Raw genomic sequence first — 55268 nt, 5'->3', positions numbered from 1 at the left:
GATCGTGCCCAAGCTCGCCGACGGTGCGCTCGTGGCGCTCGATCGCGGCTACCCTGCCGAGCACGATGCTCTGGTCGCCGAAGCCTCCAAGGAGTTGTGCGATTGCGACGTTATTGCGTTGGCCCAGTTCAGCCTGGCGCGGGCGGCTCCGCTCGTCGCCGAAGCAACCGGCTTGCCGGTCCTGACGACGCCGGACAGCGCCGTTCTGAAGTTGAGGCACCTTCTGCTCCCGGCGAAGGCCTGAATCGCCCCGGATCGGCCTTCACCCCCTCTTGGATTTGATCCAGCGCAAAGGCTGGCAGCATTCACAGTCCTAGTTTTGAACAGTGCACTGTGTGGATCGATTCAATATGATCATTGAGCTTCTAAGCCGAGAGCATCGAAATATCGAAAAGCTGCTCGCCATCCTCGAAAGGGAACTTGAGATTTTCGACCGCGGAGACCGCCCCGACTACGAGGTTATTCGCGCGATCCTTGATTATTTCGAAGTTTATCCGAAGTCATACCACCACCCCCAGGAAGACCTGGTCTTCGCCAAGCTTAAAATTCGCGATCCCGCCGCGGCGGCAAAGGTTGGCGATCTCGACCGCGAGCACCAAAGAGGCGCCGAACGCCTGCGCCGCGTCGCGGAAGCGGTCGACAGTATCCTCGCGGATCGCGAGGTTCTCCGGCAAGATGTCGACACCATCGTTCGTGATTTCATAGAGCAGGAGCGTCGTCACATCGTAATGGAGGATCGGGACTTCATTCCTGCCGCCGTCAAGGCATTGAAACCTGAAGACTGGTCGGAGATCGCTTCTGCCTCGACCCGTCATAAGAATCCGCTGTTCAGCGATGTCGCCGAAAGCGTGTTCAATGCGCTGAGAGTGCATATCCTGAAGCTGGAGCAAGAGGCTGAAGCCGAACGGCACTAGCCGACGCAGCTCCCAGCCTCGACGAACTGCACCCAACGCTGCGGGGTGCAAGGCCGTGCTGAACTCTTGGGCAGGCACAGCTCAACTCAAGGCAAGGGGCCCAGATGGGCTCCCATTTCTCTGTGGCATTGTCGTTCGAGCCCGACTTGCCCGATGGCGCGCTTCCGTTCATATTTGTGCGCACACCGCGCTCTGCCGGCCAATGTCGGCCAGCTTCTTCCCGCCCATTACTCTTTACAGCGAGCAGACGACACTTCTCATGCCCATCATCAATCGCATCGCCGCCCTCTCCGACGAAATGGCCGCCTGGCGTCATGATTTCCATGAGCATCCGGAACTGCTTTACGAAGTGCACCGCACCGCCGGGATCGTCGCTGACCGCCTGCGCGAATTCGGCTGCGACGAGGTGACGACGGGAATCGGGCGCACCGGCGTGGTCGGCGTCATCCGCGGCCGCAAGAGCACCTCCGGCAAGACGATCGGGCTTCGCGCCGACATGGACGCGTTGCCGATCGAGGAAACCTCGGGCCTCCCCTACGCATCCAAGACGCCGGGCCTGATGCACGCCTGCGGTCATGACGGGCACACCGCCATGCTGTTAGGGGCCGCCAAATATCTCGCCGAGACGCGCAATTTCGACGGCACCGCGATCGTCATCTTCCAGCCCGCCGAGGAAGGCGGCGCCGGCGGCAAGGCCATGATCGACGACGGACTGATGACGCGCTGGGGCATCCAGGAAGTCTACGGCATGCACAACATGCCGGGCGTTCCCGAAGGCCATTTCGCCATCACGCCGGGACCAATCCTCGCTTCGGCCGACAGCGTCGAGATTACGGTCCGCGGAAAAGGCGGCCACGGCGGCGCCGGCCCGCACAAGGCCGTCGACAGCGTGCTGATCGGTGCGCAGATCGTCAACGGACTGCAATCGATCGTGGCGCGCAACGTCGATCCGCTCAAATCGGCCGTGATCTCGATCTGCGAATTTCACGCCGGCACTGCCTTCAACATCATTCCGGAGACCGCCCTTTTGCGAGGCACGGTGCGCACGCTGGATCCCGAAGTTCGGAATCTCGTCGAACGCCGGATTGGCGAGGTCGCCGACGGGATCGCGCGCGCCCTGGGCGGATCCGCCGAGACGAAATACACGCGCATGTATCCGGTGACGATGAACCACGAGCGAGAGGCTGCCGTCGCGGCCGACGTCGCCCGCGACATCGTCGGACCCGAACGGGTGAACGAGCGAGTCGTGCCGCTGATGGGCGGCGAGGATTTCGCCTTCATGCTGGAGGAGCGTCCCGGCGCCTTCATCCTGCTCGGCATGGGTGACGGCAAGGAGTGCCATCACCCGGCCTACCAGTTCAACGACGCCATCCTCGGACACGGCGCCTCCTACTGGGTCCGCCTGGTCGAGAAGACCATGCCCGCGGGCTAGCTGACCATCGCGCTTGCAAGGTAGCCAACCAGGGGAAATCCACGTAGTCCGTTCGGCGCACGCCCGACCCTGCGCCGAAGTTGACGGATCTGCAGCCACATGAATCAAGGTCCACCGCAGGAATCCCGGATTAATGAACACATCGCGTATCGGCCCGCGCGACCCGAGGACAGCCGGGCCATCGCCCATCTGATTTGTCAGGCCGGAGGCGGTCTCTACGAGTTCCTGTTCAACGATTTGATTCCGTTTGTGAGCGCTCTTGACGTCGTCACGGCGGCCGTACAGACAGATGGCTCCCCGCTATCCCATGCGAATTGCTGGGTCGCGACCTGCGGGTCGGCCCAGATTGTTGGCGTGGCCAACGTATTTCCGGCTGACCTTATCAAGGAGGAACCGTTCGTTCCCTTCGCGTCGGATCGGTTGGCCCAGATTCGACCGCTGCTGCAATTGCAGGATTGGGGCAGCATGCTGCTCAATGCGATCGCCGTGGCCGACAACCATCGTGGCAGAGGCATCGGCACGAGTCTGCTCGACTGGGCCGAGATTCATACGGTGCAAGCCGGACTAAGCCGCCTGAGCCTTCACGTGTGGGCCGACAACGTCGCCGCTATCAAGCTCTACAGGGGTCGCGGATTTGTGGAAATCGGTTTTGCCAGGATTGCTCCACACCCGAGGCTGCAACACGTGGACGGCAGTCTTCTGATGCAGAAGAATAGGTTGCATCCGGCGGTTCAAGCCCCGTGACTTTCGCTGCATCTGGCGCACGGATGTGACAAGATGATCCTGCCCTGCATCCGCGACGAGGATCGGCAACGACATGTCCCTCGAAGAATTTAGCCGGCAAGTCATCGAGTTCGTGCGGGTTCACGAAGCTTGGGCAGCGCCGATAGTCTTTGCTCTGGCGTTCGCGGAATCGCTGGCCTTTGTCTCGCTGATCCTGCCGTCCTGGGCCGCCCTCGTGGGAATTGGCGCTTTGATGAAGGGCAGCGGTCTCGAGCTCGTCCCGGTCTGGCTGGCCGCCGGGATCGGTGCTGCCCTCGGCGACTGGCTCTCCTACTGGATCGGAGCCAAATGTAAACGGTCGATCATCCGGGCATGGCCATTCTCAAGGTATCCAGACTTGTTGCGTCGCGCCGAAGCGTTCATCAAGCGTTGGGGTGTACCGGCGATCTTCATCGGGCGCTTCTCCGGACCATTGCGAGCGTCCGTGCCCATTGCTGCGGGAATTCTGAACATGTCTTACTGGCCATTCCAGCTTGCCAATTTCAGTTCCGCGTTCGTTTGGGCGGCGGTCCTCCTGATGCTCGGCGATGTCGGCGCCACGATCACCACGTGGTTGTGGGATCATGTTTTGGCGAAGCTCTGGACGTAAGGAAAGCTTCTGCGCGGAGGGGCTGCTGAGATCGCGGCGTGCAGCGGTGATGATGCCGTCGCAATTGGTGTGGAAGGGGCGGCTTCCACTGCGGTCCCCGCCCCTGCCGCAATCAACTCCGGCCATTCTCGACGAATTCTGTCTCGGATAACCTCAAGAGCCAGTTTCCGGCCCCATAGAGCAGAAGGAAGACACCGCAACCGGCTGGAATCAGCATCCATTCCGTCATCGATGGCCAGTATTCGACATAGCCTGCCCAGTAGCCTTTGAAGAGCGGCACCTTCTGGCCGATGATCAGAAATTCGAGACGGGCGCAGAAGATGCCGATGTTAAAGAGCGATGCCGCGACAAACTGGATCATCGGAGCGCGACGTATCCGGTCAGAAACCATCAGCGCCGTCGGGATGAGCAACCCAGCGATGATCTCGATCCAGAAGAACGGGGAGCTTAGTTCCAGCCAGTTCGCTTCCATGCCCTCATAGTTGCTCCACAGCCCGGTAATTACTTGCCCGGCACGCATTCCCATCACGGCCAGCAGCACGACGAAGAACAAGCGCGGCAAGATCTCGTGGTACAGATGGTCGACGTTTGGTGCAGTGGTCTTGTCCCGCGGCAGCAGACTCGTGAAGAACAGCAGGAACGAGACCGCCGTCGCGAAGCCGGTGAGGATGAAGTACATCGGCATGATGTTGCTGTACCAGGCCGGCCGCATCGCCATCATGCCGAAGACGAGGCCAAGCGTGCCTGGCGCCAGGATGCACACGACGAACGAGAGTTTGGCAACGAAGTGGCTGAGGCGGCTGTGCCAGTCGCCCACGTGGATCAGATAGAACTTGACGAACAGCAGCACCAGATCGATCGAGTACAGGACCCCCATCCACCACATCGGTGAGCGAACCTGGAAGCTGAACGGCAGAGACCACAGCATCCGGAAAGGTCGCCCGATTTCGAGGGCCAGTATCGAAAACCCGGCGATCAGGCAGATCAGGGACAGAAACACGGCCCGCTTGGCGACCGGATAGAACACGTGCAAGCCGAAGACGCTGTCGAGGGATGCCACGATCGACAGGCCTGAAGATGTCAGAAGGAAAAACAGATAGAACGCGATCGGTGCTCCCCAGGCCATGTCGCTCGACGTGTTGAAGGCGGCATGCCCTTGCTCCATGAGATTATAGAACACGTATGCCAGGCCGACGGCCCCCGTCAGAGCTCCGACAACCATCAGAGCGAGGTCCATACCGGCCGGCGTCTTGCGGAAATCAGCATAGCGCGCCAAGGCGTCGCTGTAGGTGGCGCTCGTCATAGCTCACTCCATTCTCAGGTTTCCGGCGATTGTTTGGGCTTCCGAACGCTTCGCGTTTCGGGAATGACTGGCGCCTCGCCAGCCAAATAGTACACTTGCGGTCGGTTGCCGGTTTGATCGAGCAATCGGGTGCCCCGCTTCTCCGCGATCAACTTCCGAACGTTGCTTTCGGGGTTGTCCAGGTCACCAAAATACCGGGCGCCCGGCGCGCAGGTCACGACGCACGCCGGCGTGAACTTCCGCGTAGCGGGGTCATTCGGATCAAGGTCTTTCAGGCCCGTCGGCGCTTTGCTCGTCCGGTGATAGCAGAACGTGCATTTCGAAACGACGTTCTTCGGCTGAACGCCGACGCCGTGTTTCGGATCCTGCACCTGCTCCGGCATCTTGTACGGCGGATCCCACACCTTGTCGCCCTTGGCGGGGAAGACGTCGCGGATATCGGGTTGCGTTTTCTGCTTCTCCTCGGCGTAGAAGCGAACGCCATACGGACAGGCGATCATGCAGTACTTGCAGCCGATGCACCTCTCCCAGTCTATCAAGACTGCGCCGTTCTCCGCCTTGTACGCAGCCCCGGTCGGACAAACCGCTACGCACGACGGATTTTCGCAATGCATGCACGGTCGCGGAAGCCAAGTCAGCTTGCCGCTCGGATACTCGCCTTCACTATAGAACAGGACGTCCTGCCACATCTCTCCGGGCAGACGACAGTTCTCCATCTGACAGGCGGCGGTACAAGCCTGGCAGCCCGTGCATTTCTCAAGGTCGATGACCATTCCCCAGCGTGGCATGGCTGCTTCTCCTATGCTTTCTCGACGGTAACCAGGGTCGAATAGTTGCTGGTCAGACCGGAGATCGGATCAGAAACATTTGGAATTATCGCCGAGGCGTTCTCGCCACGGTTCTTGGCCCATCGACCCTGAGCCCAGTGGCCGAAGCCGAACGGCAGGACGATCGTGTCCGGCCGCGCCGCCGGCGTCAGATGCACGCGTGCAGTGATAGATCCAATGTCCGACTTGATGCGGACAAGATCGCCATTCTTAATGTGTCGCGCCTTGGCAGCCTTCGGATGCATCTCGAGGAACATCTCGTTGCGTCCTCCGGATACGGGCTGATAGATCGAGATCGCCTGCGGAATGTTGGCGCTCCGTCCTTCCGCGTGGATCGGCGTTTTCGGCGTCACCAGGAACAGGTCACCCTTTCCCGAATAGTTGGGAGGAAGCCATTGCGGGAAGCCGACCCGGTCCTTGGGAACACCAAGCTTTGCGTTCACGAAGTCGGCGTAACGCTCGAGATAGGAGGACCGGAGCTCGAACTTGCCCGATTCCGTCATGAACAGCTTCTTCTTCACGTCCTCCGGCGTCATGGGCTTGCGATAGTCCGAGCCATCCCATTCGAAGAACTCGCCGTTGATCTGGCGCCACGAATAGGGCTTCCTGTACCAGACGCCCTTCTCGACCCAGGTGTCGAAGCTGTTGACGCCGTTGTCGCCCGGATTCTTCTCGAAGCCCTTCGCCAATGCCCGGATCACGTTCTCCACGTTGCCGACCTGGCGATAGTATTCGCCCATCTTGCCGTTGATACGCTTGCCGATCTCGATGAGGGTATCGCCGAACACTTTCGTTTCGTGTACCGGCTTCACGGCCGGCACGCGCAGTCCCGCTAGAGGGAAGCCCTGGAACGGATAGGTTGGCGTGTCCTGCAGCCGCTCCAGATACGTATGGTCAGGCACGATCAGATCGGCGAACATTGCGGTTTCACCGGGAAATGGCGATGTTTCGATCACGAAGATGTCCTGCAGCGCACGCTCCCAGCGCGTGCAATCGGGCGTCGAGAACATCGGATTGGTCAGGTAGAACATCAGGGTGTCGAGCTTGTAGGGCTTGCCTTCCATGTGGAAGTCGGGAATGCCCTGAATCATGTTGGACCATAGCGGTCCTTCCGAGGTCTTCACGCGATCGATCCGCGGAAGCTTCCTGGCGCTGGCGGCCTTTGCGGCCTCGTCGATATAATCGTCCACCTTCCAGGGAAGCGCTCCATAAGGCACGCCCATCTGGTTCGCGAGGCCGCCGACAGCATACATCGAGCCGACCAAGGCGTTGAGCGCGTGAATGCTCATGCCATTGTAGATAGCGTTAGTGTGCGTTGTCGGTCCCCGCTCGAAGATCGCCATCGCGGGCCTCGTCGTACCGAACTCGTGCGCGACCTTTACGATGTCCGCGGCGGGAATGGTCGTGATGCCGGCCGCCCATTCGGGCGTGCGATCCTTGACTTCAGCGTTCCACCACTCGATCAGTCCCTTCGTCCACCGTTCGGTGAACGTCGAGGGATCCAAGGTGGCGCCGGCCTTGAACAGGTTCTTTCCTTCGCCAAAGTCGCCGACAAACTTTTTGTCCCACAGTCCTTCGGTCAGGATCACGTGCGCGATCGCGAGCGCGAGCGCCCCGTCCGTTCCGGGCTTCACCAGCAGCAGATGGTCCGCGGCCGCCCCCGTCGTGGTGACCCTGATATCCACCACGGTGACCTTGGTCCGGGGCGCCTTTGTGCGCATGTACCCCCACGCCTGCATGTTGGCATTCAAGGGCCGATACGCTTCGAGAAATGCCGCTCCGAAGTTGAGAAGGTAGTTGGTATTGCGATAGTCGTAGGAGTTATAGGCGTAATTTCCGTCCATCAATTGCTTGGCACGCTTGCTCGCGTCCGAACACATGGAGGAATGGCCGAGCGTCGCATTCGGCGTGCCGAACAATTTGCCGAAATTGTCTGTCAGCCCGGCATCGCTGTTGCCCCATCCACGGCCGGTCAGGAGCGCGAACCGATGCTGCTCCCCCTTCTCGCGCAGGGCGTTCAACCGCGCAGCGATGGTGGTGAGCGCCTCGTCCCAGGATATCCGCACGAATTTCGGATCTTCGTTGCGCCCCTTCTTGGGATTGGTGCGCTTCATCGGTCCGGGAAAGCGGTCCGGATCGTACAGGATGTATGTGCCGAAATGCCCTTTGGGACAGAGTTTGCCGTTCGAGATAGGATGATCCAGCGTGCCATAGATCGCATGCACTTTGCCGTCCGTGACGTAGACGTCGATTCCGCAGCGCGCCGGGCATTGATGGCAGACATTCTTGACGATCTTTGTCTCCGACTTGGCCGGAGTACCGGCCGCCTCGGCTTGCGGCGGTTCGGTCAATACGTTGCCTACTGCGCCAGCGACGCCCGTTACAGCGGTGGCCTGGAGAAACTTACGCCGGTTCGTGGTGAATTCGTTCTCGCCCATCTTAGCCCTCCTCGCCCGCGCGCGCGGGCATTGGATCCGCATGAACAGCCGGCCGTAGCCTCATGGCCGACAACTCCTGCATGACTGCCATTGATTTCGTACAACTCGGACAGAAGGGATCGCCGGCGGTTTGCGGGAAGCTGTCCCCGCAACCGGGACACACAGCCGTCGGCCGCGAGGATACGATCACCTCGCTCCTGACCACGGCGCCGTCACCTTCCGGCCAAAGGCTCAGCGCTTTGTTTGCGCAGTTTCGCTCGCACAGCCCGCAAGCGGTGCATTTCATCGCCTCGAAATGAAGCTCCAATCGGTCGTTGGTGCGTTCAACCCGCAGTGCGCCGGTCGGGCACACGGCTGCGCAGATACCCTTCAAATCGCAACCGTCCGCAACTTTCACCGACGGCATCAGCGTGCGCGGGAACGGCCGCTCATAAGCGCTCGCAAGAGCGCCCATCGACTCCAGCATTCGCTGCCGTTTGTGCGGTGTGACGTACCCCCGACCGAAGACTATGCGCCGCGATTCCTCTCGCGAAGCCGGCTTTGCCGCCAAGCCGGTGAAGCGCCTCAAGAAGTCCCGACGCCCGACCTGCTTGTCCGGCCGCAGGGAAGCAACGATCGGCTGCGCCAGGTCGTTCGACAAGAACCTTGTTTCGACGGTCAGCCTGTCCCCGAGAGACGGTTCGACAGAATTAAGTAAGGACCGCGATTCATCGAGCGCAGACCGCCAAGGCGCAGCGCATTGAGCTACCGCGCACTGCTCGCACCAGCCGTGATCGATGAGAGTGACGTCCCTTTTGGAATCAGCCGCGACGGCGTCGAGAATGTCGACCGCCGTCAAACCGCCAAGACACGAGACAACAATTGCATCGGGATCGCGATCAGCCGGCGCAACACGACGACATTCAAGCAGAATGGAGTCGCCGGCTAAATTGTCAGCGAGTGGCGAGCACCCGTCGACCTGTAACGCCCCGGTCGGACACTCGGCTGCGCAAAGACCGCACCCTACGCAACGATCGGGCTCAATGTTGATCGACCATTCGGTTCCGGTAAGGGCCGCAGCTGGACATACCTCGCGGCACACGCTGCAACGGGAACCTGGCCGGCGCACGATGAGGCAGGCTTCGGATGCAAACCGAACCGGCTCGTTGGGAGCGAACTTCTCAAAGCTCGCAGTGATGAGCTGGTTGTTATGCATCGTTTCCCCCTGAGTCGAAGGTTGATCCCCTACGACCTTTGTCGCATTGCGCCAGATCAAGAACTCGATCTTCGCGAAGACGGCGGCCGCCATGCGTTCGGCGCATCGTTAGATCTCGATATATGAACATACAGATTGCGTTCAGTTTCGGCGCAGAGAACGCGGCTGCGCATGGCTACCGCTGCTGCGGGCGGAGTCGACGGCACAGCGGTAGCGAAATTGGCCGCTTGGCTGACCGGCTTCGTATGATCTGTTCAGCGTTCGACGTGCGCGAGTTTTGTTGAACGCGAGCAACGCAATTAATGCATCGTTTACCGTTCCAGAATGGACACAAATATTCTATCTTCTCGTCTGCAGTAGCCATGCTGGCGTAATCGACACTGCGTGCCGGTCCTGAACGCAGACCTTCTCACAATTCCGTAACGCGGAAGAATCAAGCGACGAAGGATGAAAGCAGCTTCGAACGCTGCACCAGGCAAACGATTCGCTGCGCGTCATCGCCGGACGTTTCGCTCGGATTTACAACGTCCGTATTTTCCCGGGTTGAGGCTGCTGGGATTGCAGAGGTCACTTCGTCGGGCCGATCTTGAATTGGCTGATGATCATCGGACGATGCTCTTTAGATTCGTTCCCGGAGGTAGTTTGAGACCATTGGGCTGATCGATCTGAAAAAGGTCGTTTCGTCGATCACGCCCCGCCTCCTTGATTTCTGCCGGCAGGCGAGCGCGGTCTCGAATGGGCGCATTCCGATGCCGCCGCGGGCAGCGGCGCGCGCCGGATGGATCTCCGTCAGCAGTCCTGATTTTCGGTACCGTGCACCCGAACAGCAGCGCGCCCACGATGTCATTGAAGACGATGGGGAAGTTCGCCGGCGCCCAGAATGAAAGGACCTGCATCCGAGGGCCCATGAACCAGGTCCCCGGGTGCAAGATCAGTGTCGAGCCGAGCCGATGCGGCGCGACAGGTCCGGCGCGTTGCAGGACACGGCTCGACACGCCTATTCAGCGTCACGGCTCAGCCGGGTGTTGCTGCTTCGACGGTGCCGGCCCCGCAGCAGCTGTCCGCCTGCTTGCGTACGGCGGATCGCTCGCCCATGAGCTCATTCACCAGTCGGTCGATGCTCCCGTGCGCCCCCGCTCGTATTGATTTTCCGACCTCGACGGCTTGAGCGATCTCGTCCTCAGGGACGCCTTGGTCGCGGGCTTTCTTGGTGTGATATTCGAGACAGGTATGACAATTGGCGCCGATGGCGGTGCCAATGGCGATCAGTTCACGAATGCGGTTGTCGAGTTGCATGACGGGTCTCCTTTCCCGCTGCTATTGACGAGCCGGGGCAACGAAAGGATACAGCGGCGTCATGAATGGGATGGAGCGGCCGCCGCTTTTCGGTCGCAGGCGAGTTCGGTCGATGGGGTTCGGTAGAAATCGCACCCGCTCTCGAGCCGCAGCTTGAGCTCCCGTCGCGCGCGGTGCAGTCGTATCTTGATCGTATCCAGGCTCAACCCGAGCATCTCCGCGATCTCCCGGTTCTTGAGACCCTTCAGCTCGCTCATTCCCAGCACGACCCGATAGCTGTCCGGCAAGGTGTCGACGAACGTGGCGATGCACGCATTCATTTCACCCCGGATAATTGAAGTCTCGATGGAGCATGCCATGTCGTCGGCCGCGAGATCGATCATCTCATCGGCCTGCGCCGCCGACTCGGAAGCTGCCCGCGCGCGCATGCGATCGAGGGCTGCATTGGTCGCGATGCGATAAATCCACGTCGAAAGCGATGCCTCGCGGCGAAAATGCTTCAATCCGGCATGGACCTTCGCGAACACGTCCTGGCAGAGATCCTCGGCATCGTTTGGACCGACCATGCGGCTCAGATGCCGAAGGAGCTTCGGACGATATTCGGCATGAATCTCTGCAAAAGTTGAATTGGCGTCCGCCATCTGGGCCGTCCTGATGTGGCACGGAGGAGAATGCGGGGTGACCTGTGACTCGTCAGCCGGCAAATCAGGGTTCTGGCGGATGGGGCGAACCCGCGTGGAGCGCCCCATCCGCAACCGCGGGCTCGGCTATCCGCAGCAGCGCGATGCGGCGGCGGCTCCCGGCTTCACAGCGCGAACGAAGGCGCTCATGATTTTTCCGTCAAATGTCTTTGCGATCGCGTCAACGTCCACGCCCTTGCCGCTCAGGAATTCACGCGCGTCCTCGGCGCGATAGACGCGGGTCGGTTCGATCCCGATGCTCTCAAAGCCCGCTGCGGCCAGTTTGGCGCGGTAATCGTTCTCTTCGAGAGCGCCCGCGATGCAGCCCACCCAGAGGAGAACGTCGCGCCGCAGCTGCTCGGGTATCTGGCCGCGGGTGACCACGTCCGAGACCGCGAAGCGGCCGCCCGGCTTGAGAACCCGAAACGCCTCGCGCAGGACGCGGTCCTTGTCGCCCGACAGATTGATGACGCAGTTCGAGATGATGACGTCCACGGAGTTGTCCGGAAGCGGAATGGCCTCGATTTCGCCTTTGAGAAACTCGACATTCTCGACTCCCGCCTTGCGCTGGTTCTCGCGCGCGAGGGCGAGCATCTCGTCCGTCATGTCGAGCCCATAGGCTTTTCCGGTTGGTCCGACCCGCCGTGCCGACAGCAGCACGTCGATGCCGCCGCCTGAGCCGAGGTCCAGAACCGTTTCTCCTGCTTTCAGTTCGGCAAGAGCCGTCGGATTGCCGCAGCCAAGCGAAGCTAGTACCGCAGCCTCGGGCAGCTCGCCCGTCTCCTGGACGCCATACAGGTTCGATGTGATCGGGCTCGCGCCCGCGACCGCCGTGCTGCCGCAGCAGCCACTGCCGACGCGGCGGGCGGCTTCTGCGTACTTCTCGCGAACGGCTTCCTTGATGTTTGCTTCCGTCATGACGCTCTCCTCGTACAAGTTACGGCTTCGGGTTTGATGGCTTTGTTGCGCGTGCAGCACTCCGCAAACAGAAAGCCCAGGATCTCCTGCAGGGCGGCAGTGTTGGCCTTGCAGCGCAGGAACGTGCTCTCGCGTTGAACGGAAACGAGGCCCTCGTTCTTCAGCTTGTCCAGGTGATGCGAAAGGGTCGATGGCGGGATGCCGAGCTCGGCACCGATCTCGCCCACGACCAGCCCGTCGGGATGCGCGCCCAGGAGCAGTCGAATGATACGCAGCCGCGGCTCGGTGCCGAGAGCGGCCAGCATGTCGGCGTAACGTGCGAGTTGGTCTTCAACAGGATCGGCCATGAGCACCTCTTTCCATAGTTCTATAAATGTAGAAATATCGAATGTCAATACCGGATTGTCGCGCGCTGCCCTTGACCAAGCGGGGCTCAACCTGCATATGCATATGCGGTTATGCGCATAGGCACATGTTATGAAGAACCCCATCAATCCCGTCACGATTCTATCTGCCCTTGCAGAACCGACGCGTCTGAAGGCCCTTCGGCTGGTGTGGGATGGGCGCGAGCACTGCGTCTGCGAATTGATGCGGGAGCTCGGCGCCACTCAATCGCGCATGTCCCGTCACATCACGGCGCTCAAGCTTGCCGGCCTCGTGGTCGATCGCCGCGATGCGCAGTGGGTTCGCTATCGCCGCGCACCGAATCTTCCCCGGGAAGTCGTCGCCCTTGTTGATGCTGCGCTGGCGATGCCCGCAATAGATGAAAGGCATGCCGCATGAGCTTCGACTCGATGTCAGAACGTGCGGTGGATGCGCGCCCTTCGACCGCAAGGTGGATCGGATGGACGGTCGCTGCTCTCATTGCCTGGGGCATCATTTACAGCCAGCTCGTTCCGTTCTCGGCGTGGGTGACCGCAGCCACCCGCATCGATCCCAACAGTCATCTCGGCGAGGCCGTAAGCTTCTTCGCCTACGATACGCCGAAGGTTCTCATGCTGCTCGCCCTCGTTGTGTTCGGCATGGGCGTGGTGCGCAGTTTCTTTTCGCCGGAGAGGACCAAGATCCTGCTTGCCGGCAAGGGCCAGGGGATCGGCAACGTGCTCGCCGCATCGCTTGGTATCGTTACCCCCTTTTGCTCCTGCTCCGCCGTGCCGCTGTTCATCGGCTTCGTCAGTGCCGGTGTGCCGCTTGGGGTCACCTTTTCGTTCCTGATCTCCGCGCCGATGGTGAACGAAGTTGCACTCGGCCTGCTGTTCGGACTCCTCGGATGGAAGGTGGCGCTCACATATCTCTGCTTCGGCCTTGCCGTTGCCATCGTCTCCGGCTGGATCATCGGCCGGCTCCATCTCGATCTTTGGCTGGAGGATTGGGTTCGCAACATTCGTGCGGCCGCGGTCGATCTTCCGGCGGAAGAACTCTCGGCCATCGATCGCATCAAGGCGGGCATCGAGGCCGTGTACGACATCGTCGGCAAGGTCTGGCCTTGGATCATTGCCGGCATCGCCGTCGGCGCCTTCATCCATGGTTATGTGCCTGCAGACCTGCTGGCAACCATCATGGGGCGCGACGCATGGTGGTCGATACCGGCGGCGGTCGCGATCGGAATCCCCATGTACTCCAATGCAGCCGGTATTATCCCGATAGTCGAGGCACTGCTCGCAAAGGGCGCCGCGCTCGGAACCGTACTGGCGTTCATGATGTCCGTGATCGCGCTATCGCTTCCGGAGCTGATCATCCTGCGCAAGGTTTTGACAATCCGACTGATCGCCGTGTTCGTCGGTGTGGTCGGAAGCGGCATCCTCGGCGTCGGCTTTCTTTTTAACTTTCTCTTCTAGCGCCCACGGAGAAACCCCATGAAAGAGGTGAAGGTCCTTGGCCCCGGCTGCAAACGCTGCGTCGCCACAGCCGAGATGATTCAGAACGAGGCCGACAAGCTCGGCGTGGCTGTCAGGGTTGAGAAGGTGACCGACTATGCGGCCATCGCCGGCTACGGTATCGCCTCGACGCCGGGTGTCGTCATTGACGGCAAGGTGGTGCATGCGGGCGGTCTGCCCAAGCCCGATGACCTCGCCCGCTGGCTGACAGCTTGAACACGCTTGAGCGGAATTGACCAGACCGCAGGGTGTTACTCCACTTCCGTTTGACTCAGATCAACGGTGCCGGGGCAAAGGCGCGCCAGTCTCGCAATCAGAGAAGCGGAGGCACAATCATGGCCAACACGCAATCATCTCTCGCCCCATCCCACGACCCTCCGGATCAACACGAGGTATCTCGTCAGATTGATTCAGGTGCCTGGGCCGCATTCTTCATCTGGCTTGGCCTCGTCATGCTCGCCGGTGTGCCGTGGGCCTGGTTCCTGGTCGGCCTCGGGATCCTCATCCTGGGCGCACAGTACATGCGACGGCAGCGGAACCTGAACCTCGAGAGGTTCGGCGTTGTCGTCGGGTTCATCATCCTGGCAGCCGGCGTGTGGGAACTTCTGGACCTGCCGTTGCCGCTCATGCCCATCCTGTTGATCGTGCTCGGCGGCTATCTGCTTTGGAAGACCTTTTCGCCAAAAGCGGAATCCCAGTAGGTGCGGAGTCCCCGACTGCGCGCCGATCTTGACTCTTCCAAGTACTCTTCCATAAATCTGGATATATGGAAAACGAACAAGCCGTCTTGGCGCTCGCTGCCCTGGCCCAGTCCACGCGGATGCACGCCTTCCGTACCCTCGTAAGACACGAGCCCCAAGGGCTTGCTGCCGGCGATCTTGCTCGCCTGCTCGAAGTTCCCCAGAACACGCTTTCCGCTCATCTCTCGGTGCTGTCACGCGCCGACCTCGTCACGTCCGAGCGGCACAGCCGCTCGATCGTCTACCGGGCCAATCTCGCCGAATTCCAGAAGGTCGCTCTGTTCCTGCTGCAGGACTGCTGCGATGGCCGCCCGGAGGTCTGCGCGCCCGTGGTCGAAAGCCTTAAGCCCTGCTGCCCGCCCAAGAAGAAGGAGCGATCCCGTGCCTGAGCGCATCCACAACGTGCTGTTCCTCTGCACCGGAAATACGGCGCGGTCGATCCTCGCGGAATCGATCCTTCGGAAGGACGGCGCCGGACGCTTCCGCTCCTTTTCAGCAGGCAGCACGCCGAAGGGCGAAGTGAATCCCTTCGCCGTGCGGGTCCTGAAGAGTCTGGATTATCCCGTCGATGGAATGCGCTCGAAGAGCTGGATCGAATTCGCAAGTCCCGATGCGCCCGTCATGGATTTCGTGTTCACGGTCTGCGACAACGCGGCCGGCGAGGCCTGCCCGGTGTGGCCCGGCCATCCGGTGACAGCGCATTGGGGCATCGAAGATCCCGCCTCAGTCGAAGGCACCGAACTGGAGAAAGTGGCCGCCTTTCTGACGGCCTTCCGCTATCTGAAGAACCGCATCGGTGCGTTCACCAGTCTGCCGCTTGCAGGCATCGACCGGCTGGCCCTCGGTACACGTCTTCGCGAGATCGGCCGCAGCGAAGGTGCCACCTCCTCACGCCCTGACGTGGCGTAGCACGATGAGCACCTTCGAACGTTACCTGACGATCTGGGTCGCCCTGTGCATCATTGCCGGCGTCGCGCTGGGACATGTCCTGCCGGGCGTATTTGCTGTCGTGGCATCTGCGGAAATTGCCAAGGTCAACCTGCCAGTCGCAGTGCTGATCTGGCTGATGATCGTTCCGATGCTTCTGAAGATCGATTTTGGCGCGCTGGGAGGCGTGCGCGAGCACTGGCGCGGCATTGGGGTCACCCTGTTCATCAACTGGGCGGTCAAGCCGTTCTCGATGGCCCTGCTCGGCAGCTTTTTTATCGGACACGTCTTCGCGCCGATGCTGCCAGCGGCCCAAATCCCCTCCTACATCGCCGGGCTTATCCTGCTTGCGGCGGCCCCCTGCACCGCAATGGTGTTCGTGTGGTCCAATCTTTGCGAGGGCGAACCGCACTACACCCTGAGCCAGGTGGCGCTGAACGACGTGATCATGGTCTTCCTGTTCGCGCCGCTGGTCGGACTTCTGCTTGGTGTCGCGTCGATTAGCGTCCCCTGGGCGACCCTGCTTCTTTCCGTCGCGCTATATATCGTCGTGCCGGTGATCGCCTCGCAGCTCTGGCGAACTGCCATGCTTCGTGCCGGTGGCGGGCTATTGGAGCGCACCATGCACCGGTTGCAGCCGGTCTCGCTTGTCGCGCTTCTCGCCACCCTGGTGCTGCTGTTCGGCTTCCAGGGCGAGCAGATCCTGCGGCAGCCGGTGGTGATCGCGATCCTCGCAGTCCCTATCCTGATCCAGGTCTACCTGAATGCCGGGATTGCGTACTGGCTCAGCCGGCAGCTCGGTGTCGCATGGTGCGTCGCCGCGCCCGCCGCACTGATCGGCGCGAGCAATTTCTTCGAGCTCGCCGTCGCTGCCGCGATCAGCCTATTCGGCCTCGACTCCGGTGCAGCTCTCGCGACGGTGGTAGGCGTGCTCGTTGAGGTTCCTGTAATGCTCTCGGTCGTTCGCATCGTGCGGGCCACGCGCGGTTGGTACGAACGGCGCGAGCGCGTCGACGTTCCGGCATAGGGTTACCCGGCGTCTCTGTGCATACGGACGTGCCGGTCTCGTCCTGTTGGTGGTTCGCACCGGCGCGGGCGGCGGGTGTGATCGCCCGTCATGCGCCTCTGCCGCGCAGAGTACGGACGGCCGGACTGAATCCAGCCGTCCGCCGCGATCAGCTCGTCAGTCGATCAGAGCCCAGTCGTTGTTCTTCACTTCCAGCATGCGGAAAGCCGAGAGGTCGAGGCCCAGATGGTCGGTCGGCGACATGGTGAACGTGCCGTCGGCGCCGATGAAGCCCTTGGTCTGCTCGATCTCATCGCGCACTTTCGCTTTGTCGACGCCATTTGCGCGCTTGATCGCACCAACCAGGATCATCAGCGCGTCGTAGGCGTGACCGCCAAAGGTCGAGATGTCCTCCTTGTAGCGCTCGGAGTAGGCCTTGGCGTAACCGAGAGCCACGGGCTTCTGGGGATCGCTGTCCGGCAATTTCGCGGCAACGAGCAGCGCGGCAGCCGGCAGGCGGACCCCCTCGGCAGCCCCCTCCGACAGCTTGATGAATTCTTCCGAAGCCACGCCGTGCGCATGATAAATGGGCATCTTCAGCCCGAGCATCTTCGCGTTCTTGTTGACGATCGCCGGCCCCTGGCCAAGCCCGAATACGAACAGCGCCTGGACGCCCGCAGTACCCCGGATCTTGGTGAGCTGGGGTGACATGTCGGTATCCTTCGGACCGTAGGTTTCGTTGGCGACAAGCGTGATCCCCATCTTGGCCGCGGCAGCCTCGCTCTCCTTCTTGCCGGATTGACCGAAGCCGCTGGTCTCCGACAGCAGTGCAATGTTGGTCAGGCCCTGCTTTTTCATGTGCTGGAATACGCGCTCGGCCGCCATGCGGTCGGTATGCGGGGTCTTGAACAGCCACTTCTTGACCGGCTCGACGATAACCACGCCGCCCGCCAGTGAAATGAACGGAATCCCGGCCCGATCGGCCAGCGGCGCCATCGACATGGTCGCGCCCGTGGTTGTGCCGCCGATCAGAAAGTCGACCTTGTCGCTTTCGATCAGGCGCTTGCCGAAACTATTGGCGTTGTTGGCATCAGAACCATCGTCGTAGTGCACGAGTTCGAGCGGTCGCCCGAGCACCCCGCCCTCCTTGTTGATCTTTTCGATATAGAGCCGAAGGGTCTTCAACTCGGGATCGCCCAGGAAGGCGGCCGGGCCGGTGACCGAAAGCACCGACCCGATCTTGATCGGCTCGGCGGCATTGGCCTGCATCGCCAGAGCGAAGCCGAACACTGCGGTCAGACAGGCTTTCAAGAATGCATTCATGTGACGTTTCCTCCTTTGGACGGTATTGATGACGACTGAAGAGATATTCCCCTGCTCAAATGCCGAGATAAGCTTCGCGAACCCGCTCGTTCTCGAGCAGCTCCTTTCCGCTGCCCGACAACACGACCTCGCCGCTCTCGATGACGTAGGCCTGGTCGGCGATTGCCAGGGCAGCATGCGCATTCTGCTCGACGAGTAGGATCGTCATGGCCTGCTTGCGCAATTCGGTGATGGCGTTGAAAATTTCCTCGACGAGGAGCGGCGCCAGACCCATCGACGGCTCGTCGAGCAGCAGCAGGCGCGGACTTCCCATCAGTGCCCGCGCGATCGCCAGCATTTGCTGCTGGCCGCCCGATAACGTTCCGGCGGGAGACTTCGCCTTTTCCTTCAGAATGGGAAACATCGCGTACATGCGCCCAAGATCCTCGGCGATCGCGTGCTTGTCGGTGCGACAATAGGCCCCCAGGCGCAGATTGTCCTCGACCGAGAGCGGGCCGAACACGCGGCGGCCTTCCGGCACCTGACAGATGCCCAGTCGCACGCGCTTGTCGGCTCGCAGCGCCGTGATGTCCTCACCATCGAATTCGATGCGACCGCTCGTCGCCTTCTGCACGCCGGAGATCGTGCGCAACAGCGTGGTCTTGCCGGCGCCGTTGGCGCCGACGAGAGCTATCAATTGTTGTCGGCCGACGGAGAGACTCACGTCACGCAGCGCGGCAATAGGGCCATAATGGCTGCCGAGCCCGCGAATGGAGAGAAGGGGCGCTGCCGAAGCCGGTTCCGGCGCGTGGGTGGGCTGGACCGTTTCCCGCGCATTCGCCATGGCGATCAGGCCGCCTTGCCGAGATAGGCGGCTATCACGTCCGGGTTGCCGCGGACTTCGCTCGCGGATCCTTCGGTGAGCTTCTTGCCGGAGTTAAGCACAAGGATGCGGTCGGAAATGTTCATGACCATTTTCATGTCGTGCTCCACCAGCACGACGGTCACGCCGCCGTCGGCGATCTTCCTGATCAGGCGGTCGATCTCGGCGGTTTCCCTTGGATTCAGCCCGGCGGCAGGCTCGTCGAGAAAAAGGATGCGGGGTTTGGCCGCCAGCGCCCGCGCAATCTCCAGCCGCTTCAGCGCTCCATAGGGCATGGCGCTGGCCTCGCTTTGCAGATAGGCGTCGAGCCCGACATAGGCCATGAGCTCGGTCGCCCGGTCGCGCAGGACGACGTCGGCCCGTCTCAACGACGGGAAGTGCAGCATGCTCCTGAACAGATTCCGGTCGACGGACAGGTGACCGCCAACCATGACATTCTCGACGGCAGTCATGTTCATGCAGATCTGCAGATTCTGAAACGTGCGCGCCATGCCCTTGGCCGCGAGCTGATGCGGCGCGAGCCCGGTCACCACCTGGTCGTCCAGCCGGACCTCGCCGACGCTCGGCGCAAGAAGGCCGGTGATCAGGTTGAAGAGCGTGGTTTTTCCGGCGCCGTTGGGACCGATGACCGAATAGACGATGCCGGTCTCGACGGTGAAGCTCACGTCCTCCACGGCCAGCACGCCGCCGAACGCCTTGGTGAGATTGCGTACCTCCAGCCGCGCCATCAGCGTCCCTTCCCCAGCCTCGCGGCGAGCGTCGGAACGAGGCCCTTGGGCATGAAGATCATCGACAGCATCAGAACAGCGCCAAAGACCACCGTTTCCCAGCCCTCGAAGGTCGCCAGCGCCTGCGGCAAGGCGGTCAGCAGGACGGCGCCGACCACCGAACCATACACCGAGGCCATCCCGCCGACGACGACCATCGTCACCAGCTCGATCGAATGAAGGAAATCCGCGACGTTGGGAGTCACGAACCCGACATAGTGCGCCGTCAGGCTTCCCATGATGCTGGCGATGAATGCCGAGAGGACGAAGACCGCCACCTTGTAACGCGCCACATCGACGCCGACGACCTGCGAGGCGACTTCCGATCCGTGGAGCGCGCGCAGCGCCCGTCCGAACGGCGAATCGATCAGGTTCTGGCAAGCCCAGACGCTGAACAGGAGAACCGGGGCGAACAGCCCGTACCACTGCCTCTCACCGAAAATCTCGAGCCCGAAGAGAGATAGCGGCGGCACCGGCATGCCATCGGGTCCTCCGGTAAAGGCGGTCTCGTTCTTGAGGACGATGGAAATGACCACGCCCAGGCCCAGCGTCGCCATGGCGAGGTAATGGCCGCTGAGGCGAAAGATCGGCGGCGCGATCACCGAGGCCAGCAGCGCCGCGCCGGCGGCACCGGCCCCCATGGCCGCAACCGGCGGCCAGCCATAATGCGTCGGGAGGATCGCCGACGCATAAGCGCCGATGCCGAAGAACCCCGCATGCCCGAGACTGATCTGGCCGGCAAAGCCGATCAGGAGGTTGAGTCCCAGAACGACGATCGCGTTGATCGCCATCCGGTTGACGATGTCGAAATAGAAGGCGTTCGGAAGCAGCAGCGGCAGCACCAGCAGGATGGCGCCGAGCACGAGCAGGCCGGGATGGGGACGCCTCATACCCGCTCCGTTTTCTTCGCGCCGAACATGCCGCGCGGCATGAAGAACAGGACGACAAAGATCAGCAGGAAAGGCGCGGCGTCCTTGTAGGCCGAAGAGATGTAGCCGGCAGTCAGCGCCTCGATGATTCCGACCAACAGCCCCCCGGCGACGGCGCCGTGGCCGGCCCCGAGCCCGCCGACCACAGCCGCGACGAAGCCCTTCAGCCCGAGCATGATCCCGACGTCGTAGGAGGTCATCGTGATCGGGGTCAGCAGGATGCCGCCGATGGCGCCGACCGCGGCCGAAAGCGCAAAGCTAACCAGCAGCACCCATTGCGTGTTGATACCGGCCAATTGCGCCGCAAGCGGATCGACCGAGGTGGCCAGGATGGCCTTGCCCGCGACGGTGCGATTGAAGAACAGCCACAGAGCGAGCACGATGACGCCCGACGTTCCGATGACCCAGAGGCTCTGCGGCGCCAGCGCCGCGCCGCCGATGATGATCGGCTCGTTGCCGGAAAATGCCGGGAAGACCGCCGGACCCTTGCCGCGCCAGATCTGCACGATGCCTCGAAGCACCAGCGATGCGCCGATCGTGATGATGATCAGGCTCACCGTATCGGCCCCCTTGGCGGGCTCGATCGCCAGCTTCTCCAATAGAATGCCGACCACCGCGGGAACGGCGATCGCCAGGACGATCGCGGCGGGCATCGGCAGGCCGGACTTGAGAAAGAACACCGTCAGCATGCCGCCCAGCATGATGAACTCGCCCTGGGCGAAATTGATCACGTTGCTCGCGTTGTAGATCAGCGTGAATCCCAGCGCCGCAAGCGCGTAGGTCGCGCCTATGGTGACCCCGGAAAACATGAACTGCAGAAATTGCGAGAGCATCGCGTCTCCTTGCTACGGGCTCGGCGCCGGCGTTGGCGCCTGTCGCAAGCTGTTGCCGCGCGGTCTTGTGCCGTGCAGCATCAGTTCGTCCGCAATGTTGAGTGAAGACGGCGTGCGCAGCACCGCGGTCGACCACAAATACCGTATCAGTTGCACATGCTTCTCGCTTGCCCACCCCACATCGGAGCGACCGCCGCCCGATGCGCTCGGGACCATAGTGCGCGCCAAGCCCACCGGTAAAGGGCAATAAGACACGGAAATTCAGTACGATGTCGATAGGCCCGGCGGAGCGAGGCCTATCGAGGTCGGATCGGTCGATGCGTCAGGTCAGTCGGAGCATGACGGCCTGTCAGTGGCGAGCGACATGCCCCCCGGGCCGTCGGGCCCGCAAACCGACTTTGTTCCTTCCCGGCTCTAAATTCCAGGGCGGCTGCTTCCTGGACTCGTCGGGTCCCCTTCGGTCTTCGAAGGGGACGATGAAGCCGATATTGATGCATGTCGGCCTTGGGCCATAAGCGGTCGTGAGCAGTGTGACCCGGGCCAGTCAATCCTAGTCGCCCCAATCGCCGGCTGCTACGATGAGGCCGGCGTTTCACGACCGCGTCGCTATTGCGGGTGCACGCTGGGATTTGTGAGGCCGGAGCAACATCATGACCAGAGGCTCGGCAGCTCTGGGGTCGGTGGTCTTTTTTCTGATTGCCCCCACGACGGTCGCCGGTGTCGTGCCGTGGTGGATTTCGCAATGGCGTCTGCAAGCGCCGTTCTTCGATCTCCAGCTTATCCGATGGTTCGGCGTGGTTCTGATCCTGCTCGGCATTCCGGTGTTGGTCGAAACCTTCACACGATTTGCGCTGCAAGGCGGCGGCACGCCAGCGCCGGTCGCACCAACGCAACATTTGGTGATCACCGGCCCCAATCGTTATGTCCGCAATCCGATCTATCTTGCCCTAGTGGCGATTGTACTTGGCCAAGGACTGATCCTCGGAAACGCAAGGCTTCTGGTCTACGGCGCGCTACTGTGGATCGGCTTCCACATCTTCGTTCTGGCTTATGAGGAGCCGACGCTGCGTAGGACATTTGGAGCGGAGTACGACACCTATTGCGCCAACGTGTCGCGCTGGTTGCCACGCTTGCCCGGCTCTACGTCCTCGTCCTGATCGACCGCGAGTGCGAGTGCCGCGGCCATCGTCGCCGGATCGTGGGCGTTGTGTACGATCAAATGTGCCAGCAGCAGTGTGACCAGCGCATCGGCTACGGCGGCGGGGTTACGACCGGGCGCATATCCCAAATCGGGGGCGCGTAGCGCCTATCTCGCATTGCGGGATTTCGATCCGGCTAATGTCTCTTGTGCGTCACAAACGGCGGTCGGAGGATCGCAGATGCGAAGTCCGGACTGCCCTCAATAACAGACTAACCCGGAGCGACGAAGGTGGTCGGCTTGGGGCCAACAGCGGAAAGGTGGCAAGTTGGCCGTGTTATCCACGGGCCTCCTCGATCTTTTGTAGGATAGAACGAAAGCACCGTGCGATGCTGTCCCCGAAGACGCTCGCGATGGCGAGCCCAACGAACGCCCCAATGCCAAGGCCACCAAAGCCAAAAAATACGAGAAGAGTGACGATAAACGCTAGGGCCCAATCAGCGTTCGGAGAACCCAGAACCGCCAGAAAAAAGGAGAGCGCTGGGATATTGGTGCAAATCGTGAGACCCCAAGCCAAGACTGGATGATTGCGAGCCAGAAGAGGAAATGCGAGAGCAGAAAACGCAAATGCAATTGCGTTGCAAAAAATAATGTACCGCATCGTCGCTTCTTTCGACCGCGTTTGTTGACTTGGAACAGTGCACCGCGATCGTACTCACGAAGTAAATGTTTTGCTTCGATTTCGTGTGTTGTGAAGGGTTCAAAGCTGTGAACGGGCCCTCGGAACGGTCGCAAATAAGCGAGCGCGCTCTCAAGGCTGCAATGGGTCAGGAGCGTCGGTCTAGCCGAACGTCGGCCATTTCCGGTCGACCCCCTGGCAGCCGACGTGAGGACGAGCGCCGCATTCGTCGGTACGGGCCAAGAGGAGACTAACCCGTCTTGGCGCGAACATACGCCTCCGCCTGCTGGAGCAGATGATCGAGCGAGCTAACGGCCGTATCGAGCACTAGGTGTTCTCGATCCCACGGTTCATAGTCTCGGTTCACTACCTCATCCCACGTTGGCAGCTTGAGGCCGCTGATGTCTGAGGTGCGCGTTTCCACTCGTTGCCGATGCAAGATCACGTCGCTGCAAACCACTTCAATCTCAACGAGGCATGCCGACTTTTGAGCGGCGGTCTGTCGCCATCCGACACGGCTTGCCAGGACTGGATTTACGCAGTCTGCGAAAACGACACGACCTAGCTCGAGATTTTCAGCCGCGAGTGCGTTCGCTACCACATAGCCCATTGCGCCGATCGGATGGCCTGCTGCCCGTAGCGTCTGCTCAATGGCATCGATACGAAGATACGTGGCCGCTAGACGTCTGGTCAGCTCCCGAGAAACCGTTGTCTTGCCCGTGCCGGGAAGGCCGCCAAAGACTATCAACGTAGGTGCGTGGCTTGTCATGCGACATCATCGGCCGGTATTCGGAAGTCCGCAATGGGTCAAAATCGGCGGTCTGGACGGATGCGAGTCGCTTCCGGTCTACACTCGACAGCTGACGCTTGGACGGGCATCGTGTTGGGCAGCCTCGGGCCATCAAGAAACATCATTCATCCCGCAGAAGCAAAAGAAAAAGCCGCCTCACGGCGGCTCTCCAGAGCATTGTTGATAGGGCGATGACAGAAGACTAGTTCTTCATTATCATACTGACTTCAGCAAAACATCAGTCAACCAATCCGGCTCGTTAATCATGACAGGGTGGCCGGATGTCGTATTTTCTACGACTGTCCAAGACTTGTCAGCCTTGCACTCGGCAAATGCCTTGTCCAATGCAGCCAACGGAAATTTCGGTAAGCGAATGTAGGTCTTTTTCGCGACCCTTTCGCGCGCACCTGAGAGTTTCACCGGTTGCAGCCAGGTGCCGATCGGTTGTGAGGTTGCTTTCGACAGGAACCAAGCAGCGTCTTTGGGGTCTTGATAGGCGTCCGGACGGACCGCTTTGGGAGCTGGAATGCTGATCGCGCCATCTTCCGCCTTAAAGGGCACCTCATCACGAAATGACTGACCATCCGAAGGCTTCAATGCATCAACCCAAACGATGGACGAGACACGGCTTCCGATGCGTTCGAGCGCGCCTGACGCCGGATAGCCCGCGTAAGACCATGCCACGAGGCAAATGTCGGTGAGGTCTTCCCATTCCACTAAATTGGCTATGTCCGCTATGTGCGTATCGAGATTGATATCCTTGCTCAAAAGGTGCGAGCGGTCTCCCAGGCCGGTAAGTGAAAGCGAGTAGACCTTATGACCTTGCTTCTCGAGCCTGTCCGAAACGCGACGCCAACACCAGGCCCCGCTGAAAGCGCCGGGAACCAGAATGAACGTCTTTCGCGCGGATTGAGCCCGCGCGCCACTTATAAACGCGTCTGACGAGATTACGGCGGCCGCGCTTACTCCGGCCGCAAGACCGCCGATCATTCCACGGCGGGTGACGTTTGACAAAGTCATGAAATGCTCCCCTTGCAAAAGAAACGGAAGAATACGACTGGCGAACGGCTGCCGCCAAAAACGAGAACGCGGCAGTGTAACGGCGAAACTCGGCATCTGGAAGACTTCAAGGGAGCCGTCGATGAAAGAATGCTTCGGGTCGCCAATGTCTCAGTTGGGTCACAAGCCGGCAACGACGACCAAGCGCACAACGTCCGCTCAATGCTCGACAGCCGACCTTTATGAGTACATGCCCCAGTTCGCCCCTACTTTGCATGGGGTTGTTTTCGCGATTTGCGTACCGGCGCTGCGGTTACCGCGGCACAGCGGGCCGAACGTGCCTTGGAGTCTTAGGCAGCCGTCGATCGGGTGTTCAACAGCAAGGGTACGTCGGCAGCGGGAACAGCGCGGCTGAACAGGTAGCCTTGCGCTTCGCTGCAGCCTTCGACGCGAAGCAATTCGAGTTGTTCGCGGGTCTCCACGCCTTCGGCCGTCGTCGACATGCCGAGGCTCTTGCCGAGCGCAAGCGCGAAGGGCAAATAACCACAAGAATTCAGCATGCTGTCGTCGGCGGTCGCGGCGGCCGGGCGCAGCGACCGCGCTACGGTGGAAGGCCGTCGTCCCCCGAGCCTGGCGCATCGCAACGCCTCGGTATCGGGGAATTGCTGCATCGTCGAGTCCCGGCCACCCGTGCCTCACATCGCAGCGAGGCTTGGGTCTCCCACGCGCCCCAACCTGCTCATTGCCGGGAACACTCGGGCTGTTGAGGTGTTGCACTCCACTTCGAGTGCAAACGATGAACCTGACCCTGCCGGCTGACGAGGCACTAGCAAAGACGGCCGATGCGCTTCGCCGCTCCGTTGTGGCTCAAGGACGCCCTTTCCCACTTGGTGCGACATGGGACGGCCTGGGCGTGAATTTTGCGATTTTCTCGGCCCATGCCACCAAGGTCGAACTCTGCTTGTTCGACGACAGCGGCGGGACCGAGCTCGAACGCATCGAGCTTCCTGAATACACCGACGAAGTTTGGCATGGCTACCTGCCCACGGCGCGTCCGGGCACTGTCTACGGCTATCGGGTCCATGGCCCCTATGATCCGGACGCCGGTCACCGCTTCAACCCAAACAAGCTTGTCATAGATCCCTATGCGAAGCAGCTCGTTGGCGAACTGCGCTGGGGGCCGGAGTTGTTCGCGTACCAGCTTGGCCACCCCGACAAGGACAAGTCCTATGACGACCGCGATAGCGCGCCCTTGGTTCAGAAATGCCGCGTCATCGATCCGGCATTTACTTGGGGCAGCGCGCGCAAGCCGGAGATTCCGTGGGAGCGCACGATCATCTACGAGATGCATGTGAAGGGCTTTACCAAGCTGCACCCGCTGGTCGCCGATCCGGACCGCGGCACTTTTTCCGGGCTCGCCAATCCCGCCATTCCCGCGTACCTGCGCTCGCTCGGTATCACCAGCGCCGAGCTTCTGCCCATCCATGCCTTCGTCGACGACAGCTATCTCGTGGAAAAGGGGCTGCGCAATTACTGGGGCTACAACACGCTCGCCTTCTTCGCGCCCGAGCCCCGGTACCTCAAGACGCCCTTCGCGAACGAATTCAAGGCCATGGTCAATCAATTTCATGCACACGGCATCGAAGTCATCCTCGACGTGGTCTACAACCACACCGCCGAAGGAAACGAGCTCGGTCCCACGCTGTCCTTCAAAGGGATCGACAATGCGAGCTACTACCGTCTGCTCACCGATCAGAAGCGCTATTACATCAACGACACTGGCACCGGAAACACCGTCAACCTCTCGCATCAGCGCGTACTGCAGCTCGTGGCCGACTCGTTGCGCTATTGGGCGACAGAGATGCGCGTCGACGGCTTTCGCTTCGACCTGGCCACGATCCTGGCGCGTGAGCCCTACGGTTTTGATGAAGGTGGCGGTTTCCTGGATGCCTGCCGGCAGGATCCTGTCCTCTCCAGCGTCAAGCTGATTGCCGAGCCTTGGGACATCGGACCGGGCGGATACCAGGTCGGTCAGTTTCCTCCGGGATGGGCGGAGTGGAACGACAAATTCAGGGACACCGTACGCGCCTTCTGGAAGGGAGATGCCGGAGCGCTCCCGGATCTTGCCAAACGGATTTCCGGTTCGGGTGACCTCTTCAACAAGCGCGGGCGCAAGCCCTGGGCCAGCGTCAATTTCGTTACCGCCCACGACGGATTCACGCTGAACGACCTCGTCTCGTACAACGACAAGCACAACGACGCCAACGGCGAACGCAACCGCGACGGCCACTCCGATAACCGGTCCTGGAACCACGGCGTTGAAGGGCCGACGGACAATCCGGACATAGCGGCCCTCAGAGAGCGGCAAAAGCGCAACTTCCTGGCTACGACCCTGTTATCGCTCGGCACTCCCATGATTCTTGCAGGCGATGAATTCGGCCACAGCCAAAACGGCAACAACAACGCCTATTCGCAGGACAACGAGACAGCCTGGCTGGAGTGGCCGCGCATCACCATGCGCGGGCGCGCCCTTCGGGAATACCTGCGAAAGCTGACGGCGGTGCGCAACGCCTTTCCGATCCTGCACCGCAGCCGCTTTCCTGTCGGGGCGTATAACGAGGAGCTGGACGTGAAGGACGTCGCTTGGCTCTCGCCGTCGGGACAGGAGATGACAACCGAGCAGTGGGAAGATCCGAATGCCCGCTGCCTCGGCATGCTGCTCGATGGACGCGCGCAGGCCACCGGGATCAAACGACGTGGCTCCGATGCGACGCTGCTCTTGATATACAACGCGCACCATGACGTGGTGGACTTCGTCCTGCCAACCGTCCCTGAAGGACGATCCTGGATCGCCTTGATCGATAGCAGCGAGCCCGAACTGGAGGCGCAGGAGCACCCGTTCGAGCAACCTCTCCCCGTCACGGGCCGGTCATTGGTGTTGCTCGCGCTTTCAGGCGCACGCGTGGGCGCACGGCTTCGTCAGGGATTGGACGCCATCTTCAACCTCGTGGAGTCTCCTCTGACGAGCTGACCAAGGAGGGATCAAGCGACGTCGTCATAAAGCCAGGAGAAATGGTCGCCTCCAGTTCGACTGAAGACCGGCAAGATCCGACGCTTCGGTTGCAGGACACATCGAACATCAATGGCAAGCCGGGAGACAAGATCCACGCCCGGGTGATCCGGGGGAGTCTCGACGAATTCGCGCCATCCGCTGCGTTGGTCAAAGACATCGTGGACCTGCTGTACCGGCGCGACCAGTTTGCACGCGACGAGCTTCGCGTGCTCGGCCGGCAGGTTGGTTCCGACGCGCTTGCCGGAGTACCGGTTGCCGCGATCGTCGACCATTCGAGCCGGCTGGTGCCGCCTGCATCCGCTCTGGAACCGCTCATCGCTCCGAGTGTGTTCGCCGGAGATCGGCGTGGGCCTGCAGCACGTCGGTCCCTTGGTCGGCCGGATTGCGCACCGCGAGATCTGGCCGCGCGTCATAGACTGGATGCGCAAACCATCGGACGGTCCCAAGCCGGCCTAGGCCGGTGCTGCCGACCGCGCGCCAGCAGCGAGCCGTCCCTCGGGCGCCGGATCACGTCAGGTACGCACAATTTCTTCGGCTCAGGAGACGGATTGCTCGATCCTGTCGTAACACTTGGCGCGTTTGCCTTGATTGGATGTCGTTGCGTCGGCACCCTGTTGGCAACAATGGTCAAAACGAATGTCACGCCGATGATCCAGCCCGTCGGGCTGTTGATGCGGCTTCGATCACTGGCTGGCCTGCTGTCGTTCGCATAAGTCTCATCGATCTCTTGTTTCTGACCGGGGCCGCGCTTGCCTGAATTGCATTCAAAACCAGCGCCTCTGGCTGCCCGCAAATCACCTCGAAGCCTGTCAAGCCCTCGCGGCAAAAATATTTCTCTTTTACCGAATTCGGATTTGACGTATAGCTCGCCCGTCTCACCCGATACGAGGGGCGGATCGCGAGTCGTCACGAAACGCGGGTTGGGATGCGGTGGACGCAATTGCGCCGGCGCGAAACGGAATCGCAGGGCGAGCCTTGGGCTCGTGAGTGAAGTCCGGCGCGCATGACGAACGGCGCAAGCGCGTACGGCAAGACCGTGTGGTCCTGGCACCCGTCGCTGGTGTTAAGCCCTGCGGAGGCGAAATCGATCCAACCGGGTCGATCAGCCGTTAATTCGGGGGCGACGGAGGCAAGACGAATTCGTCTCCGAGGAGAGCGCGGCATAAGTCGTCAAGCCACTGCGCAGGGAAGGCCGGGTGTCGTCGGCTGTACCTGTATGCTCGTGTGCGGCTTCTTTGCGCAATTTGCACACGAGACCGCGGGTGCAGCGGGCACCCGGTCTTCCCTGCGCCCTCTGCCAGATAAGAGGGTGAAGAGGACAGCAAAGCTCGGGCACTTCGTGCCGCGAGAATGCGAAACTGTGCCTCTTGCGTCATTTGCGAGGAGCGAAGGGATGGAAGCAATCGAGAATGCATCGGCGGACGTAGTTTGGATCGCTTCGCTTCGCTCGCGATGACAGACAGAACAAAGCGACAATCAATCTTATTGCGGGGGAGGCAGTATGGGTTCGCTTCGTCGCTATCGCCCTCGCAATGGACTACTTTGCGGTAGTGAGGTGTGTCGGTACATTGGGTACCGCCTCCGCCCTGCCACAAAAACAACTGATTGCTAACCCCTGATCACCTAGAATCACGCCGTGTCCACACGCCCCACCATTCTCGTCTTCGATTCAGGTCTTGGCGGCCTGACCGTGCTGCGCGAGATCGCCGCGACGCGACCGGACGCCCATTACGTCTATGTGGCCGATGACGACTTCTTCCCCTACGGCCACCACAGCGAGGAGGCAATCATCACGCGGGTCGTGCCGTTGATCGGCGAGCTCATCCACGCGCACGGTCCCGACCTCGTCGTTATCGCCTGCAATACCGCTTCGACGCTGGTGATGTCGCACCTGCGCACCGCCTATGACGTTCCTTTCGTCGGCACCGTGCCGGCGATCAAGCCCGCCTGCGCCCAGTCAAGGACACGGCGCGTCTCGGTGCTCGGCACCAAAGGCACGGTCAAGCGCGAATACACCCGTGCACTGATCCGCGACTTCGGTCAGGGCTGCGAGGTCACGCTGGTCGGCTCGCCCGAGCTTGCTTCGCTTGCCGAACGCGCGCTGTACGGCGAGGAGGTCAGCGACAGCGAGATCCTCGCCGAGCTTGTGCCGTGTTTTGTCGGCGATCCCGACGACGAGACGGCCCGCACCGACACGATCGTGCTGGCCTGCACCCATTATCCGCTGCTGCTCGACCGCCTGGTCAAGCTCGCGCCCTGGCCGGTCGACTGGATCGATCCCGCTCCCGCGATTGCCCGCCGCGTATCCGATCTGCTTGGTCCGCAGGTCGCGGCCAGGGATGAAGCGGGCGCCGAGCTGGTCTTCACCTCGCGCCGCCCGCACGATCTCAGCCGCGTCTTGCAGCCGTACTTCGGCGGCCGCGTCCCGGCCTGACGACGCCGGCTGCTTCTCGGTGCGAAGCTACGCTGCTAGCCTGCGCTGCGATAACGACCGCCGTGCTGAGGGATTCGCATGTCAAGCTCCCCCGCCCAGCTCAACCGCCTGCGCCAGATGTGGCGCGAGAAGCGTCCCACCTTCGGGGCCATCGCCACGATGCCGAGCGTGCAGGCGGTGCAGATCATGGCGCGTTTGCTCGACTGGATCATCGTCGATCTCGAGCACGGGCCGATCGACCTCACTGCGGCTCATGCGATGATCGCCGCCACCACGGGCACGCCCTGCGTGCCGCTGGTGAGGATCGCGGCGAACGAGCCGTGGCTTGCCAAGGCGCCGATGGACATCGGCGCCTTCGGCATCAATTTCCCGATGATCTGAGTATCGATGCAGGACTACATGGCTGCCGCCGACGACGAGATGATCTGTATGATCACCATAGAGCACGTCGAGGCGGTCAACCGCATGGACGAGATCATGGCGACGCCCGGCATCGACCTTGCGGTGATCGGGCCCGGCGATCTCGCGACCTCGATCAACAAGCGCGGCCAGATGGACGATCCCGAGCTGCTCGAACTGATCGCGCGCTGAAGCCGGCATCATGAAGAGCCGCGTGCCGATCGGCGGCGTGGCGCGCAGCGCCGAGCAGGCCAACCGCATGATCGAGCGTGGCTATCTCGTCATCGCGCTCGGCTTCGACTGGTCGCTGTTTGCCCGCGGTATTGCCGCGAGCCTCGAAGGTATCAGGCGCTAGTGTTCACTTGTGGACGGGATTGCTAGCTTCGCCCGCCCACGGAGGAAAATATGTTCAAGAAAAGTCTGCTCGCCCTCTCGATTGCCGCCTTTGCCGTCGCCGGCGCCGCTACCGCCCAGCAGGGCGGCATCAAGCGTACGCCGTTGCAGAAGATCGAATTTCCAGACGGCTATCATACCGTGACGGGCCTCGTCGAAGTGCCGCCGGGCGGCAGCGCCGGACGCCATACCCATCCCGGTATCGAGACCGGATACCTCCTGGAAGGCGAGGCAATCCTCGTGATCGACGGCCGGCCGGACCAGCACCTCAAAGCCGGGGATTCCTACCAGATCCCGGCCGGGGTGGTGCATGACGCCAAGGTCCATGGCGACAAGCCCATGAAAGCGTTGGGAGTTTACGTCGTGGACAAGACCAAGCCGCTGGCATCTCCGGCGCCATGATGAAAAGAACGAACTGGCCTGAAGCCCGCCAGTTCGCTAAATCAGGGCCGGCGGGCCGGGTAATCTGAATCGCCGGCTGATGGCTTTGTCTGACTCGACAACAACGGGGACGGATGCGCGGTAAGTTTCGAAAAATCTCGCTGCCGCGCCGCCTGATCGCCGACCTGATGCACGCGTCGGCCGGCGTACCCTTCGTCTCCCTGTCTCGGACCCTGGACGTTGGCGCCTTGGCGGAAGCCCGTCGGGAGACGCTGCGATCGCCCGGCTGGGCGGCGATTTTCGTCAAGGCGTTCGCCCTGCTGGCGAGAGATGAGCCCATCCTGCGCACGCTCTACGCCAAGTGGCCATGGCCCAGCTTCTACGAGCTGCCGAAGAGCGTCGCGATGATCGCCATCGCCCGCGTCGAGGACGGCGAGCATTGCGTGCTGCCGCAGCGGATCGCCGCGCCCGATACGCTGCCGATAACCGAGGTCGACGCGCTGATCCGTCAGGCCAAGGAGGCACCGATCGAGGAGGTGCCGATCTTCCGCAAGATCATGCTGGTGACGCGGCTGCCCCTGCCGCTGCGCCGGCTTGCCTGGATGCTCGGGCTCAATTTCGGCCGCCAGCGCGGCAACTATTCCGGCAGCTTTGCCGTGACCTCGGTGGCGGCGTATGGCGGCGGCCAGCTCCATGCCTTGAGCCCGGGACCGTTCATCGTGAGCTATGGGGTGGTCGAGCCGGACCAGACCATCAGCGTCGTGATCCGTTGGGACCACCGGGTTACCGATGCTGCGTTGATCGCCAAGACCCTGACCCGGCAGGAAGAGGTCCTGAACGGCGAAATCGCCTCCGAAATCAGGGGATTGTGCCCGCATGCGGAGACCAAGCCTGTTCGCGCCGTGGCGACTTGAGGCGGCACCGCAACGGGAGCGGGTTCCCGATTGACAGAACAGCGGTTTTTCCCCTAAAAGCCGCCTGCTCGCGGGCCGGTTTTGGCCCGCGAAGCGTTTCGCGACCCGTGGCCCATCCCTTGAAGCTTTGGGGCTGGACCTGTCGGCTCCGGGATTTCCCGGCGGCACAGGAGGGCGCGTTTCCTCAAACCCAACCGACACGCCGTTGCCGAAAAGCGACGGCCATTTTGAAGAGGACGCGATGACTAAGCGCAGTGAGGCGAAGTACAAGATCGATCGCCGCATGGGCCAGAATATCTGGGGCCGCCCGAAGAGCCCCGTGAATCGCCGCGAGTACGGCCCCGGCCAGCACGGCCAGCGCCGCAAGGGCAAGCTCTCAGACTTCGGCGTGCAGCTGCGCGCCAAGCAGAAGCTCAAGGGCTACTACGGCAACATTTCCGAGCGCCAGTTCCACGGCATCTATGTCGAGGCCGGACGGATGAAGGGCGACACCGGCGAGAACCTGATCGGCCTGTTGGAGCGCCGTCTCGACGCGGTGGTCTATCGCGCAAAGTTCGTGCCGACGATCTTCGCCGCGCGCCAGTTCATCAACCACGGCCACATCAAGGTGAACGGCCGCCGCGTGAACATCGGCAGTTATCAGCTCAAGGTCGGCGACGTCGTCGAGGTGAAGGAAGCCTCCAGACAGCTGCCGCTGGTGCTCGAAGCCGGCCAGCTAGCCGAACGCGACGTGCCGGACTATCTCGAGGTCGATCATTCCAAGACAACCGCGAAGTTCGCCCGCATTCCCGGGCTGTCGGACGTTCCGTTCGCGGTCCAGATGGAGCCGCACCTGGTCGTCGAATTCTATTCGCGCTGATCAATCGGAGATCACGCATTCAAAGGCCCCGGGTTCCGGGGCCTTTTTCTTTGTCACCTCCGCCTGTTTCCAGCACTCGGACTTGTCCCGGTCGCCCGCGGCCTTATGGTCGCCGGGCAAGACAAAGGTGAAGTCGCCATGCTCTACACCCCTCCCCCGCGCGATCCCGACGCGCCGCCGGTCCGGATCAATCTGTTGTCGGATACGCAGACGCGCCCGACGCCCGCCATGCGCGAAGCGATGGCGCGTGCGGAGGTCGGCGACGAGCAGATCGGCGACGATCCGACGGTGAACCTGTTGTGCGAGCGCGTGGCTGACCTCTTGGGCAAGGAAGCCGCGGTGTTCATGCCCTCGGGCACGATGTGCAATGTTGCGGCGACGCTGGTGCATTGCCGGCCGGGCGATGAAATCCTGGCGCATGAGAGCGCGCACATCATCGCTCGCGAAGGCGGCGCCCATGCCGCGCTGGGCGGCTTCCAGATCACGCCGCTACCCGGCGCAGACGGACAGTTCTCGCCGGAGACCTTCCGCAAGGCGCTGCACCCGCGCAGCCGCTACCAGCCGCCGCAGGTCCTAGTCAGCGTCGAGCAGACCGCCAATATCGGCGGCGGCACCATCTGGAAGAAGGGCACACTGGACGAGATCGTCGCGCTCGCCAAGGCCAACGGCATCGCGACCCATATGGATGGCGCGCGGTTACTCAATGCCACGGTCGCGACCGGGATTCCTGCACCCGCGATGGCTGCGGGCTGGGACTCGGCCTGGATCGACTTCTCCAAGGGCCTCGGGGCGCCGATCGGGGGAGTGCTCGCCGGCTCGCGCGAGTTCATCGATGCGGCGTGGCAATGGAAGCAACGCCTGGGCGGCTCGATGCGGCAGGCCGGCATCTGCGCGGCGGCGTGCATCCACGCCCTTGACCATCACGTGAGGCGGCTCGCCGACGACCACGCCAATGCGCGCGCGCTGGCACGCGGGCTGTCGCAGATCGCGGGAATTGAGGTGCAGGAGCCGGAAACCAACCTCGTGTTCTTCAAGCCTGACGGCGCAGGCATCAGCGGTGACAGAATGGTCACCGCCCTGCGCCGGCGCGGCGTGCTGCTGGCGATGATGGACGGACGAATCCGCGCCTGCACGCATCTCGACATCACGGCTGCGATGATCGAAGAGACGATCGGCTACGTGCGCGAGATCGTGAGGACGGCGTAGGCGCGACGAAGCTAGCGTTCCAGCGCCTCATAGATCAGTTTCTTCAGTTCGGCCTGAATACGTGGCCGCTGCGACGGCGACTGCATCATGCAGATCGCGAATAGATCATCGCCCGGATCGACGAAGAAGAACGTGCCCGCCACCCCGTCCCAGCGATACTCGCCGAAGGGAAAAGGCGGCTTCGCCACCGTGCGCACGGCAAAGCCCAATCCGAACCCGCTGTCCGGCCCCGGAAAATAGAAGGCGTCGCGTCCAATCCCGGTCTCCGGGCCGATGTGGTCCGAAATCATCAGCGCGACAGTCTCCGGCTTGAGATAGCGCCGACCGTCTAGCCTGCCACCGTTGAGTAACATCTGTGCGAAGCGCGCATAGTCGCCGATCGTGCCGATCATGCCGGCGCCGCCCGATTCCCAGCGCCGCGGCAGGATCGGATCGGTGATTCCGGCGACGGGTCGGTCGAACCGGTCCTTCGGTAGCGGCTCGGCGACACGGCCGCGCCGTGCATTGTCGGCGAGATAGAACGCGGTCTCGCTCATGCCAAGCGGATCGATCAGCCGCTCCTTCTCGAACTGAAACAGCGATTTCCCCGACACAACTTCAACAACCCGGCCGAGCACGTCGGTGGAATGGCCGTAATCCCATAGCGTTCCCGGCTGTTCGGCCAGCGGTAGTCGGGCAAGCCGCTCGACAAACGCGGCATTGTCAAAGTCGCCGTCGAACAGGTCCGAACGGGCATAGAGCTTGCGCACCGGCGTATCGCCGTAGAAACCGTAGGTGATGCCTGAGGTATGGCGCAGCAGGTCTTGGATCGTGATTGGCCGCTTGAGCGGCTCGAGCTTCAGCGTTCCATCCGGCTGAACGAGGGCGACCTTCACATCCGCAAATGCCGGTATGTACTTGGCCAGCGGGTCGCTGATCGACAGCTTGCCGTCATCCACCAGCATCATGACCGCCACTGACGTGACCGCTTTTGACATCGAATACAGCCGGAAGATCGTGTCCGCCGTCATCGGCGCTTTGGTCGCGACGTCGCGCACGCCGAAGCTCCGGAAGTAGATCGGCCTGCCGTGCTGCTGGATCAGGACGACGGCGCCCGGGATCCTGCCGGTCGCGACCTCAGTGGAGAGGTACTCGCCAACGCGCTCCAGTTTCGCGCGCGACAGCTCGCGTGGCGGCGCCGCGGTCCCCGCATCGCGTGTCTTCGCGACGGTCGCTCCGACCGCGGCAAGGAACAGAGCAAGCGCCGCGATTACAAAGCGGCGGCGCGTGGGAGCGTCAGGTTTCGATCGCCTCATGATTCCAGCGAGCAAGACAATCAGGCGAAAGAGCTACCGAGCCTGGCCAAGGCATCGGTGTGAAAATTCGCGCTTTCTTCTGAGAAGCAGCAAAACACAACGCGGGCCAGCGACGGAGCGATCGAAAGTGCTTCCGCCGTTGTCCTGACGGCAATCTTCGCAGCTCGTTCGGCAGGGAAACGATAGACGCCGGTCGATATGGCGGGAAACGCGACCGATGCTAGATTATGCTCCTGGCACAACTCCAGCGAGCGGCGATAGCAGGAGGCGAGCAGATCGTCCTCGCCGCGCATGCCGCCGTGCCAGACCGGGCCGACCGCATGAATGACGTGCCGGGTCGGCAACTGATAACCCTTGGTGATCTTGGCATCCCCGGTGGCACAACCGCCGAGTGTCTGGCATTCGGCCAACAGTTCGGGCCCAGCCGCATCATGAATCGCGCCGTCGACACCGCCCCCGCCGAGGAGCGATGAATTGGCGGCGTTGACGATGGCGTCAACGCTCAACGTCGTGATGTCGGCGACGATGACGTCCAGCTGCGCGCCACCCAGCCGGCGCGTCAGCAAGCTCAAGTTCAGGCCGCCGCGTTGACCGCGATGCCCTTGTCGGCAAGGAGCTGCTGCAATTCACCGGCCTGGAACATCTCGCGGACAATGTCGCAGCCGCCGACGAACTCACCCTTGACATAAAGCTGGGGGATGGTCGGCCAGTTGGAATAGACCTTGATGCCGTCGCGCAGCTCGGCGGATTCCAGAACGTTCAGGCCCTTATAGCCGACGCCCAGATGGTCGAGGATCTGGACGACCTGCCCCGAAAAGCCGCACTGGGGAAATTGGGGCGTGCCCTTCATGAACAGGACGACGTCGTTGGACTTCACTTCGTTGTCGATGAATTCCTCGATGCTCATATCCATTTCCTTTTGCGGCCCAGCCTTGAAAAGCCTCGGGCCGGCTAGGCCCGTCTGAACCCGATACTCGGCATATATGTAGCGCAAACGCTTGTGCATCCAAAGTAAAATGCCGGCGAAACCGCCCCGCCCGGGCCTCCGCAGCTGGTCCAAAGCCGGTCGATTCATAGCCTGACGGCACCAATATCATAGCTTCAGGAGACTTTTATACCGCCGGGGACGCCCTATTTAGGACAGACCCGCTGCGGGGAACCGACCGCCGCCTGTGACGTTCTTTTGCCAATTGGAGACAACCGTGACGCCATTAGCCTCCGCAACGGCCAGACCCCCTCACCCGTCACAGTTCTCCGATTCAGGCAGCCTCGCCCAGAATCTGGCGGAGGCCTATCTGACGATTCGCGGCGAGACCGAGCGTCGCGCGGCCCCGCTTTCGCCGGAAGACCAGCAGATCCAGTCCATGACGGACGCAAGCCCGACTAAGTGGCACCGCGCTCACACAACCTGGTTTTTCGAGCAGTTTCTGCTCACCGAGCACTCCCCGGGCTACAAGCCCTTCCACCCCGACTACGCGTTTCTGTTCAATTCCTATTACGTGAGCGCAGGCCAGCGGCATGCCCGCCATCGCCGCGGCGACATCACCCGTCCGAGTGCGGAAGAAGTCACCGCCTATCGCCGATATGTCGATGCGGCGATGGTCGCCTTGTTTCGCCAGGCGAGCGCCGAGAAGCTGGAGACCATCAGCCCCCTGGTGGAGGTCGGGCTCAACCACGAGCAGCAGCACCAGGAGCTGATGTTCACCGACATCCTGCACGCCTTCGCCCAGAACCCGGTCCTGCCCGCCTACGATCAGGCTTGGCGCTTCCCGGCTTCAAGCCGCTCGGGCGATCAATGGCTGGCGCTCGCCGAAGGCATTCACACCGTCGGGCACAGCGGCGGCAGCTTCCACTTCGACAACGAAACGCCGGCGCATCGAGCCCTGGTCGGACCGGTCAAGATCGGACGCAGCCTCGTCACCAATTCCGAATGGCTCGCCTTCATGCAGGATGGCGGCTATCGCACGGCGACCCTTTGGCTGATGGACGGATTTACGTCGGCCCAAAGCGAAGGTTGGCAGGCGCCGGGCTATTGGCGCGAGGTCGACAGAGAGTGGCAGGTAATGACATTGGCCGGTTTGCAGCCGGTCGACCCGACCGCCCCGGTCTGCCACGTCAGCTACTACGAGGCCGATGCGTTTGCGCGCTGGGCGGGCAAGCACCTGCCCACCGAGATGGAATGGGAAGTCGCTGCGCGTTCGGGCGAACTCTACGACGCCTTCGGCATCGTCTGGCAATGGACCCGCAGCGCCTACTCCCCCTATCCCGGCTACCGGGCCGTGGAGGGCGCGCTCGGCGAGTACAACGGGAAGTTCATGATCAACCAGCTCGTACTGCGCGGATCCTCGCTGGCAACCCCGAGCGGGCACAGCCGTTTCAGCTATCGCAACTTTTTTTATCCGCACCAGCGCTGGCAATTCTCGGGACTGCGCCTCGCCGACTACGATTGACCTTCATCCGAGATCACCGCGCGCCGGACCGCGCGTTCAGGAGAGTATCATGAATGTGCATACCGGAGCTTTGGCCGAAGCGCATCTTCCCGACGAACAAACCATAGCGTTTGCGCGCGAGGCGACCCGCGACCTCGCGCAGCATCCCAAGCGGATGTCTCCGAAATATTTCTACGACGCAGCCGGCTCGGAACTGTTCGAGGCCATCACGCGGCTTCCGGAATATTATCCGACGCGCACCGAGCTCTCGATCCTGACGGAGTACGGCAGCGAGATCGCCGCGATCATTCCAAGGCATGCAGCACTGGTCGAATTCGGCGCCGGGGCAACCACCAAGGTCCGGCTCCTGCTGAGGCGTTGCGACTTCTCGGCCTACGTTCCTGTCGATATCTCGACCGACTTCCTGAACATGCAGGCGGAAGGCTTGCGCAAGGATTTTCCCGCGCTTGCCGTCCATCCGGTCGGGGCTGACTTCACCGCGCCATTCGCGCTGCCCGCGGCAGTCAGCAATATGCCCAAGGTCGGTTTCTTCCCGGGATCCACCATTGGCAATTTCGACCCGCTTGAGGCGAGAACCCTCCTGCTCAGCGCCCGCGAAATCCTGGGCAAGGACGCGCAGATGATCATTGGCGTCGACCTCGAAAAGGACGAACGCGTTCTTTATGACGCCTACAACGACTCAGCCGGGATCACCGCGCGCTTCAACCTCAATGTCCTGGTGCGCATGAACCGCGAGCTCGGCAGCAATTTCGACCTGTCCGCCTTCAGCCACCGGGCGATCTACAATCGCGAGCAGCACCGCATCGAGATGCACCTGATCAGCAAGAAGCGGCAGACCGTGCGCATGCTGGGCACGAGCTTCTCATTCCGTCCCGGCGAAAGCATTCACACCGAGAACAGCTACAAATACAGCCTCGAACGCTTCAGTGCACTTGCACGCGGCGCCGGGTGGGGGGTCAAGAAGTCCTGGACCGATCAGGCGAAGATGTTCTCGGTCCACGCCCTGCAGGCGCTGGACTAGGCTGTCCGACGCTATGGCCGCTCGGCCCTGATCGTCCTGGTCGAGGGCTTTCGGTCATGCCCCCCGGGAACGCCGCCGGTGGTGGTGATCGCGATGATGTTGCCGTTGATCCTGACATCGCCATCCCAGCGGTCGCCGAGCGGCACGCTGCGGATCGTCGTGACATTCAGCCGTTGATAGCGTTTACCGTCGCTGTCGATGCCGTGGCCGGGTTCTGCGGACAGAATGTGCAGCGTGTAGAACACGCCCGAACCACCGCCGCTATAACTCGTAACCGCCACGAGGAGCTTATTGGCTGTGGCCCCGATAAAGCGATACGCCTCTTCCTGGGTCAGGTTCTTGTCGTGGGGGTCCTGTCTCGACTGCGACACCCAATCTCCGTTCCTTCTGATCGGATCGGCGTAGAGATTGCTGCCGGTGGCGGCCTTGACGTCGATGGTGACTATGATGCTGCCCGAATCCGCCATGTCGCCGTCGCCCATGTCCCGGAAGATTTCCGGCGGCACCGGATCACCGCCCACCGTGAAGCTGGCTCGCAGTTCGTCGATCGGGGCAAGGCGCTTGGCGTCTGCCGATTGCAGGGCAATCGCCAACCAGCAGGCTGCCATCAGGGATAAGCGAATGAACCGGCTCACGAGTCTATCAGCCATTGCGTTAGCATGTCGCGCACCGACCAGGCCTTGGTGCGCAAATTGTCGATCCGCCAGTGCCCTTGTTCGCGGACGAAGTCATAGGTCACGACCGCCGGCGGTCCCGGCCGATAATGGGGTTTTCGATAGTTCAGCTTCACGGCCAGGACCGCAGCGCTGTAGCTTGCGCTCTCGACTTTGACCTCGAAGGATTTAAGCTCCAGCGCGTTGGTGTCGGTCGTCAGGTCGAAATCGACCGGACCGGCTTCGCCCTCGGGCGGCTTCTTGGCGTCGGACTTGGTCCACAGCGCCAGCAGCGATTTCGACAGATACTGGCCGCGCCGCTCCGGCTCGAGCCAGTTCGAGGTCGAGCCTTTGACCGCCTCTCGATAGATGCCGCGCAAGATCTCTGTTGGCGCTGCCGCACCGGCCGCATGGCATGAGACAGCGAGTATTAAGAGAAACAGCAACGCCGCTGCGCCGGAGCAAACGGCGGAGAGCCAATCGTAGAAGAACTTCGAGGAGCGAGACAAGTTGGCCAGCTTTCCGTGGTTGAACATGCCGTTTGACGCCAACATGCAGCCGACGGTTCGATACCAGCATCGCGCAGTCTTGGGAATTCCCGAGGGAGAACTCTTCGCCACCACCGGCCATTGCCCGATTAAACGACCCGCTAACCACCAGGCGGACGGCAAATCACCGAAGAGAGTGCCGGCCGGACCGTTTAGCCCGCCTTCGATCGTAGCGAGATCGATTCCCATGCCGCAACGATGATCAAGATCCCCGTGGTCAGGAGGGAAAGCCAGAGCGGTGATAGGCCGCCGGCAAACCAGGCGAGCCCCGCGAGGGCGGCGATCCCCGCCATGTGAGAGAGTTGCAGCCAACCGCGGATCGCGAGCTTGAACAGGATTGTGCCGAACAGGAACAACAAGGGACCGCCGATCGCGCTCAGAGCAGTCCTGAGGTCGGAATGGCCGTCCGGATGTTTGAGGACGAGTTCGTCGGCGACCGCGGCGAGGATGATGCCGGCGACGATCGGCATGTGAAGATAGGTGTAGGCAAGCCTGGCCAGCCGGCCGGGTTCGGCGGAATTGGAGATCAGCTCGGTGCCCGCTTCTGCGCCCCTGTGGAAATAGATCCACCACATGGCGATGCTTCCGGCGAGAGCGGAAGCGAAGGCAGCCACGTTCCCGAATGTCCAGGTCAGTTCAGCGAAGGTCGCGCCCGTGACCACGATGGATTCACCGAGCGCGATGATGATGAACAGGGCGCAGCGCTCGGCCATGTGCCCGCCGTCGACCGTCCACTCCTGCATGGTGGAGGCGCCCAGTCCAGGCACCCAGAACCGAGCCGCCGGGGAGACGTATTCGATGGCGAGCGCGACGATCCACAGGGCGAGCCGCCATTCGCCTTCCGCAAAACCGCCTGCGATCCAGAAGATCGCCGAAACCGACAGCCAGACGAGGATGCGAATCGCATTGTTGCGTCCGGCATGTCCGGCACCGGCCGTGGCGGCCAGCCAAAACGCGGTGCGGCCGACCTGCATCGCCGCATAGGCAATTGCAAACCAGCGTCCACGCGCCTCAAAGGCGTCGGGAATCGAGGTCGACAGCACAAGGCCGCCGAGCATCAGGCAAAACAAAAGGATGCGGACGGAGGTAAGTTCGGGATTCAGCCAGTTGGTGATCCAGGCGGTGTAGACCCACACCCACCATACCGCGAGAAACAACAGCGTGGTCTGCACCGCGCCGAGCGGCGTAAAGCGGCCAAGCAGCGTGTGCGATATCTGCGTCACCGCGAACACGAACACCAGGTCGAAAAACAGTTCGGCGTAGGTGACGCGGCTGTGCTGATGCCGGACAATGGGACGGAACAGTGCGCTGCGGTCGTTCTCCACGGCCAATCCCTGCCCGTTTCGATGGCTTGCGCCGCTAGTGCTCCGGCACCCCGGTCTGCAGCGCGAGCGCGTGCAGCACGCCGCCCATCTGGCCGCGCAGCGACTGGTAGACGATCTGATGCTGCTGGACCCGGGACTTGCCGCGGAAGGATTCCGAGATCACGGTCGCGGCATAGTGGTCGCCATCGCCGGCGAGGTCCCGGATGGTCACTTCGGCGTCGGGGATCGCTGCCTTGATCATCGCTTCAATATCGCGGGCGTCCATCGGCATTCCTGTCGGTCTCCTTTTCTGGCCTTCGAATCACCGCCGGGGTCCCCGGGACCGGCGGACCAAACTTAGCGTGATCGGTCTTCTAGGTCACGCGCCCTGGTACTATATTTCGGATCCGATCAATAAAGGCACGACAAAGTGCCGCGTGACCGCAAGACCGGGCGAAGAGACCAATCATGAAGCTGCCAGGCCCCGACCACCCCATCACCATTACCGCCAATCCCAGGCGCGTGCGCATCACCGCGGGCAATGTCGTGATCGCCGACACCACCAAGGCGCTGACGCTGAAGGAGGCGAGCTACCCGGCCGTCCAATATGTGCCGCGGGAAGACGCCAATATGGCGCTGCTCGAGCGCACCGCGCGGATGACGCATTGTCCGTACAAGGGCGATGCGAACTACTTCAGCATCAAGGCTGACGGCAAGACGCTGGAGAACGCGATCTGGACCTACGAGACGCCGTTTCCGGCGATGGCCGAAATCGCAGGCCGCCTGGCCTTCTATCCGGACAAGGTGAAGATCGAGGAGGTCGGCTAGCAGGCGGCGCTATGCCCTGAATATCGTCAGGCCCAATATCAGGAGCACCAGGAAGATCACGACAAAAACGTAGAACAGGAACCGGGCGATGTCGGCCGACGCCTCGGAGATATTCGTGAACCCCAGAATGCCGGCAACGATCGAGATCACGAGGAAGAGCAGCGCCCACTTCAGAATTGTCATTGATTACTCCTGATCGACGCCGTTGCGGCACGTGCGCGATACGCGCCACAATAACTTTCAAGGATGGGAACTGGTTCCAGGTGCGAAACCGGGGGCAATTGCCTCACTTGCGTGCCCCATGTGGATACGCCGGTGGCTTTGCGCCGAGACGGATGGTGCAGCGCCGCAAAGGACTGCCGCGGCGAGAAGGCAGGCCCTCGGCGTATCCGGCCGTTCCGGGGGTGAGCGAGACGAAAGCTCACAATGTTGCGACGGGGGCGTCGTTGATGTCGCACCTCGTGCACACTTCCTTGGAGCTTGCTGAATCACTCAACTGGCGGCAACATAATGCCGCTATCAGGCGACGGGGCGCGCATGAGCACCATCTCCCACCTGGCGACCCGCGCGGATATCGGCGCCGCACCGCAAGCAAAGGTACGCAATCCCGCGCTCGATCGCGCCCGCACCTTTCTGACGCTGGTGGTGCTGCTGCATCACGCCGTCATCCCCTACACCTATTTCGGTCACACCGATCCGACCTACTGGATCGGCTTCGACATGGTCGTGCTCGCCACCGACAGTTTCTTCATGGCGATGTTCTTCTTCCTGTCGGGACTGTTCGCCTGGTCCGGTATCGCCCGGAAGGGACCGTTGAACTATCTGGCGGACCGCCTGCTCCGGCTTGGCCTGCCGTTCGTGATCTGCGCGTTCACACTCATTCCGCTCGCCTATTACGCGATCGCCCTGCGGCACCATCCCGAAATCGCCTTTTCGGAATACTGGTGGAATATGGTCACGAAGGGCCCGTGGCCGAGCGGGCCGATCTGGTTTCTTTGGGTCTTGTTCGCCTTCAACCTGCTTGCCTGCGTGCTGTACCGGCTGTCGCCCAATCTGCTCGATCCGATCAATCGCCTCTCGCTGCATGGCCGCCGCCGGCCCGCGGTGTTCTTCGCGGTCATGCTTGCCGTCACCGCCGCGTTCTACGTTCCCGGGCTGGTTCACTACGGACCAAGCAACTGGTTGGAGTTCGGGCCGTTCTCGGTCCAGCACGGGCGCGTGATGCTCTATGCGAGCTACTTCTTTTTCGGTGCCGGCATCGGCGTTGCGCAAATGGATCGCGGGCTGCTCGCGCCAGACGGCCGGATGGCGAAGGTCAGCTGGGACTGGATGGTGCTGGCGATCGTTCCATATTGCCTGTTGTGGGTGCTGATCTTCATCAAGCGCGAAATACTGGGCAATCCGTCGCCCTTGCCGGACTGGTATGAGGCGCTCTATGCCATCTGCTTCACTGTCTTCAGCGTGGCGATCATGTTTCTGATCCTGGCCTTTTTCCAGAGGTTCAGGCAATCAGGCTCAGCCAAGCTGCTCGACCCGATGCGGGCGGACGCTTACGGCATGTTCCTGGTGCACTACCCGATCGTGCTCTGGCTGCAATACTGGTTGTTCGACTATGGCCTGCCGGCGATCGTCAAGGCCACGATCGGGTTCGTGCTGACAGTCGCGGCGAGCTGGGCGCTGACGCGAGCGTTGCGGCAGATCCCGGGGGCCAGCAAGGTGCTGTGAGGAAGCGGCACGGACTCACATCAACTTTGCGAGCGCAGCGAAGCAATCCATCTCACGGCAAGCGGCGGCATGGATTGCTTCGTCCCTTGCGCTCCAATGACGATGGAAACGGCGGAAAGTTACGCGGCCTTGCCGGCCATAAATTCCGGCAGCCAGCGCTCGAAGGCTGAGCGCAGGGTCTCGATCAGAACCGAAGCCTCGCCGACGATCGTGATGGCGTCACCGCCGGTGGTGCCGATGCGGGTGCAGGGCACTTCGCAGCCGCGCATCTTGGCAAGCACGATTCCGGCGTGCTCCTCGGGAACGGTGACGATGTAGCGCGCCTGATCCTCGCCGAACCAATAGGCGTGCGGCACCAGCGCCGTCGGCGCGGCCAGAAGCCTCGCACCGACGTTGCCTGCCAGCGCCATTTCGGCCAGCGCAATCAGCAGACCGCCGTCGGAGAGGTCGTGAGCGGCCGTGGCCGTGCCGGAATGGATCATGCCGCGAACGACGTCGCCGTTGCGCTTTTCGGCGGCGAGATCGACCGGCGGCGGGGCGCCCTCTTCGCGGCCACAGACGTCGCGCAGGTACACCGACTGGCCGAGCCAGCCATGAGTCTCGCCGACAAGCAGGATGGCTTCGCCCGCAGCCTTGAAGGCGAGCGTTGCGGACTTATTGAAGTCGTCAAGCACACCGACGCCGCCGATCGAGGGGGTCGGCAGGATGGCGCGGCCGTTGGTCTCGTTGTAGAGCGAGACGTTGCCGGAGACGACGGGGAAGTCGAGCGCGCGGCAGGCTTCCGAAATGCCCTTCAGGCAGCCGACGAACTGGCCCATGATCTCGGGGCGTTCCGGGTTGCCGAAATTGAGGTTGTCGGTGATCGCGAGCGGCTTGCCGCCGACGGCGGTGATATTGCGCCAGGCTTCCGCCACCGCCTGCTTGCCGCCCTCGAACGGATCGGCCTCGCAATAGCGCGGCGTCACGTCGACGGTGAGCGCAAGGCCCTTCGGACCGTCCTGCACGCGCACCACAGCGGCATCGCCGCCCGGCCGCTGCACCGTATTGCCGAGGATGACGTGGTCGTACTGCTCCCACACCCAGCGCTTGGAGCACAGTTCGGGCGCGCCGATCAGCTTCTCCAGCGCCGGCATGAGGCCCATCGGCGCCTTCACCTCGCGCGCATGCACGACAGGCAGCTCGGGCGATGGCACATGGGGCCGGTCGTAGACCGGCGCCTCGTCGCCCAATTCCTTGATCGGCAGGTCGGCCACCACGTCGCCGCCGTGCTTGACGCAAAAGCGCTTGCTCGGCGTGGTATGGCCGACCACGGCGAAGTCGAGGCCCCATTTGCGGAAGATCGCCTCAGCTTCCTCCTCTTTCTCGGGCTTGAGCACCATGAGCATGCGCTCCTGGCTTTCCGAGAGCATCATCTCGTAGGCGCTCATGCCGGTCTCGCGCGTCGGCACGGCGTCGAGATCGAGATCGACGCCGAGATCGCCCTTGGCGCCCATCTCGACCGCCGAGCACGTGAGCCCCGCCGCGCCCATGTCCTGGATCGCGATCACACAGCCCTTGGCCATGATCTCCAGGCACGCCTCCAGCAGGAGCTTCTCCGCGAAGGGATCGCCGACCTGTACGGTGGGACGCTTTTCCTCGGACTTGTCGTCGAATTCGGCCGAGGCCATCGAGGCGCCGTGGATGCCGTCGCGACCGGTCTTCGAGCCGAGATAAACGATCGGCATGTTCACGCCGGAGGCGGCGGCATAGAAGATCTTGTCCGCATCCGCGAGGCCGACCGCCATCGCATTGACCAGGATGTTGCCGTTGTAGCGGCTGTGGAAACGCACCTGCCCGCCCACCGTCGGCACGCCGAACGAATTGCCGTAGCCGCCAATGCCGGCGACGACCCCAGAAACGAGGTGGCGCGTCTTCGGATGGTCGGGCGAGCCGAAGCTGAGTGCATTGAGGCAGGCGATCGGGCGCGCGCCCATGGTGAAGACATCGCGCAGGATGCCGCCGACGCCGGTGGTCGCGCCCTGATAGGGCTCGATGTAACTCGGGTGGTTGTGGCTCTCCATCTTGAACACCACCGCCTGGCCGTCGCCGATATCGATGACGCCGGCGTTTTCGCCGGGCCCCTGGATCACCCAGGGTGCCTTGGTCGGCAGCCCGCGCAGATGGATGCGCGAGGACTTGTACGAGCAGTGCTCGTTCCACATCGCCGAGAAGATCCCGAGCTCGGTGAAGGTCGGCACCCGCCCGATCAGCTTCAGGATGCGCTCATACTCGTCCGGTTTCAGCCCATGGGCGGCGGCGAGTTCGGGGGTGATCTTCGGTTCATTGGTGAGCATGGGCTGACACTTCTTGCCGGAATGGCCCCTATTAGGAACATCCGGCAGCGGGGGAAAGGCCCTTTATGCGGCAATTTCCCGCTGTCCAGAATTTTACGCCCCGGCGCCGCGCCGGAACAGGATTTGCACATCCCCGAGAGATCGGATTTAAGGACAAGAACCCGCAATTGAAGGCTTATTTCCTTGCACGACGTGACCAAATCCGCATTCCGCCACCGCCCCGACCTGCATATCGGCACTGAAGGCGAGTTCAAGGGCTGGCGAACCTGGGTCCGGGACACCTTTGAAAGCCACAACGGCCCGTTCTGGCACCGGGTTGAAGAGGACGGCAGCGTCCGCTGCGCGTTCCGGGTGGAAAAAAAGCACCTCAACGGCGCCAGCAACGTCCATGGCGGCTGCTTCATGGCGTTTGCCGATTACTGCCTGTTCGCCATCGCCGGCCATGAGCTGCACAGCCCGGGCGTGACGGTCGGATTCGCCTGCGAATTCCTCGATGCCGCCCGCGAAGGCGAACTGATCGAGGGCACGGGCGAGGTCACCCGCGCCGGCGGATCGCTGATTTTCGTGCGCGGCCAGCTGAAATCCGGCAAGCGGACATTGTTCACCTTCTCCGGTACCATCAAGCGGGTGAGACGGAAGGGATCGCCCGAATCAAACGCATAGCTGTTCGCCTTTTCCTTATGCACCCCCAAGGCTATGAGTGCATCGAGCGCGCCGGTGCGCCAGGGGGGCAGCAAGGTGCCGAAGAGCGCATCACCGACGGACGGTGCGGAGACGCCCGATCCCACAGCGTTTCCGCCCACGATGAAGGGTCGTCATCACGGCTGGCGTGACTATGCCCTCCTGCTGGCGCTGGCCTGCCTGTGGAGTTCGACCTATCCACTGACCAAGATCGGACTCGGCTCGATTCCTCCGATCACCTTCATCTCGGCCCGCTCGCTGATCGCGGCGCTGTTCCTGCTGGCCGTCCTCTGGATGCGCGGAATCCGGATGCCGACGGACCTCGGCGCCTGGAAGCTGTTCGCTCTCCAGCAGACGATCAACTCGACCATCCCGTTTCTGATGATCACCTGGGCGCAGCAATATGTGCCGGCTGCCAACACGGTGGTGCTGACCTCCACGACTCCGATCTTCGCCTTCCTGATCACCTGGGCCATCACGCGGCACGAGCCGGCCACGTTCCTGAAACTGATCGGCGCTATCCTGGGTCTTGGCGGCACCGCCGTCATCATCGGGCTCGACTCGCTTCACAGTCTCGGCAGCGAGATCCTTGCCGAAACGGTTACCCTGGCCGCGACCATCTCCTTCGCTTGCGCCACGATCTTCGGCCTGAAATTGTCAGATTACGACCCGATGGTGGTCGCGGCCGGCTCGCTCCTGTTCGGCGGCCTCGTCCTGTTGCCGCCTTCGCTGATCATCGATCAGCCTTGGACCTTGCACCCGACGCCGCAATCGCTCGCGGCGGCGATCACCATGGGAATCTTCTCCAGCGCGCTCGGCTTGATGCTGTTCTACATGTGCCTGAGCCGGCTCGGCACGCTGACGACCAACGCGCAAGGATACCTGCGCATCCCCATCGGCGTGGGTCTGTCTGTCCTGCTGCTCGGCGAATCCGTGCCGCCGAACCTCGCGCTCGGATTGGTCCTGGTCATGGCCGGCGTCGCGACCATGACGATGCCAAGCTCCCGGCTGAGCCGGCTGCTGCGGAACGATTAGGCCCGCCTTCCTCTCGAAGAAGGCGAGCCCCTCGTTCACGCCGACAACTGCTTCTCCGCGATCGAAAGCCATTCAGCCTGCGCCTTGCGAAGATACTTGGGCGCGCGTCTCATTTGGATCAGCAGCTCGTTGAACACGATCCGCGCCTCGGCGGTGCGGCCGACCATGTTCAGCAGCATGCCGTAACGGACGCGGGCCTCGGCGCCGGGGAAATATCCGGAAAGCGCGTGATACTCCTCAAGCGCCTCGTCAACGCGTCCCACTTCGGCGAGAGCGCGGGCGTACAGCAGATGGCCCTCCGGCGATTCAAACTCCGGCCACTGCTTCTTCAAATCGTCCAGGGTCTTTAGTGCATCGGCCGGACGGTTGCCGGCGAACTCGGCCTCCGCCTTTCCCAGCGCATAGGCCGGGTCATGGCCCATCGGTAGCTTCAGGATGTGATCATAGTGCCGTTCGGCTTCCGAGAATCGCGCGATCGCCAGGCATTCGGCCGCAAGTGCCGCGCGGTTGGCGATGGTATCGGTGATGGCAACCTGTTCGGCCGATTCGCGATAGCGCTTCTCCGGATCTAGCCGGTTGGCAACGCGCTGACGCGCCTGTCGTGCTTCTGGACCATGATACCATTCTGGTATCAGTTCGACCGCGATGTAGGCGAGCGCGCCGAACAACGGCACCATCAGGATGATGAACGCCCACGGCTGCAGCCGTCCCGTCCGCGATGCGTGATAAATCAGCGTAATATCGAGCAACAGTACAACCAATGCGACGGGCATGCGGAATCCGACTAAGGCAGACCGACAGCGCTTGAGCACTCCTTGTTAGCGGCTAGCCCGATCAAACAATCCTAAGTTGTTGATCGGCGCAGACCGGCAAGTACGAGTGCCGGCGCTTTATGGGCGATGTGGTGTCGATTGGTCGCGACGTCCGCACCGCAGGTTCACGGCGCGCGGACTGCTTGGCTCACGCTGCGCGGTCGAGATGCGCCACCAACCCCGCGAACAGGCCGCGGCCGTCGGTGCAGCCCATGAGGGCTTCGACGTGGTTTTCCGGGTGCGGCATCATGCCGAGCACGTTTCCCGGCTCGTTGACGATGCCGGCGATGGAATGCGCCGCACCGTTGATGTTGTAGCGTTCGTCGACGACGCCTTCCGCCGAGCAGTAGCGATAGAGCACCCGCCCCTCGCCTTCGAGGCGCTTGAGCGTCTCTTCATCCGCCTCGTAATTGCCCTCGCCATGGGCGACCGGCACCCGGATCACCTGCCCGGCATTGTAGCCGCGCGTGAACGGGGTGTCCGAACGCTCCACGCGCAGGTGCACGTCGTGGCAGATGAACTTCAGACCGGCGTTGCGCATCAGGACGCCAGGCAGAAGGCCGGCCTCGCACAGGATCTGGAAGCCGTTGCAGACGCCGAGCACGAGCCCGCCCCTGGCCGCATGGTCGCGCACCGCGTTCATGACCGGCGCGCGCGCCGCGATCGCGCCGCAGCGCAGGTAGTCGCCATAGGAAAACCCGCCCGGCACCACCACGAGATCGGTGCCCGAAGGCAACGAGGTCTCGGCATGCCAGACCATCGCCGGCTCCTTGCCCGAGATGAGCTTGAGCGCACGCGCCATGTCGCGCTCGCGGTTGATTCCGGGAAAGACGAGGACGGCGGCTTTCATTGTGAGGTTCCGGATCGAGGACAGGAATCGGGGTTGGGGCCAACCGGGCAAAGACATAACCATTTGACGCAGGTTTTGCCAGTGTTAGCCTCGCCCGGCGGCTCAGTGCACACACTATGGCCTAACCATTTTCGCCCGGGATTGAAGCCATGAACGTCCCGTCGCTGCCAACGTCCGCAACCGAGCCGGTCCCTACCGAAGGCGTCGTTGCCGCGGGCGCCTATGTCGACGGCCGGCGGGTGGCCAATATCGCCATCAATGAAGCTTCAAGCTGGCGCGCGAAACCGGGCCATGTGGTGTGGATCGGGCTGCACGAGCCCAATCTCGCGCTGCTCACCAGCGTGCAGAAGCAGTTCGATCTGCACGACCTCGCCATCGAGGACGCCAACCACGCCCATCAACGCCCGAAGATCGAGCAATATGGCGATGGCCTGTTCATCGTCGCACGGACGGCCCAGCTGATCGAGAGCCGGATCGCCTTCGGCGAAACGCACATTTTCGTCGGCGAAGGCTATCTGGTTTCGGTGCGTCACGGCGCATCCGCGTCTTATGCGGCGGTGCGCGAGCGCTGCGAAAGCTGCCCAAAGGCGCTGGCCCGGGGCGAGGATTACATCCTGTATGCCATCCTCGACTTCATCGTCGACAACTACTCGCCCGTTCTCGAAACCATCCACGAGGAGATCGACGAGCTCGAGGAGTACGTGCTCTCCAACACCATCACGCGGCCGCGGATCGAACGGCTCTACATGCTGCGCCGCGACCTCTTGCGGCTTCGAAACGCGATCGGCCCGTTGGTGGAAGTCTGCCGACGCCTGGAGCACGACGAACTGCCGATGGTGCGCCCGACTATGCAGCCCCTGTTCCGTGACGTCACCGACCATGTCCGGCATATTCAGGAACGCATCGACTCGATGCGCGAGGTGCTGGCCTTCGCTTTCGAGGCGAGCCTTCTTGTCGGGCAGGCCCAGGAAACCGCGGTCTCGAAGAAGCTGGCCTCTTGGCTCGCCATCATCGCAGTCCCGACGGCGATTGCCGGAATCTACGGCATGAATTTCGAGAACATGCCGGAGCTGAAATGGGAGTACGGCTACTTCGCCCTGCTGAGCCTGATGGCTCTGGCATGTATCACGCTTTACGTGCGTTTCCGCCGCGCCGGATGGCTGTGACGTCCGGGCCGCGGCAGCGCCAAAGCTACACGATCTCCACCCGGTAGTTCTCTATCACGGTGTTGGCGAGCAGCTTGTCGGCCGCATCCTTCAACGCGGCCTCGGCCTTGGCGCGATCGGCGCCCGCGACCTCGATGTCAAACACCTTGCCTTGGCGGACGCTGGCGACGCCTTCGATGCCGAGCGACTTCAGCGCGCCCTCGATGGCCTTGCCTTGCGGATCGAGAATGCCCGACTTGAGCGTAACGGTGACACGTGCCTTCACTTCGCAAAGCTCCTTCAGCTCTTCACCAGAACCGGTCCCGAGCCCGCCGGCCGCTCGTTCTCCATGAGGATGCCGAGCCGCTTGGCCACCTCGGTATAGGCCTCGAGAAGGCCGCCGAGATCACGGCGGAAGCGGTCCTTGTCGAGCTTCTCGTTCGACTTGATGTCCCACAGCCGGCAGGAGTCCGGCGAGATCTCGTCGGCGACGATGATCCGCATCATCTCGTTCTCGAACAGGCGCCCGCACTCCATCTTGAAATCGACGAGGCGGATGCCGATGCCGAGAAACAGGCCGGTCAGGAAGTCGTTGACGCGGATGGCAAGCGCCATGATGTCGTCGATCTCCTGGGGCGTCGCCCATCCGAACGCGGTGATATGCTCTTCCGAGACCATCGGATCGTTTAGCTGGTCGTTCTTGTAATAGAACTCGATGATCGAGCGTGGCAGCTGGGTGCCCTCTTCGATCCCCAGGCGCTGCGACAGCGAGCCGGCCGCGACGTTCCGCACCACCACCTCCAGCGGCACGATCTCGACCTCGCGAATCAGCTGCTCGCGCATGTTGAGGCGGCGAATGAAATGGGTCGGCACCCCGATGTCGTTGAGGTGCTGAAACAGGTACTCCGAAATCCGGTTGTTGAGGACGCCCTTGCCCTCGATCACCTGGTGTTTCTTGGCATTGAACGCGGTGGCGTCGTCCTTGAAGTGCTGGATCAGGGTTCCCGGCTCCGGACCTTCGTAGAGGACCTTGGCCTTGCCTTCATAAATGCGACGCCTACGGCTCATGGGGATGTACCGTGTTTTGTTGAAATCCATGAATTTGGTGTGCTCCGGTTGACAAGGATTTAGACCCACGACGGAGCTGCCGTGAAAGGCCCGGACCTCAAGGAAACAGAACAAGAACCAAGCCTTAAGGCAACCTATCCGATTGGCCGATCCAGCACAATCGATCCGACCCGGTCGAAGCCCATTTATACCGCCCAGACTGCGGCTTAACCGCTTGTTGTATTGCCGATCCGCAGTACCTATTTAGGCATGCACCGGGGCCGCCGCAACGAGGCCGCCGTCCATTCAGCAGAGGACTGGAACTGAAGGTCATGACCACGTTCGACAAGCGCGAGGAAGGCTTCGAGAAGAGGTTCGCTCTCGATGAGGAGCAGAAGTTCAAGGCGCAGGCGCGGGGCACACGGCTGCTCGGCCTGTGGGCGGCCGAGAAGCTCGGGATCACCGGCGATGCAGCCAATACCTACGCCAAGGAAGTGGTCGCAGCCGACTTCGAGGAAGCGGGCCCTGGCGACGTCATCCGCAAGCTGCTGCGCGACTTCGGCGCCAAGGGTGTCGAAGTCACCGAACAGGCGATTCGCACCAAGATGGACGAACTCCTCGCGCAGGCGGCTGAAGCGGTAAAGGCGGGGAAATAGGCGAATAGGGAGCGGCGAATAGCGAATAGGGGCGGCCCCCATTCACTACTCGCGAGTCGCCATTCGCGCCTCTCAGCTCTCCTTGAATCCGTACTCCGGCACGTTACCGCTGGCGCCGTAATATTTGTACGGCAGGAATTTGCCGCTCATCGTGATCTTGACCCGGTCGCCCTTGGGGTTGGGCAGGCGTTCCATCACCATGTCGAAGTCGATGGCCGACATGATGCCGTCGCCGAACTCCTCCTCGATGAGCGCCTTCCAGGCCGGGCCGTTGATCATCACCAGTTCGTAGAACCGGTAGATCAAGGGATCGGTCGGCGGCATCGATACGCCTTCCCCGCGCATTGGCGTCTCGTTCAGCATCGCAACTTCCGATTTCGACAGGCCGAACAATTCGCCGGCGTTGGCCGCCTGCGGCTTGGTCAATTTCATCTGGCCGAGGATCGCACCGACGATCAAGACTTCGGAATAGCCTCCGATCTTCTCGCAGATGTACTTCCAGCTCCAGCCTTTCTCGCGCTTGATGTCGAGCAGCTTCTCGGTGAGGTCGGAACGTTTCATGTCAGGGTCTCCTTTCAAAAGCATGATCCGGAAAAGTGTTCAGCGGTTTCGCGAAAGATCATGCGCAAACAACATCAAGCCGTCATGCCCGGGCTCGTCCCAGGCATCCATGTCTGTCTTGTTTCGCTGGCGTCAGACGCAACCACAAGCTCCGGCTTGCCGATCTGTACCACCGGCACGTTGCGCCGATCGTGATCGGGGTTTTCGGCCGTAAAGCTCTTGCTGCGGCTGACCAGAAAATCGACGATGTGGTTGCGCACCGCATAGTAGAGCGGATGCCGGTGCAGGTCGGTGCGGCCGCGATCCTTCGGCAGCGGATTTTCCACGACCTCGGCCAGCACGGCGCCAGGTCCATTGGTCATCAGGAAAATTTTATCGGCGAGATAGATCGCCTCGTCGACGTCGTGGGTAATCATGAAGGTGGTTTGCCCCGTTTCCAGGCAGATGCGCCTCACCTCATCCTGCAGGGTGCCGCGCGTCAGCGCATCCAGGGCCGAGAACGGCTCGTCCATCAGCATGATCTTGGGCGAGATCGACAGCGCCCGCGCGATGCCGACGCGCTGCTTCATGCCCCCCGAGAGTTCGGATGGATGCTTGTGCTCCGAGCCGGTCAAGTGGACCAGATCGATGAACTTCTGCGCATGCGCCTTGACCTTGGCGCGGTCCCAGTCGCGCCATTTCGACGTCACCGCGTAGGCGACGTTGCCGAGCACGGTGCGCCACGGCAGCAGGGCATGACTCTGGAAGATCACCGCACGATCCAGGCTCGGGCCTTCGATGGCGCGGCCGTCGACGATGACGGCGCCCTCGCTGGTCGTATCCAGGCCGGCGAGAATATTGAGCACGGTGGTCTTGCCGCAACCGGAATGGCCGATCACGCAGGCGAATTCGCCGCGCGCCATCGACAGCCACAGGTCTTCGAACACCGTGGTCCGGCCGCCCCCGGCCGCCGGAAAGCGCTTGGCAATGCCCTCGAAGGAGATGAATTTGCTGCCCATAGCCCTACTCCGGAAAGGTCACCATGCGCGCAAAGCGCGCGAGGATCTGGTCGAGAAGCATGCCGATGATGCCGATCAGGAGGATGGCGATGATCACGTTGGTGATCGAGAGGTTGTTCCACTCGTTCCAGACGAAGTAGCCAATTCCGGTGCCGCCAACAAGCATCTCGGCGGCGACAATCACGAGCCAGGCGATCCCGATCGAGATCCGCAGGCCGGTCAAAATCGTCGGCGCCGCAGCGGGCAGGATCACCGTGAAGGCGCGCCTGAAGTTACCGACCTCCAGCGTACGCGCGACGTTGATCCATTCCTTGCGCACGCTCGCGACGCCGAACGCCGTGTTGAGCAGCATCGGCCACACCGAACAGATGAAGATGACGAAGATTGCGGAGATCGAAGAGTCCTTGATGGTATAGAGCGCG

The 55268-nt window shown here is 62.1% G+C and carries 59 protein-coding genes and 2 pseudogenes (1 of these 61 running past the window's edge); 29 read left to right on the top strand and 32 right to left on the bottom strand.

The features are described 5' to 3' along the window. The 5 genes from HY852_RS26480 to HY852_RS26460 form a co-directional block, all read left to right on the top strand. Nucleotides 1-244, top strand: the 3' end of a protein-coding gene (locus HY852_RS26480; protein WP_291607889.1) for an aspartate/glutamate racemase family protein. It extends 398 nt beyond the left edge of the window; only the last 244 of its 642 coding nucleotides appear in the window; its start codon lies beyond the left edge, outside the window; its stop codon occupies nucleotides 242-244. A gap of 106 nt (nucleotides 245-350) precedes the next feature. Continuing rightward, the gene (locus HY852_RS26475; protein ID WP_291607888.1) at nucleotides 351-914 is read left to right on the top strand and encodes a hemerythrin domain-containing protein; all 564 of its coding nucleotides are present in this window, start codon (nucleotides 351-353) and stop codon (nucleotides 912-914) included. A gap of 259 nt (nucleotides 915-1173) precedes the next feature. Then, nucleotides 1174-2346 (top strand): M20 aminoacylase family protein, encoded by a 1173-nt coding sequence (locus HY852_RS26470; RefSeq protein ID WP_291607887.1) that lies wholly within the window; start codon nucleotides 1174-1176, stop codon nucleotides 2344-2346. 99 nt (nucleotides 2347-2445) lie between these two features. Further along, a complete protein-coding gene (locus HY852_RS26465; protein WP_291607886.1) occupies nucleotides 2446-3090 on the top strand; it encodes a GNAT family N-acetyltransferase in 645 nt (214 codons plus the stop codon). A gap of 73 nt (nucleotides 3091-3163) precedes the next feature. Continuing rightward, on the top strand, nucleotides 3164-3718 hold the full coding sequence (locus HY852_RS26460; RefSeq protein ID WP_291607885.1) for a DedA family protein: 555 nt from the start codon (nucleotides 3164-3166) through the stop codon (nucleotides 3716-3718). Between the two features lie 112 nt (nucleotides 3719-3830). Here the strand turns inward: HY852_RS26460 and nrfD are convergent, their stop codons facing one another. The 8 genes from nrfD to HY852_RS26420 form a co-directional block, all read right to left on the bottom strand. Further along, on the bottom strand, nucleotides 3831-5021 hold the full coding sequence (gene nrfD / locus HY852_RS26455) for an NrfD/PsrC family molybdoenzyme membrane anchor subunit (RefSeq protein ID WP_291607884.1): 1191 nt from the start codon (nucleotides 5019-5021) through the stop codon (nucleotides 3831-3833). Between the two features lie 14 nt (nucleotides 5022-5035). Beyond that, on the bottom strand, nucleotides 5036-5809 hold the full coding sequence (locus HY852_RS26450; RefSeq protein WP_291607883.1) for a 4Fe-4S dicluster domain-containing protein: 774 nt from the start codon (nucleotides 5807-5809) through the stop codon (nucleotides 5036-5038). A gap of 11 nt (nucleotides 5810-5820) precedes the next feature. After that, entirely contained in the window at nucleotides 5821-8286 is a 2466-nt protein-coding gene (locus HY852_RS26445; protein WP_291607882.1) for a molybdopterin-dependent oxidoreductase, read from the bottom strand. 1 nt (nucleotide 8287) lies between these two features. Next, a complete protein-coding gene (locus tag HY852_RS26440; protein WP_291607881.1) occupies nucleotides 8288-9574 on the bottom strand; it encodes a 4Fe-4S dicluster domain-containing protein in 1287 nt (428 codons plus the stop codon). Between the two features lie 921 nt (nucleotides 9575-10495). Beyond that, nucleotides 10496-10777 (bottom strand): carboxymuconolactone decarboxylase family protein, encoded by a 282-nt coding sequence (locus HY852_RS26435; RefSeq protein ID WP_291607880.1) that lies wholly within the window; start codon nucleotides 10775-10777, stop codon nucleotides 10496-10498. Between the two features lie 59 nt (nucleotides 10778-10836). Continuing rightward, on the bottom strand, nucleotides 10837-11418 hold the full coding sequence (locus HY852_RS26430; protein ID WP_291607879.1) for an RNA polymerase sigma factor: 582 nt from the start codon (nucleotides 11416-11418) through the stop codon (nucleotides 10837-10839). A gap of 126 nt (nucleotides 11419-11544) precedes the next feature. Further along, on the bottom strand, nucleotides 11545-12375 hold the full coding sequence (locus HY852_RS26425; RefSeq protein WP_291607878.1) for an arsenite methyltransferase: 831 nt from the start codon (nucleotides 12373-12375) through the stop codon (nucleotides 11545-11547). Beyond that, nucleotides 12372-12722, bottom strand: coding sequence for a helix-turn-helix transcriptional regulator (locus HY852_RS26420; protein WP_291607877.1), 351 nt, complete (start codon nucleotides 12720-12722; stop codon nucleotides 12372-12374). The genes HY852_RS26425 and HY852_RS26420 overlap by 4 nt, the downstream gene beginning before the upstream one ends. A 130-nt stretch (nucleotides 12723-12852) precedes the next feature. On the opposite strand from HY852_RS26420, the gene HY852_RS26415 reads away from it, so the two are divergent. The 7 genes from HY852_RS26415 to arsB all read left to right on the top strand — a co-directional run bounded on the left by HY852_RS26415 (nucleotide 12853) and on the right by arsB (nucleotide 16946). Then, on the top strand, nucleotides 12853-13158 hold the full coding sequence (locus HY852_RS26415) for a helix-turn-helix transcriptional regulator (protein WP_291607876.1): 306 nt from the start codon (nucleotides 12853-12855) through the stop codon (nucleotides 13156-13158). After that, a complete protein-coding gene (locus HY852_RS26410; RefSeq protein ID WP_291607875.1) occupies nucleotides 13155-14213 on the top strand; it encodes a permease in 1059 nt (352 codons plus the stop codon). Before HY852_RS26415 ends, HY852_RS26410 begins: the two co-directional genes overlap by 4 nt. Before the next feature lie 18 nt (nucleotides 14214-14231). Next, complete coding sequence (locus tag HY852_RS26405; protein ID WP_291607874.1) at nucleotides 14232-14468, top strand: thioredoxin family protein; 237 nt, start codon at nucleotides 14232-14234, stop codon at nucleotides 14466-14468. Between the two features lie 119 nt (nucleotides 14469-14587). Beyond that, complete coding sequence (locus tag HY852_RS26400; protein ID WP_291607873.1) at nucleotides 14588-14953, top strand: hypothetical protein; 366 nt, start codon at nucleotides 14588-14590, stop codon at nucleotides 14951-14953. Nucleotides 14954-15018: 65 nt separating this feature from the next. Next, entirely contained in the window at nucleotides 15019-15381 is a 363-nt protein-coding gene (locus HY852_RS26395) for a helix-turn-helix transcriptional regulator (protein WP_291607872.1), read from the top strand. Further along, nucleotides 15374-15901, top strand: a complete 528-nt coding sequence (locus tag HY852_RS26390) for an arsenate reductase ArsC (protein ID WP_291607871.1) — start codon at nucleotides 15374-15376, stop codon at nucleotides 15899-15901. The genes HY852_RS26395 and HY852_RS26390 overlap by 8 nt, the downstream gene beginning before the upstream one ends. Before the next feature lie 4 nt (nucleotides 15902-15905). Next, on the top strand, nucleotides 15906-16946 hold the full coding sequence (gene arsB, locus HY852_RS26385; protein ID WP_291607870.1) for an ACR3 family arsenite efflux transporter: 1041 nt from the start codon (nucleotides 15906-15908) through the stop codon (nucleotides 16944-16946). A gap of 156 nt (nucleotides 16947-17102) precedes the next feature. On the opposite strand, the gene HY852_RS26380 is transcribed toward arsB, so the two are convergent. The 5 genes from HY852_RS26380 to HY852_RS26360 are packed head-to-tail and all read right to left on the bottom strand — an operon-like array spanning nucleotide 17103 to nucleotide 21639. After that, complete coding sequence (locus HY852_RS26380; RefSeq protein ID WP_291607869.1) at nucleotides 17103-18248, bottom strand: ABC transporter substrate-binding protein; 1146 nt, start codon at nucleotides 18246-18248, stop codon at nucleotides 17103-17105. Between the two features lie 55 nt (nucleotides 18249-18303). Beyond that, the gene (locus tag HY852_RS26375; RefSeq protein WP_291607868.1) at nucleotides 18304-19071 is read right to left on the bottom strand and encodes an ABC transporter ATP-binding protein; all 768 of its coding nucleotides are present in this window, start codon (nucleotides 19069-19071) and stop codon (nucleotides 18304-18306) included. Nucleotides 19072-19076: 5 nt separating this feature from the next. Then, nucleotides 19077-19838, bottom strand: coding sequence for an ABC transporter ATP-binding protein (locus HY852_RS26370; protein WP_291607867.1), 762 nt, complete (start codon nucleotides 19836-19838; stop codon nucleotides 19077-19079). Next, a complete protein-coding gene (locus tag HY852_RS26365) occupies nucleotides 19838-20767 on the bottom strand; it encodes a branched-chain amino acid ABC transporter permease (protein WP_291607866.1) in 930 nt (309 codons plus the stop codon). Before HY852_RS26365 ends, HY852_RS26370 begins: the two co-directional genes overlap by 1 nt. Next, nucleotides 20764-21639 (bottom strand): branched-chain amino acid ABC transporter permease, encoded by an 876-nt coding sequence (locus HY852_RS26360; protein ID WP_291607864.1) that lies wholly within the window; start codon nucleotides 21637-21639, stop codon nucleotides 20764-20766. Before HY852_RS26360 ends, HY852_RS26365 begins: the two co-directional genes overlap by 4 nt. A 650-nt stretch (nucleotides 21640-22289) precedes the next feature. Here HY852_RS26360 and HY852_RS26355 point away from each other — a divergent pair. Next, on the top strand, nucleotides 22290-22796 hold the full coding sequence (locus tag HY852_RS26355) for an isoprenylcysteine carboxylmethyltransferase family protein (protein WP_291607862.1): 507 nt from the start codon (nucleotides 22290-22292) through the stop codon (nucleotides 22794-22796). 910 nt (nucleotides 22797-23706) lie between these two features. Here HY852_RS26355 and HY852_RS26350 read toward each other — a convergent pair. The 3 genes and pseudogenes from HY852_RS26350 to HY852_RS26340 form a co-directional block, all read right to left on the bottom strand. Further along, nucleotides 23707-24225, bottom strand: a complete 519-nt coding sequence (locus HY852_RS26350) for an AAA family ATPase (RefSeq protein WP_291607861.1) — start codon at nucleotides 24223-24225, stop codon at nucleotides 23707-23709. Between the two features lie 237 nt (nucleotides 24226-24462). Then, complete coding sequence (locus tag HY852_RS26345; RefSeq protein WP_291607860.1) at nucleotides 24463-25362, bottom strand: alpha/beta fold hydrolase; 900 nt, start codon at nucleotides 25360-25362, stop codon at nucleotides 24463-24465. 233 nt (nucleotides 25363-25595) lie between these two features. Then, a pseudogene (locus HY852_RS26340) lies at nucleotides 25596-25766 on the bottom strand (EAL domain-containing protein); the annotation flags it as partial. Nucleotides 25767-26041: 275 nt separating this feature from the next. Here HY852_RS26340 and glgX point away from each other — a divergent pair. From glgX to HY852_RS26300, 8 genes and pseudogenes are all read left to right on the top strand, one after another. Then, on the top strand, nucleotides 26042-28276 hold the full coding sequence (gene glgX / locus HY852_RS26335; RefSeq protein ID WP_291607859.1) for a glycogen debranching protein GlgX: 2235 nt from the start codon (nucleotides 26042-26044) through the stop codon (nucleotides 28274-28276). Nucleotides 28277-28317: 41 nt separating this feature from the next. Then, a complete protein-coding gene (locus HY852_RS26330) occupies nucleotides 28318-29031 on the top strand; it encodes a hypothetical protein (protein ID WP_291607858.1) in 714 nt (237 codons plus the stop codon). 923 nt (nucleotides 29032-29954) lie between these two features. Next, nucleotides 29955-30752 carry a glutamate racemase gene (gene murI / locus HY852_RS26325; RefSeq protein ID WP_291607857.1) on the top strand — a complete coding sequence of 266 codons (798 nt, stop codon included), beginning with the start codon at nucleotides 29955-29957 and terminating at the stop codon, nucleotides 30750-30752. Nucleotides 30753-30830: 78 nt separating this feature from the next. Further along, nucleotides 30831-31506: pseudogene (locus HY852_RS26320) on the top strand (HpcH/HpaI aldolase/citrate lyase family protein). A gap of 50 nt (nucleotides 31507-31556) precedes the next feature. After that, nucleotides 31557-31946: a cupin domain-containing protein gene (locus HY852_RS26315; RefSeq protein ID WP_291607856.1), complete on the top strand. Its 390-nt coding sequence runs from the start codon at nucleotides 31557-31559 to the stop codon at nucleotides 31944-31946. 113 nt (nucleotides 31947-32059) lie between these two features. Then, a complete protein-coding gene (locus HY852_RS26310) occupies nucleotides 32060-32839 on the top strand; it encodes an acyltransferase (protein ID WP_291607854.1) in 780 nt (259 codons plus the stop codon). A 241-nt stretch (nucleotides 32840-33080) separates the two neighbouring features. Continuing rightward, a complete protein-coding gene (gene rpsD, locus HY852_RS26305; protein ID WP_291607852.1) occupies nucleotides 33081-33698 on the top strand; it encodes a 30S ribosomal protein S4 in 618 nt (205 codons plus the stop codon). Between the two features lie 138 nt (nucleotides 33699-33836). Then, complete coding sequence (locus HY852_RS26300) at nucleotides 33837-34904, top strand: threonine aldolase family protein (RefSeq protein ID WP_291607851.1); 1068 nt, start codon at nucleotides 33837-33839, stop codon at nucleotides 34902-34904. A gap of 11 nt (nucleotides 34905-34915) precedes the next feature. Here HY852_RS26300 and HY852_RS26295 read toward each other — a convergent pair whose 3' ends face one another. From HY852_RS26295 to grxD, 3 genes are read right to left on the bottom strand one after another with little or no spacing between them, the layout of a single operon-like run. Continuing rightward, a complete protein-coding gene (locus tag HY852_RS26295) occupies nucleotides 34916-36199 on the bottom strand; it encodes a serine hydrolase (protein ID WP_291607850.1) in 1284 nt (427 codons plus the stop codon). A gap of 20 nt (nucleotides 36200-36219) precedes the next feature. Next, the gene (locus tag HY852_RS26290) at nucleotides 36220-36771 is read right to left on the bottom strand and encodes an O-acetyl-ADP-ribose deacetylase (RefSeq protein WP_291607849.1); all 552 of its coding nucleotides are present in this window, start codon (nucleotides 36769-36771) and stop codon (nucleotides 36220-36222) included. A 2-nt stretch (nucleotides 36772-36773) separates the two neighbouring features. Beyond that, complete coding sequence (grxD, locus tag HY852_RS26285; protein ID WP_291607848.1) at nucleotides 36774-37106, bottom strand: Grx4 family monothiol glutaredoxin; 333 nt, start codon at nucleotides 37104-37106, stop codon at nucleotides 36774-36776. A 295-nt stretch (nucleotides 37107-37401) separates the two neighbouring features. On the opposite strand from grxD, the gene egtB reads away from it, so the two are divergent. Next, a complete protein-coding gene (gene egtB / locus HY852_RS26280; RefSeq protein ID WP_291607847.1) occupies nucleotides 37402-38649 on the top strand; it encodes an ergothioneine biosynthesis protein EgtB in 1248 nt (415 codons plus the stop codon). A gap of 49 nt (nucleotides 38650-38698) precedes the next feature. Beyond that, a complete protein-coding gene (gene egtD, locus HY852_RS26275; protein ID WP_291607846.1) occupies nucleotides 38699-39670 on the top strand; it encodes an L-histidine N(alpha)-methyltransferase in 972 nt (323 codons plus the stop codon). An 11-nt stretch (nucleotides 39671-39681) separates the two neighbouring features. On the opposite strand, the gene HY852_RS26270 is transcribed toward egtD, so the two are convergent. The 4 genes from HY852_RS26270 to HY852_RS26255 all read right to left on the bottom strand — a co-directional run bounded on the left by HY852_RS26270 (nucleotide 39682) and on the right by HY852_RS26255 (nucleotide 42467). Continuing rightward, nucleotides 39682-40305 (bottom strand): hypothetical protein, encoded by a 624-nt coding sequence (locus HY852_RS26270; RefSeq protein WP_291607845.1) that lies wholly within the window; start codon nucleotides 40303-40305, stop codon nucleotides 39682-39684. Continuing rightward, the gene (locus HY852_RS26265; RefSeq protein ID WP_291607844.1) at nucleotides 40302-40859 is read right to left on the bottom strand and encodes a DUF3828 domain-containing protein; all 558 of its coding nucleotides are present in this window, start codon (nucleotides 40857-40859) and stop codon (nucleotides 40302-40304) included. The genes HY852_RS26270 and HY852_RS26265 overlap by 4 nt, the downstream gene beginning before the upstream one ends. Before the next feature lie 164 nt (nucleotides 40860-41023). Continuing rightward, on the bottom strand, nucleotides 41024-42202 hold the full coding sequence (locus HY852_RS26260; protein ID WP_291607843.1) for a low temperature requirement protein A: 1179 nt from the start codon (nucleotides 42200-42202) through the stop codon (nucleotides 41024-41026). A gap of 28 nt (nucleotides 42203-42230) precedes the next feature. Continuing rightward, nucleotides 42231-42467 carry a BolA family protein gene (locus HY852_RS26255; RefSeq protein ID WP_291607842.1) on the bottom strand — a complete coding sequence of 79 codons (237 nt, stop codon included), beginning with the start codon at nucleotides 42465-42467 and terminating at the stop codon, nucleotides 42231-42233. A 176-nt stretch (nucleotides 42468-42643) separates the two neighbouring features. Between HY852_RS26255 and HY852_RS26250 the strand changes: the two genes are divergently transcribed. Further along, nucleotides 42644-43003 carry a DUF427 domain-containing protein gene (locus HY852_RS26250; RefSeq protein WP_291607841.1) on the top strand — a complete coding sequence of 120 codons (360 nt, stop codon included), beginning with the start codon at nucleotides 42644-42646 and terminating at the stop codon, nucleotides 43001-43003. A gap of 9 nt (nucleotides 43004-43012) precedes the next feature. On the opposite strand, the gene HY852_RS26245 is transcribed toward HY852_RS26250, so the two are convergent. Further along, nucleotides 43013-43186, bottom strand: coding sequence for a DUF1328 domain-containing protein (locus HY852_RS26245; RefSeq protein ID WP_291607840.1), 174 nt, complete (start codon nucleotides 43184-43186; stop codon nucleotides 43013-43015). A gap of 354 nt (nucleotides 43187-43540) precedes the next feature. On the opposite strand from HY852_RS26245, the gene HY852_RS26240 reads away from it, so the two are divergent. Next, complete coding sequence (locus HY852_RS26240) at nucleotides 43541-44728, top strand: acyltransferase (protein ID WP_291607838.1); 1188 nt, start codon at nucleotides 43541-43543, stop codon at nucleotides 44726-44728. Nucleotides 44729-44847: 119 nt separating this feature from the next. Here HY852_RS26240 and purL read toward each other — a convergent pair whose 3' ends face one another. Next, on the bottom strand, nucleotides 44848-47061 hold the full coding sequence (gene purL, locus HY852_RS26235) for a phosphoribosylformylglycinamidine synthase subunit PurL (protein WP_291607837.1): 2214 nt from the start codon (nucleotides 47059-47061) through the stop codon (nucleotides 44848-44850). Between the two features lie 183 nt (nucleotides 47062-47244). Here purL and HY852_RS26230 point away from each other — a divergent pair, with 183 nt between their 5' ends. Then, nucleotides 47245-47724, top strand: coding sequence for a PaaI family thioesterase (locus tag HY852_RS26230; protein WP_291607835.1), 480 nt, complete (start codon nucleotides 47245-47247; stop codon nucleotides 47722-47724). Between the two features lie 141 nt (nucleotides 47725-47865). Continuing rightward, nucleotides 47866-48777: a DMT family transporter gene (locus HY852_RS26225; protein WP_291607909.1), complete on the top strand. Its 912-nt coding sequence runs from the start codon at nucleotides 47866-47868 to the stop codon at nucleotides 48775-48777. Nucleotides 48778-48812: 35 nt separating this feature from the next. On the opposite strand, the gene HY852_RS26220 is transcribed toward HY852_RS26225, so the two are convergent. After that, nucleotides 48813-49550 carry a tetratricopeptide repeat protein gene (locus HY852_RS26220; RefSeq protein WP_291607834.1) on the bottom strand — a complete coding sequence of 246 codons (738 nt, stop codon included), beginning with the start codon at nucleotides 49548-49550 and terminating at the stop codon, nucleotides 48813-48815. A gap of 187 nt (nucleotides 49551-49737) precedes the next feature. Continuing rightward, entirely contained in the window at nucleotides 49738-50439 is a 702-nt protein-coding gene (gene purQ / locus HY852_RS26215) for a phosphoribosylformylglycinamidine synthase subunit PurQ (RefSeq protein WP_291607833.1), read from the bottom strand. A gap of 149 nt (nucleotides 50440-50588) precedes the next feature. Between purQ and corA the strand changes: the two genes are divergently transcribed. Then, nucleotides 50589-51605 carry a magnesium/cobalt transporter CorA gene (gene corA, locus HY852_RS26210; protein WP_291607832.1) on the top strand — a complete coding sequence of 339 codons (1017 nt, stop codon included), beginning with the start codon at nucleotides 50589-50591 and terminating at the stop codon, nucleotides 51603-51605. 25 nt (nucleotides 51606-51630) lie between these two features. Here corA and purS read toward each other — a convergent pair whose 3' ends face one another. Together purS and purC are read right to left on the bottom strand one after the other, a co-directional pair. After that, nucleotides 51631-51870 (bottom strand): phosphoribosylformylglycinamidine synthase subunit PurS, encoded by a 240-nt coding sequence (purS, locus tag HY852_RS26205; protein WP_291607831.1) that lies wholly within the window; start codon nucleotides 51868-51870, stop codon nucleotides 51631-51633. A gap of 14 nt (nucleotides 51871-51884) precedes the next feature. After that, a complete protein-coding gene (gene purC, locus HY852_RS26200; RefSeq protein ID WP_008974302.1) occupies nucleotides 51885-52652 on the bottom strand; it encodes a phosphoribosylaminoimidazolesuccinocarboxamide synthase in 768 nt (255 codons plus the stop codon). A 311-nt stretch (nucleotides 52653-52963) separates the two neighbouring features. Here purC and HY852_RS26195 point away from each other — a divergent pair, with 311 nt between their 5' ends. After that, nucleotides 52964-53287, top strand: coding sequence for a DUF1476 domain-containing protein (locus tag HY852_RS26195; RefSeq protein WP_291607829.1), 324 nt, complete (start codon nucleotides 52964-52966; stop codon nucleotides 53285-53287). A gap of 72 nt (nucleotides 53288-53359) precedes the next feature. Here HY852_RS26195 and cynS read toward each other — a convergent pair whose 3' ends face one another. The 3 genes from cynS to HY852_RS26180 form a co-directional block, all read right to left on the bottom strand. Beyond that, on the bottom strand, nucleotides 53360-53848 hold the full coding sequence (gene cynS / locus HY852_RS26190; protein ID WP_291607828.1) for a cyanase: 489 nt from the start codon (nucleotides 53846-53848) through the stop codon (nucleotides 53360-53362). 74 nt (nucleotides 53849-53922) lie between these two features. Next, on the bottom strand, nucleotides 53923-54846 hold the full coding sequence (locus HY852_RS26185) for an ABC transporter ATP-binding protein (protein WP_291607827.1): 924 nt from the start codon (nucleotides 54844-54846) through the stop codon (nucleotides 53923-53925). A 4-nt stretch (nucleotides 54847-54850) separates the two neighbouring features. Continuing rightward, nucleotides 54851-55268 (bottom strand): ABC transporter permease (locus tag HY852_RS26180; RefSeq protein WP_291607826.1); only part of this gene is annotated, 418 nt, incomplete at its 5' end.

The organism is Bradyrhizobium sp., assembly GCF_016213215.1.
GTDB lineage: Bacteria > Pseudomonadota > Alphaproteobacteria > Rhizobiales > Xanthobacteraceae > Bradyrhizobium.
This window is presented reverse-complemented; position numbering and strand designations above follow the sequence as displayed.

What these genes read in the sequence shown, in the direction of transcription:
- corA (WP_291607832.1), top strand. Translation starts at nt 50,589, where the DNA reads ATGAACGTCCCGTCGCTGCCAACGTCCGCAACCGAGCCGGTCCCTACC.
- purC (WP_008974302.1), bottom strand. Translation starts at nt 52,652, where the DNA reads ATGAGCCGTAGGCGTCGCATTTATGAAGGCAAGGCCAAGGTCCTCTAC.
- HY852_RS26410 (WP_291607875.1), top strand. Translation starts at nt 13,155, where the DNA reads ATGAGCTTCGACTCGATGTCAGAACGTGCGGTGGATGCGCGCCCTTCG.
- cynS (WP_291607828.1), bottom strand. Translation starts at nt 53,848, where the DNA reads ATGAAACGTTCCGACCTCACCGAGAAGCTGCTCGACATCAAGCGCGAG.
- HY852_RS26395 (WP_291607872.1), top strand. Translation starts at nt 15,019, where the DNA reads ATGGAAAACGAACAAGCCGTCTTGGCGCTCGCTGCCCTGGCCCAGTCC.
- HY852_RS26185 (WP_291607827.1), bottom strand. Translation starts at nt 54,846, where the DNA reads ATGGGCAGCAAATTCATCTCCTTCGAGGGCATTGCCAAGCGCTTTCCG.
- HY852_RS26370 (WP_291607867.1), bottom strand. Translation starts at nt 19,838, where the DNA reads ATGGCGCGGCTGGAGGTACGCAATCTCACCAAGGCGTTCGGCGGCGTG.
- HY852_RS26460 (WP_291607885.1), top strand. Translation starts at nt 3,164, where the DNA reads ATGTCCCTCGAAGAATTTAGCCGGCAAGTCATCGAGTTCGTGCGGGTT.
- HY852_RS26225 (WP_291607909.1), top strand. Translation starts at nt 47,866, where the DNA reads ATGAAGGGTCGTCATCACGGCTGGCGTGACTATGCCCTCCTGCTGGCG.
- HY852_RS26435 (WP_291607880.1), bottom strand. Translation starts at nt 10,777, where the DNA reads ATGCAACTCGACAACCGCATTCGTGAACTGATCGCCATTGGCACCGCC.
- HY852_RS26375 (WP_291607868.1), bottom strand. Translation starts at nt 19,071, where the DNA reads ATGGCGAATGCGCGGGAAACGGTCCAGCCCACCCACGCGCCGGAACCG.
- glgX (WP_291607859.1), top strand. Translation starts at nt 26,042, where the DNA reads ATGAACCTGACCCTGCCGGCTGACGAGGCACTAGCAAAGACGGCCGAT.
- HY852_RS26250 (WP_291607841.1), top strand. Translation starts at nt 42,644, where the DNA reads ATGAAGCTGCCAGGCCCCGACCACCCCATCACCATTACCGCCAATCCC.
- HY852_RS26300 (WP_291607851.1), top strand. Translation starts at nt 33,837, where the DNA reads ATGCTCTACACCCCTCCCCCGCGCGATCCCGACGCGCCGCCGGTCCGG.
- HY852_RS26425 (WP_291607878.1), bottom strand. Translation starts at nt 12,375, where the DNA reads ATGACGGAAGCAAACATCAAGGAAGCCGTTCGCGAGAAGTACGCAGAA.
- HY852_RS26470 (WP_291607887.1), top strand. Translation starts at nt 1,174, where the DNA reads ATGCCCATCATCAATCGCATCGCCGCCCTCTCCGACGAAATGGCCGCC.
- HY852_RS26350 (WP_291607861.1), bottom strand. Translation starts at nt 24,225, where the DNA reads ATGACAAGCCACGCACCTACGTTGATAGTCTTTGGCGGCCTTCCCGGC.
- rpsD (WP_291607852.1), top strand. Translation starts at nt 33,081, where the DNA reads ATGACTAAGCGCAGTGAGGCGAAGTACAAGATCGATCGCCGCATGGGC.
- HY852_RS26310 (WP_291607854.1), top strand. Translation starts at nt 32,060, where the DNA reads ATGCGCGGTAAGTTTCGAAAAATCTCGCTGCCGCGCCGCCTGATCGCC.
- HY852_RS26330 (WP_291607858.1), top strand. Translation starts at nt 28,318, where the DNA reads ATGGTCGCCTCCAGTTCGACTGAAGACCGGCAAGATCCGACGCTTCGG.
- HY852_RS26265 (WP_291607844.1), bottom strand. Translation starts at nt 40,859, where the DNA reads ATGTTCAACCACGGAAAGCTGGCCAACTTGTCTCGCTCCTCGAAGTTC.
- HY852_RS26195 (WP_291607829.1), top strand. Translation starts at nt 52,964, where the DNA reads ATGACCACGTTCGACAAGCGCGAGGAAGGCTTCGAGAAGAGGTTCGCT.
- HY852_RS26380 (WP_291607869.1), bottom strand. Translation starts at nt 18,248, where the DNA reads ATGAATGCATTCTTGAAAGCCTGTCTGACCGCAGTGTTCGGCTTCGCT.
- arsB (WP_291607870.1), top strand. Translation starts at nt 15,906, where the DNA reads ATGAGCACCTTCGAACGTTACCTGACGATCTGGGTCGCCCTGTGCATC.
- purL (WP_291607837.1), bottom strand. Translation starts at nt 47,061, where the DNA reads ATGCTCACCAATGAACCGAAGATCACCCCCGAACTCGCCGCCGCCCAT.
- HY852_RS26430 (WP_291607879.1), bottom strand. Translation starts at nt 11,418, where the DNA reads ATGGCGGACGCCAATTCAACTTTTGCAGAGATTCATGCCGAATATCGT.
- HY852_RS26420 (WP_291607877.1), bottom strand. Translation starts at nt 12,722, where the DNA reads ATGGCCGATCCTGTTGAAGACCAACTCGCACGTTACGCCGACATGCTG.
- HY852_RS26365 (WP_291607866.1), bottom strand. Translation starts at nt 20,767, where the DNA reads ATGAGGCGTCCCCATCCCGGCCTGCTCGTGCTCGGCGCCATCCTGCTG.
- HY852_RS26220 (WP_291607834.1), bottom strand. Translation starts at nt 49,550, where the DNA reads ATGCCCGTCGCATTGGTTGTACTGTTGCTCGATATTACGCTGATTTAT.
- HY852_RS26245 (WP_291607840.1), bottom strand. Translation starts at nt 43,186, where the DNA reads ATGACAATTCTGAAGTGGGCGCTGCTCTTCCTCGTGATCTCGATCGTT.
- HY852_RS26255 (WP_291607842.1), bottom strand. Translation starts at nt 42,467, where the DNA reads ATGCCGATGGACGCCCGCGATATTGAAGCGATGATCAAGGCAGCGATC.
- HY852_RS26465 (WP_291607886.1), top strand. Translation starts at nt 2,446, where the DNA reads ATGAATCAAGGTCCACCGCAGGAATCCCGGATTAATGAACACATCGCG.
- HY852_RS26345 (WP_291607860.1), bottom strand. Translation starts at nt 25,362, where the DNA reads ATGCCGAGTTTCGCCGTTACACTGCCGCGTTCTCGTTTTTGGCGGCAG.
- egtD (WP_291607846.1), top strand. Translation starts at nt 38,699, where the DNA reads ATGAATGTGCATACCGGAGCTTTGGCCGAAGCGCATCTTCCCGACGAA.
- HY852_RS26415 (WP_291607876.1), top strand. Translation starts at nt 12,853, where the DNA reads ATGAAGAACCCCATCAATCCCGTCACGATTCTATCTGCCCTTGCAGAA.
- purQ (WP_291607833.1), bottom strand. Translation starts at nt 50,439, where the DNA reads ATGAAAGCCGCCGTCCTCGTCTTTCCCGGAATCAACCGCGAGCGCGAC.
- HY852_RS26315 (WP_291607856.1), top strand. Translation starts at nt 31,557, where the DNA reads ATGTTCAAGAAAAGTCTGCTCGCCCTCTCGATTGCCGCCTTTGCCGTC.
- grxD (WP_291607848.1), bottom strand. Translation starts at nt 37,106, where the DNA reads ATGAGCATCGAGGAATTCATCGACAACGAAGTGAAGTCCAACGACGTC.
- HY852_RS26355 (WP_291607862.1), top strand. Translation starts at nt 22,290, where the DNA reads ATGACCAGAGGCTCGGCAGCTCTGGGGTCGGTGGTCTTTTTTCTGATT.
- HY852_RS26475 (WP_291607888.1), top strand. Translation starts at nt 351, where the DNA reads ATGATCATTGAGCTTCTAAGCCGAGAGCATCGAAATATCGAAAAGCTG.
- HY852_RS26450 (WP_291607883.1), bottom strand. Translation starts at nt 5,809, where the DNA reads ATGCCACGCTGGGGAATGGTCATCGACCTTGAGAAATGCACGGGCTGC.
- nrfD (WP_291607884.1), bottom strand. Translation starts at nt 5,021, where the DNA reads ATGACGAGCGCCACCTACAGCGACGCCTTGGCGCGCTATGCTGATTTC.
- HY852_RS26360 (WP_291607864.1), bottom strand. Translation starts at nt 21,639, where the DNA reads ATGCTCTCGCAATTTCTGCAGTTCATGTTTTCCGGGGTCACCATAGGC.
- HY852_RS26295 (WP_291607850.1), bottom strand. Translation starts at nt 36,199, where the DNA reads ATGAGGCGATCGAAACCTGACGCTCCCACGCGCCGCCGCTTTGTAATC.
- HY852_RS26440 (WP_291607881.1), bottom strand. Translation starts at nt 9,574, where the DNA reads ATGGCGGCCGCCGTCTTCGCGAAGATCGAGTTCTTGATCTGGCGCAAT.
- HY852_RS26240 (WP_291607838.1), top strand. Translation starts at nt 43,541, where the DNA reads ATGAGCACCATCTCCCACCTGGCGACCCGCGCGGATATCGGCGCCGCA.
- HY852_RS26400 (WP_291607873.1), top strand. Translation starts at nt 14,588, where the DNA reads ATGGCCAACACGCAATCATCTCTCGCCCCATCCCACGACCCTCCGGAT.
- HY852_RS26445 (WP_291607882.1), bottom strand. Translation starts at nt 8,286, where the DNA reads ATGGGCGAGAACGAATTCACCACGAACCGGCGTAAGTTTCTCCAGGCC.
- HY852_RS26405 (WP_291607874.1), top strand. Translation starts at nt 14,232, where the DNA reads ATGAAAGAGGTGAAGGTCCTTGGCCCCGGCTGCAAACGCTGCGTCGCC.